The sequence below is a fragment of the Streptomyces sp. Y1 genome (assembly GCF_041053115.1).
GTDB lineage: Bacteria > Actinomycetota > Actinomycetes > Streptomycetales > Streptomycetaceae > Kitasatospora > Kitasatospora rubellomurina.
Genome location: NZ_CP163445.1, coordinates 7152488 through 7208538 on the forward strand (window position 1 = coordinate 7152488; position 56051 = coordinate 7208538).

A 56051-nucleotide genomic window follows, 5' to 3' on the forward strand; every position below is an offset into this window, starting at 1 on the left:
GACCTGGCCGCCCGGCATGGTCACGTTCTCGATCGCCGTGGCCATGTCCGGGTGCAGCTCCGGGTGCATCATGACCTGCTGGATCTGGGCCGACTGGTACGCCTGCTGCGCGGTGGCGATCGTGGCGTACGCGTCGGGGTTGCGGCCGACCGTGGAGAGCAGGATGGCGGTGTTGTCGTGGTTGAGGAAGCCGGGGGCGCCGTTCGAGGGCAGCCGCGAGTTCGGGCCGCCGCTGTTCGGGCCGGGCCCGTCCAGGGCGTTCTCGATGTCCGCGATGTGGTTGGCGGCCATGTTGCCGATGCTGCCGTTGAGGTTGGCGAGCGGGCCGCCGCGCAGCATGTTCGGCCCGTCGCCGGTGCCGAAGCGGTCGACGACCTTGCTCATCACGTCGTTCATCGCCGCCGTGTGCGGCGGGTACGGGCTGGTCGTGTCGTCCCAGGCCCGGCCGGTGGCGGCGGCCTCCAGGGCGTGCCCGAGCGACAGGACGTGGGCCGGGTCGGGCTTGGTCTCCATCGGGCGCAGCGGGTAACTGATGTCGTTGATCAGGGAGTTGTCCCCGCCGGCGGTGAACAGCTTGACGTAGTTGTTCTCGCCGCCGGTGCTCTTGACGGTGCCGTCCGGGTTGTAGGTGGTCGTCGGGTCGTGGAAGAACTTGGTGGCCGCCTCGGGGCTGTGGCCGAAGGCGTCCAGGATGCCGGACAGCGGGTTGAGGCCCTGGAGGTGGCCGTCCTTGTCGACCTGCCCGATGAACTTCAGCGGGTCGAACGGGTAGCTGTTCTGGTAGGCGACGGCCTGCCAGCGGCCCGGGTTCTCCTCGGTGAGCTGGGTGACGTGCTCGGCGATCGGGTTGAGGAAGTGGGAGTCGTACGTCCCCTCGCGCAGCAGGTTCGACACGATCTGGTACCCGTACGGGCTGTGCGCCGGGTCGGCGCCCGGCGGGACGGGGATCTGCTTGGCGCCGGCGGCCCGGAACCTGCTCTCCCAGTCGTCCGAGACGTGCAGCGGCTGCTTGGTGTCGGTCGCGGTGGCGAGGGTGAGGCCGAGGTCCTTCTGGATGCCCTTGATGGCGGCGCTGCGGGCCGAGCTGTTGGCGTAGTCCCCGCTCTGGGCCATGGCGCCGTACTTGGCCATGAAGTCGGCCGGGTCCTGGTTGCCGTAGAAGGCGGAGGCGAACCGCGGGTCCTGGTGGTAGTGGTCCAGGATGGTCTGGAGGTTCTTGAGCTGCTGGTCGGAGGCCCCGGCGCCGAGACTCATGATGTACGTGGCGGTCTTGGCCTCCTCCTCCGCGATGCCGCCGACCGGCTTGGCGTTGAAGGCGGTGCCGTCGCTGCCGGTGTCGTCGCCGAGGGCCCGGGAGGCGTCCTGGTCGGCCTCGGTGGCGCGGTCGACCACGTCGAAGATGGCCTTGGCGGCCGTCTCGGCCTTGGCCTGCCAGCTCTTGGTGTAGTCCGGGTCGTGCTTGTCCTCGGGGGTGGTGGGCGCGGGCCACTTCACCGTGCCGTCGTCGGTGACGGTGAGGCCGGCGGTGACGGCGTTCTGGACGGCCGTGGCCAGGTCCTTCTTGGCGGCGGAGATCGCGGTGTGGGCGTCGCGCAGGGTCTTGGCGAGCGCGGTGGCCTCCTCGAAGGCCGCGTGGATCTGGTCGCGGGCCCAGGTGAACCGGGCGTTGGCGAGGCCGGCGGCGTCGCCGTGCCAGCCGGACTGCTGGACGGTGCCGATGACCTCGTTCTGCATCCGCCGGGTGAGGTCCCAGTTGCGGACGAGTTTCTCGAAGTCGCCGGCCGCCGAGTCGAGGCTGCCGAGGTCGACCTGCTTGAGCTGGCTGAACGTCACCATGGCGGTGCTGCTCCCCCCGTTGTGCTGTGGCTAGCTGTTGGCGCCCTGCGGCTTGTTGAAGCTGGCGTGGACGTCGCCCTCGGTCTTGACGTACGACTGCGCCGTGGTCTGCAGGTTGGTGCCGATGTCGCCCACGGCGGTCTTCAGGGCGTCGGCCTGGTTGGACCAGGTGCTCCAGGCGGCGGGGAGGACGGTGCCCAGGGACCAGCCGGCGAGCGCGGTGCCCGCCGCGCCGACGTGCTCGGCGGGCTGGCCGCACTCGGTCTTGACGGCGTCGCGCAGGGCGAAGGCGTTCTGCGCGGCCTGCTGCAGCACTCCGGTGTTCACGGTGACGGCCTTGCCGCCGCCGCCCGCCGGGGTCAGCGAGACCGGGGCGTCGTTGGCGCCGGCCAGGTCCGGGAACTGCTTCTTGGCCTCTTCGGTCAGGTTGCCCTTGTCGTCGAAGAGCCACGGATTCATTCGACGCTCGAAGTCGAGGTCTGTCACTTGCCACCCCCTGGGAAGAACGGAACGGAGCGTACCGAATGCGGCGTGGGCTAGCCGTGTGGCGTATGCGGAAGAATCATAAAGATTTGCGAAACCCGGGTTTACGTGTATTGAGCGCGGAATTCGAATGAACACACGGTGAATGGCGATGAACGTCGAGGTGCGGACCTGTGCCCAGTCGCACATTGCCCCCGCCTCGCCCCTCGTGCCAGAGTGCCGAGCATGGTCCACCCCCTCACCTCCACGCCCCTCCCCGCCCAGGCGCACGTCTTCGACTGGCTCGACGAGACCGCCGCGCTGCGCGCCGACGCCGGGCTCACCCGCACCCTGCGCAGCCGGGCCGCCGACGACCCGGTGCTGGACCTCGCCGGGAACGACTACCTGGGCCTCACCCGCCACCCCGCCGTCACCCGCGCCGCCGCCGACGCCGCGCTGCGCTGGGGCGGTGGCTCCACCGGCTCCCGGCTGGTCACCGGAACGACCGCGCTGCACACCGAACTCGAAGGCGAGCTGGCCGAGTTCTGCGGAGTGGAGGCCGCGCTGGTGTTCTCCTCCGGCTACACCGCCAACCTCGCCGCGCTCACCGCGCTCACCGACCCGGACACCCTCATCGTGTCCGACGCCTACAACCACGCCTCGCTCATCGACGGCTGCCGCCTCGCCCGCGCCGACGTCCACCGCGCCCCGCACAGCGACCCGGCGGCCGTCGCCGAGGCGCTGGCCGCACGGGCGCAGCGCCGGGCCCTGGTCGTCACCGACTCCGTCTTCTCCGTCGACGGCGACGCCGCCCCGCTGCCCGGCCTCGCCGATGCCGCCCGCGCGCACGGCGCCGCGCTGCTCGTCGACGACGCGCACGGGCTGGGCGTGCTCGGCCCCGGCGGGCGGGGCGCCCTCGCCGCCGCCGGGCTCGCCGGGCAGCCGGACACCGTCGCCACCGTCACCCTCTCCAAGTCGCTCGGCTCGCAGGGCGGCGCCGTCCTCGGCCCGCGCCGGGTGATCCGCCACCTCACCGAGACCGCGCGGACCTTCATCTTCGACACCGGCCTCGCCCCGGCCGCCGCCGGCGCCGCCCTCGCCGCCCTGCGCCTGCTGCGCGCCGAACCGCAGCGCGCCGACCGCGCCCGCGAGGTCGCCCGCACCCTCGCGGCCCGCCTCACCGCCGCCGGCCTGCACGCCTGCGAGCCGGACGCCGCCGTCGTCTCCGTCCGCGCCCCCGGCCCCGAGGCCGCCGTCGCCTGGGCCGCCGACTGCCGCACCGCCGGCCTCGCGGTCGGCTGCTTCCGCCCCCCGTCCGTCCCGGACGGCATCTCCCGCCTGCGCCTCACGGCCCGCGGCGACCTGACGGACGCCCAGATCGCCGACGCCGTCCGCACCATCGCCGACCTCGCCCCGGCGGGCGCGCGGCGCGGATAACCGCTGGTCGGGGTGGGGGCGCTCCGGGCAGGATGGCGGGATGACCGATCTGCTCTGGGACGACGTCGCCTGGCTGTTCGACCCGACCGATGGGGGCTGCCTTCCCGACGTCTACGTCGCCGACACCACGGTGGCGGACTGGCAGGCGGTGCTCGACCTCGTCGTGGAGCGGGGCTGGGCGTACGAGTACACCGAGGGCGACACCGTCCGGCCGCTCCCGAGGGCCGAGACCGTGCTGGCGCGACCGGCCGACGCGGAGTGCCCGAACCTGTGCGTCCGGCCGAGCGCCGACGTCTGCGCGATCTTCCGGTTCCTCGGTGACGAGCAGATCGACTTCGACGTCTCCCTGTGGGAACTCCAGGGCCAGGAGCGGCTGGACGTGCTCTGCGGGTTCCTGGCCGCGATCGGGCGGCGGCTCGGCAAACCGGTGCCGATGTACGTCGAGGGCGACACCCGGGCGCCGTTCCTCGGGTACGACGCCGAGGCCGACCGGGTTCGGGTGCTGTGGCGGCCGCCGCCCGGCGGGGGTGGCTCAGCGGTGGGGTGAGACCAGCAGTGCCTCCGCGCCGATCGGGCGGTAGCCGGAGGCCTGGAAGGCGCGGACGCTGGGGGCGTTGCCGGGGGCCTGCTGGGCCCAGACGACCTCGCCCTCGGGGAGGAGGTGGCGGGCGGCGGTGGCGAGGGCGCGGCCCAGGCCGCGGCCGCGGGTGTGCGGGTCGACCTCGATGGCAGCCTCCCAGCGGCCGGCGACGCCGCGGCCGAGGACCAGCACGCCGCCGTCCGTGGTGAACACCCGGACGTCCTCGCGGAAGTCGAGGGCGCGGACCACCCGGGGGTGCTCGCGGTCCTCGACCTCGGCCAGCGGCAGCGGCGGCTCGCCCGGCAGGCGCCCGGCGGCCGTCACCAGGTCGGTGTTGCCGACGACCCGGCCGGTGCGGGCGGCGAAGGCGGACAGGAACGACGGGCTGAGCGGCGCCGAGAGCGGTTCGCCCGGCGCGGCGGCGACGGTGTCGCGCACCCAGGCCGGGTCCTCGGCGGTGAACACCACGGCGTGCGCGGCGAAGGACAGCACCCCGGCCTCGCGCGGCGAGGGCTGCGGCACCACCGTCACCGACCCGTCCGGCGGCGGGAACACCCCGCCCGCCGCGTCCGCCAGGATCTCCGCCAGCCCCCGCACCCGCACGTCCATGCTCATGTGCCCAGGCTAGCGGGCTACTTCACTTCTTCCTCGCCCGGCTCGGCTGCACCCGGGTGGGCTCGCCCGCGGCCTTGGGATGGTCGGGCGGGTACGGGAGTTCGCCCAGGCCCTCGTCGCGCAGCTGCTTCTCGTACAGCTCCAGCAGGCCGTCCAGGCGGAAGGCATGCTGCTCCATCTCCGCGTTCAGGTCGCCGAGTTCGGCGAACCGGGCGGGGACGGTCCGCAGGTCGAAGTCCTCGGGGGAGGCGTCGTCGAGCTCGTCCCAGCGCAGCGGGGTGGAGGCGGTGGCGCGCGGGCGGGCGCGCAGCGAGTAGGCGGAGGCGATGGTGCGGTCGCGGGCCATCTGGTTGTAGTCGACGAAGATCCGCTCGCCGCGTTCCTCCTTCCACCACGCGGTGGTGACCTTGCCGGGCATCCGCTGCTCCAGCACCCGGCCGAGTGCGATGACGGCGTGCCGCCCGTCGGTGAACGTCCACTCTGGTTCGAGCGGCACGTACACGTGCAGGCCGCGCCCGCCCGAGGACTTGGGCCAGCCGCGCAGCCCGTGCTCCTCCAGCAGGGCGCGCAACTCGTGGGCGGCGCGGACGGCGTCGTGGAAGTCGGTGCCGGGCTGCGGGTCGAGGTCGATGCGCAGCTCGTCGACGTGGCCGGTGTCGGCGCGGCGGACGGGCCAGGGGTGGAAGGTGAGGCAGCCCAGGTTGGCGGCCCACAGCACGGCGGCCGGTTCGGTGGGGCAGATCTCGTCGGCGGAGCGGCCGCTGGGGAACTCGATGCGGGCCGTGGGCAGCCAGTCCGGCAGGCCCTTGGGGGCGCGCTTCTGGTAGAAGAACTCGCCGTCCACGCCGTCCGGGAAGCGCTGCAGCGTGGTGGGCCGCTCGCGCAGCCCGCGCAGCACCCCGTCCGCGACGGCCAGGTAGTACTGCGCGACGTCCAGCTTGGTGAAGCCGCGCTCGGGGTAGTACACCTTGTCCGGGTTCGACAGCCGGACGGTGCGCCCGGCGACTTCCAGTTCCACGGCTGCGCCCATGCCTGACACGCTAGACGTGCCGCGCCCGCCGCGCGCCCCGGGGCGAACCGCGCCAGGCTGGGAGCCATGGACCTGCCCGTGATGCCGCCGGTGGCGCCGATGCTCGCCAAGTCGGTGGCCAGGATCCCGCCCGGGATGCAGTACGAGGCCAAGTGGGACGGCTTCCGCACCATCGTGTTCCGCGACGGCGACGAGGTGGAGCTCGGCAGCCGCACCGGCAAGCCGCTGACCAGGTACTTCCCCGAGCTGGTCGAGGCGTTCCGGCGGGCGCTGCCGGCGCGCTGCGTGCTGGACGGCGAGGTGGTGATCGCCCGGGACGGGCGGCTGCGCTTCGAGGAGCTGCTGGAGCGCATCCACCCGGCGGCCAGCCGGGTGCGGCTGCTGGCCGAGCAGACCCCGGCCTCCTTCGTCGCCTTCGACCTGCTCGCCCTCGGCGACGTCGCGCTGCTGGAGCGGCCGCTCGCCGAGCGCCGTACGGCCCTGGAGGAAGCCCTCGCCGGCGCCGCCGACCCGGTGTTCACCGCCCCGGCCTCCACCGACCCGGACACCGCGCGGGCCTGGTTCTCCGAGTACGAGGGCGCCGGGCTGGACGGCGTCGTCGCCAAGCCGCTGGACCAGCCGTACCGGCCGGGCGAGCGCACCATGTACAAGATCAAGCACGAGCGCACCGCCGACTGCGTGGTGGCCGGCTACCGCGAGCACAAGAGCGGCCCGGTGGTCGGCTCGCTGCTGCTCGGCATCCACGACGCCCGGGGCAGACTCCAGCACGTCGGCGTCTGCGCGGCCTTCTCGATGGCCCGCCGCCGCGAACTGGCCGAGGAACTGGCCCCGTTGCGCATGGACGACCTCGCCGCGCACCCGTGGGGCGGCTGGGCGGACGAGGCCGCGCACGCCGAGGGACGGCTGCCGGGCGCGGTCAGCCGCTGGACCGGCGGCAAGGACCTGTCCTGGATCGCGCTGCGCCCCGAGCGGGTGGTCGAGGTCGCCTACGACCACATGGAGGGCACCCGGTTCCGGCACACCGCGCAGTTCCGCCGCTGGCGGCCGGACCGCACGCCGGAGAGCTGCACCTACGCGCAGCTGGAGGAGCCGGTCTCGTACGACCTCGGCAAGGTGCTGGGGATCTGACGCAGCGTCAGGGGCCCGAACCGGTACACCGGTTCGGGCCCCTGACGGCGGTGGATCAGGAATCCGTCTCCTCGGAGATGTGCAGCGTGGCGGAGCCGGAGGGCGCGGGCGTCGTGGTGCCGAGCGGCGTCCGGCTGGCACCCGCGGACGGGGACGGGGAGGGGGACCCGGACGGCGAGCCGGGCGCGGTCGGCGATCCGGTCTCGGCGGGCGTCGGCAGCGTGTAGACGTTGTTCGGCGAGACGATCTGCGTGATCGCCCGGGCCAGCAGCGTCGACGGCTCGGTGCCCTGGTACGAGACGTCGGTGTTGGTCATGATCACCAGCGAGGCCTGCGCCGCCGGCAGGTAGATCACGACGGTCTGGTAGCCGGGCAGCGAGCCGTTGTGCCCGATCCACCCGTGGGTGTTGAACACGCCGAAGCCGTAGCCGAGCGCCGGCAGCCCGGCCTCCCGGGTCTTGAGCCGCTCCGCCTGGGTGTCCGGCTTGATCAGCGGCGTGCCGGTGGCCAGCACCTTCGACCAGGTCTGCAGGTCGGCGAGGGTGGAGATGGCCGCGCCGGCGGCCCAGCCCCAGGACGGGTTCCAGTCGGTGGAGTCGGCGACCGCGCCGTCCAGCGTCTGGTTGGTGGTGCCGTGGGCGTGCGGGTCGGGGAAGGTGGCGTCGGTCGGGAAGACCGAGTTCTTCATCCCGGCCGGGTCGAACACCTGGGCCTTCAGGAAGTCCTGGAGCGGCTGGCCGCTGACCTTCTCGACCAGGAGGCCGAGCAGGATCGCGTTGGTGTTGGAGTACTCGAACTTGGCGTCCGGCGCGAAGTCCGCCGGGTGCTTGTACGAGTACGCGAGCAGCTGGTCCGGGGTGAACGGGCGCGTCGGGTCGCTGAGCAGCGCGTGGTCGAAGTCCGGGTCCAGGCTGTAGTTGTAGAGCCCGCTGCGCATGTCGCCGAGCTCGCGGACGGTGATCTTGTCGCCGTTCGGCACGTTGGGGACGTACTTGGAGATCGGGTCGTCCAGGCCCACCTTGCCCTGGTCCACCAGCCGCAGCACGGCGGTGGCCGTGAGGGTCTTGGTGACGCTGCCGATCCGGGTGTACAGGTCGGTCGACATCGGCACCTTGCGACCGGGGTCGGCCAGCCCGAAGGCCTTCTGGTAGCTGCCGTCCGGCGTGGTGTAGCCGACGATCACGCCGGGGACGGACGCCTGGCTCATCACCTGCTGGATCGCGGCGTCCAGCTTGCCCATCACGTCCGGCGTGAGGGCCACCACCCCGCCGGACGGGCTCGCGCTCGGCGAGGCGGACGGGCTGAGCGCGGCGGGCTCGGCGGTGACGGCCGCGCCACCGGCCGGCTCGGCGGTCTTCGGCGAGCCGGAGCAGGCCGCGGTGGTCAGCAGGCCGGCCACGGCGAGGGCCGCGGCGGCCGCGCGTACGGAGCGGGGAGCGGCCGGGCGCGGCCGTCTGGTCTTGGTCATGGATCGGGAGCGCCTCTCTGCGGCGGAGGGCCCCGGAGCTCGAAGGACGGCTCCACGGGGCCGCGGGGGAGCGTCGCCACCGTAAGCACCGGCGCGGCCCGCCCGCGCGCGGGTCGATCGTCGGCTGATCCGAACGGGCCCGCCGTCAGCCGAGTGCCCCAACCCGGGTGGCGGCCGGCTGGTGATGAGCGCGCCCCCGGGCGCCGATCGGTGTCGCGGCCCGGGCCCCCGCGCTCGGCCGGACGGGTGAGCACCGGCACGCCGTACCCGCCCGCGACCGCCGCTCGGGCACGATCGTTTAGCCCAGCTGTGACCGGCCTTAAGAATTCCTCGATGGACCGCACCCCCTCCCACCAGGCAGATTTCTGCCTGCCCGGAGTGCGTCCGCCAGGAGCGGCCGTACCGGGCCCCTCGGTCTGCCCCCCTCCGCAGGCCGTCCCCGCACCGCACGTCAGGAGCCGTCGCCCGTGAAGGCACTCGTCAAGCAGAAGGCCGAGCCCGGCCTCTGGATGATCGACGTCCCGAAGCCCGAGATCGGCCCCGGCGAGGTGCTGATCAAGGTGCTGCGGACCGGCATCTGCGGCACCGACCTGCACATCCGCAAGTGGGACGGCTGGGCGCAGCAGACGATCAGGACGCCGATGACGATCGGCCACGAGTTCGTCGGCGAGGTCGCCGAGATCGGCGCCGGCGTCGCGGACATCACGGTCGGCGACCTGGTCAGCGGCGAGGGCCACCTGGTCTGCGGCAAGTGCCGCAACTGCCTGGCCGGCCGCCGCCACCTGTGCCGCAACACCATCGGCCTGGGCGTCAACCGGGACGGCGCGTTCGCCGAGTACGTGGCGCTGCCCGCCTCCAACGTCTGGGTGCACCGGGTGCCGGTCGACCTCGACGTCGCCGCGATCTTCGACCCGTTCGGCAACGCCGTGCACACCGCGCTGTCCTTCCCGCTGGTCGGCGAGGACGTGCTGGTCACCGGCGCCGGCCCGATCGGCATCATGGCCGCCGCCGTCGCCAAGCACGCCGGCGCCCGCAACGTGATGATCACCGACGTCTCCCCGTACCGCCTCGACCTGGCCCGCGAGGTCGGCGTGACGCTGGCGCTCAACGTCGCCGAGCACACCATCGAGGAGGGCCAGCAGAAGCTGGGCCTGCGCGAGGGCTTCGACGTCGGCCTGGAGATGTCCGGCCGCCCCGAGGCGATGCAGTCGATGATCGCCAACATGACGCACGGCGGGAAGATCGCCATGCTCGGCCTGCCCGCCGACGACTTCCCGGTCGACTGGGCGCGCATCGTCACCTCGATGATCACCATCAAGGGCATCTACGGCCGCGAGATGTTCGAGACCTGGTACGCGATGTCCGTGCTGCTGGAAGGCGGCCTGGACCTCAGCCCGGTGATCACCGGCCGCTACGCCGCCGACGACTTCGAGGCCGCCTTCGACGACGCCGCGAGCGGCAACTGCGGCAAGATCATCCTCGACTGGACCGCCTGAGCACCCCGCTGACCCCGAAGGAGCCTGTTGTGTTCGACAACGTGCGCGCCGACATCGCCACCACCCTCGACGAGATCCGCGAGGCCGGCCTGTTCAAGCCCGAGCGGGTCATCGGCACCCCGCAGAGCGCCGCGGTCACCGTCACCGGCGGCGGCCGGCCGGGCGAGGTGCTGAACTTCTGCGCCAACAACTACCTCGGCCTGGCCGACCACCCCGAGGTGCTGGCCGCGGCCAAGGACGCGCTGGACCGCTGGGGCTACGGCATGGCCTCCGTCCGCTTCATCTGCGGCACCCAGGACGTGCACAAGGAGCTGGAGGACCGCCTCTCGGCCTTCCTCGGCCAGGAGGACACCATCCTCTACTCCTCGTGCTTCGACGCCAACGGCGGCGTCTTCGAGACCCTGCTCGACGCCGACGACGCCGTCATCTCCGACGCGCTCAACCACGCGAGCATCATCGACGGCATCCGGCTCAGCAAGGCCCGCCGCCACCGCTACGCCAACCGCGACATGGCCGACCTGGAGAAGCAGCTCCAGGACACCCAGGACGCCCGCCGCCGCCTGATCGTCACTGACGGCGTCTTCTCGATGGACGGCTACGTCGCCCCGCTGCGCGAGATCTGCGACCTGGCCGACCGCTACGACGCGATGGTCATGGTCGACGACTCGCACGCGGTCGGCTTCGTCGGCGCGGGCGGCCGCGGCACCCCCGAGCTGCACGGCGTGATGGACCGCGTGGACATCATCACCGGCACCCTCGGCAAGGCGCTCGGCGGCGCCTCCGGCGGCTACGTCGCCGCCCGCCGGGAGATCGTCGCCCTGCTGCGCCAGCGCTCCCGCCCGTACCTGTTCTCCAACTCGCTCGCCCCGGTGATCGCGGCCGCCTCGCTGAAGGTGCTCGACCTGGTCGAGAACTCGAACGAGCTGCGCGAGCGGCTGGCGGCCAACACCGCGCTGTTCCGCGCGAAGATGACCGAGGCCGGGTTCGAGATCCTGCCCGGCGACCACCCGATCGCCCCGGTGATGATCGGCGACGCGGCGAAGGCCGGGAAGCTCGCCGAGCTCCTGCTGGAGCGCGGCGTGTACGTGATCGGCTTCTCCTACCCGGTGGTGCCGCACGGCCAGGCCCGGATCCGGGTGCAGCTGTCCGCGGCGCACTCCACCGAGGACGTCGAGCGCGCCGTCGCGGCCTTCGTGGACGCGCGGGCCGCCCTGGGCGACGAGTAGCCCTCCCGAACTGCCCGTGGGGGCGGTCCGCTCGGAACCGGACCGCCCCCACGGGCCCCAACTTCCGTACGGCGCGGGCGACATCGACTCCGCCCGCGCCGTACGGACCCCAAGGACCACCTGTCCCACCCTCCCGCAGGCGGGGGCGGGCCCCGGCCGCACGGCCGCCGGCCCGCCCCCGTTCGCGGCTCCGCGGGGCCGTCGGCCTCCGCCGCCCGGCCGGGAGTGCTCGGCCGCGCTGGCAGAATTGGCCTTGTGATCGACGCACGACGGCTGCGGACCCTCCGGGCCGTGGCGGACCACCGGACCGTGACCGCCGCGGCGGCCGCGCTCTACCTGACCCCCTCCGCGGTCTCCCAGCAGCTGGCCGCCCTGGAGCAGGAGACCGGGCACCACCTGCTCGCCCGCGAGGGCCGCGGCGTGCGGCTCACCGCCGCCGGGGAGATCCTGCTCGGCCACGCCGACGCGGTGCTCGCCCAGCTCGAACGCGCCGAGGCCGACCTCGCCGCGTACAGCGCGGGCGCCGCCGGGGAGGTCACCGTCGCGTCCTTCGCCACCGGCATCGCCCTCGTCCTCGCCCCGACGATCGGGCTGCTCGCCGAGCGGGCCCCGGGCGTGCGGCTCAAGGTGCTGGACGCCGAGGGCGACGCCAGCCTGCCGATGGTCCTGGACGGGCGGGCCGACCTCGCCGTGGCCGTCGAGTACCGGGGCGCCCCGCGCGCCGACGACGCCCGGCTCACCCGCGTCCCGCTGTACGCCGAGCCCTTCGAGGCCGTCCTGCCGCTCGACCACCCGCTGGCCGCCGACACCGGCCCGCTCGCCGTCGCCGACCTGGCCGACCAGCCCTGGATCGGGCCCTACCCGGGCAACCCGTGCCACGACGTCGTCCTGCTCGCCTGCGAGCACGCGGGCTTCCAGCCCCGGCTGCTGCACTCCTCGGACGACTTCCGCGCCGTCGTCGCGCTCGCCTCGGCGGGCGCCGGGGTCGCGCTGGTGCCGCGCTCGGCGCTGCGCGGCGTCGACCTCGCGCGGGTCGCCGTCCGGCGGGTGGACAGCGAACTCGCCACCCGCCGCGTCTTCGCCGCCGTTCGGGCCGGCGCGGACGGCCACCCGCTGATCCGGCCCGTCCTGGACGCCCTCGCCGAGGCGGCCGCCGCCGAGGCCTAGACACCCGCCCCTCGCACGGGAGCGCCGACCGATCCGGTCGGCGCTTTTTTCGTGCCCGGGTTTCGTGCCCGGGTCCGTGCGCTATGGTTTCCGTACGCGTTAAGTATACGTGTACAAAAACTAGGGGGGAGTCCCGTGAAGGACGTGGAGGACATCGGAAGGACTCGGGGGAGGGCGCTCGGCGCGGTCGCGATCGTCCAGTTCATGGTCACGCTCGACATGACCGTGGTGAACGTCGCGCTGCCCGGCATCGCCGCCGGGCTGCTGTTGCTAACGCCTTTAGTTGACACATAGCGCCGATGACTATCACCACGGCCGCTGCACCTGCCCGGCACCTGGCTTGACGGGCCGTCATAAAGGCACCCGAGAGAGTGCCCGACGAGTCCGTGTCGGTGCGCTGTGTGCATGGCATTGGCGCGGGAAGGTGGCAGGATGAAGCACCAGCAAGTGCGCCGCAGCCGACGCCGCTCCCGCGCGAGGGCCTTGGGCATCGCGCTGTCCGAATTGGCTACCCTGCCCCGTCCTGTAGCACTCGCGGCGGAGCTGCCGAAGCAGCGGCACTGCGACAAGCCACCGCAGTGGCCAGCACTGCCGGCGCCCTCGTGCTGCGCGGTGGTCACCGAGCGCCGGGTGGCTAACGGCGGCACCGTGATGTTCCTGTACTCACACGCGGCCACCTGTCCGATCTGGGGACCGGCCGGGCGGATCCGCTAGACCGGTAGGGGAAGGCGTGTAAGCGCCTGGCTTAGCGGCCACGCGGACCGAGATCGCGGTTCGGACGCCGCGCGCGGCAGGATGCGCACCGCCTCTGCTGACCTTGTTAGCCTCGTGCGTGTCGCTGGCCGCGACACGTGGCCACCACCCCAATGATCGTGCGTATGACAACTGCACTGGACCGCGCTGACCGTGACCAGCTGGCCGCCATCGTCGCCGCACTGCCTGCCGTGCCCGGGAAGGACACGCGCAGCGTCCGGGTGGACGGGCCGCTGCTGGAGGCGGCGGTCGCCCTGTTGGGGCAGTTTTCGTTGGCGTTCTGCGACGAGCCGATCGGCAGGGCGGCGGGTACGATCGCCGACAGGCTTCAGTTGAGCGTGCCGATGACAGCGATCCTCGCGCTGAAGCACCAGCTGGAGGCAGCCGACCTGGACCTGCGGTAGCCGTCGGCCTTGACCCGTCCACGACGCGCGCCCCATAAACACCGCCGGCGCGGGGCCACGCGGCTCACGGCTCAGGTAGGACAGCTCATGGTCAGGTCGCCGTACTCGGCGGACATGACCCCCGCGGTACGGCCCGCGCGCGGCCTCGGGGCGCGATCGCGGTCCTGGTGTGCACGCCGATGCGCGGCGCCATCGGGAGTCGGTGTGAGCTTCATTGGCTGTGAGCTGCTGATCCGCGGCGCCGTCGCGTGGGGTGCGTTCCTGGTGCGGGCGGCGGCCGGCATCCTCGGCCGCCTCCTGCCAGGCACTGCAGACGTCGGATGGCCGCCGTCCGCACCCGCCGCTTCGACTTTTCCCCGGACGCCGCGGCTGGCGGGCGCGGCGCAGTGGCACCGCCCGGGCGGCCGGCCGGGCGGGCCCAGTAGCCTGCAGCCATGACTGACACGAAGCCTCCCACGCCCCGAGAAGCACTCCAGATACTGCTGGCCGGCAACCGGCGGTTCGTCGCCGGTGCGCCGGAGCATCCCAACCAGGACGCCGCCCGGCGCAGTGAGACTGCACCCGCCCAGGCGCCGTTCGCGGTGCTGTTCGGCTGCTCGGACTCCCGCCTGGCCGCCGAGATCATCTTCGACCGCGGGCTGGGCGACCTCTTCGTGGTCCGCACCGCGGGCCACGTCGCCGGACCGGAGGTCTTGGGCAGTCTCGAGTACGGCGTGTCGGTTCTGGGCTGCCCGCTGGTGGTCGTGCTCGGGCACGACTCGTGCGGGGCGGTCGCGGCAGCACGGGCCGCGGTGGCGGACGGCGCCACCGCGTCCGGGTACGTGCGCGACGTGGTGGAGAAGGTGACTCCGAGCGTGCTGGCCTCCCGCGCCGCCGGGCACATCGAGGATGCGGACTTCATCGACGAGCAGGTCCGGCACACCGTCGACCTGCTGTTGGAGCGCTCTCGCGCTCTTGGTGAGGCCGTCGAGTCGGGCGGCACCGCGTTGGTGGGCTTGTCCTATCGGTTGTCGGACGGCACGGCCCGTCTGGTCACCGCGCACGGCGTCGACGTGACCGCCGGCGCCACCGCGTGACGCTCAGCTCTCCCGCAGACCAGGGGCGATCTCGCGCAGCCGTTGGGCGCTGATGGCGCCCGCCCGCACCAGGACCGGGACCTGGCCGGTGACGTCCACGATCGAGGACGGCACCGCCGCCGGCGTCGGCCCGCCGTCCAGGTAGACGGCGACGGTGTCGGCGAGCATGCTCTGGGCGGCGTCGCAGTCCTGCGGGGACGCGTGGCCGGTCAGGTTCGCGCTGGAGACGGCCAGCGGCCCGGTCGCCTTGAGGAGGTCGAGGGCGAGCGGGTGGTCGGGCATCCGCAGGGCCACGGTTCCCGAGGTGTCGCCGAGGTCCCAGGTGAGCGAGGCCTTGTGACGGGCGACCACGGTCAGTGCGCCCGGCCAGAACGCGGTTACCAGCTCCCGGGCGACCTTCGGCAGGTTCTCCACCAGGTCATCCAGGTCGGCCGGGGAGTTGACCAGCACCGGGGAGGGCATGCTGCGCCCGCGCCCCTTGGCCGCCAGCAGCCTGGCGACCGCCTGCGGTGCGAAGGCGTCGGCGGCAAGTCCGTACACGGTGTCGGTGGGTACGACCACGAGGTCACCGCGTCGCAGCGCGGCCGCCGCCACGCGCAGACCAGCAGCGCGCTCCGCAGGGTTCGAGCAGTCGACACGCACAGACATCCGTCCTCCATCCAGACGGGCCCGTACTCCGCGCTTCTCGCAGGCCGGGCCTGGGTGGAAGGCTACCGGTGCGGGTACCGCGCCCGGGCTCTCGCGACGGCCAGGCACGCGGTGCCGCGCACGCACTGGCCGCTCGGCGAAGGGCGGGTCGGACGGGGCATGAGCGCGTGAGGAGCCCGCGTCCCGGACGCGGCCGTCGTGTTCGACCGCGTTCAGGCGTTGCGGCAATCCGCCGGACAAGCGGTGACGAATGACGGGCGACCGGTTGTGTCCGCTGTTCGATCCAGGAGGTTCTCATGCGCATCTGCCGGCCCTGCGGCAGGCCGCGGACACCGCGCCCGGCCGGGCGTGCCACCGGCCTGGAAGGGGCGGTGCGGTGAACGCCGTCGTGCACCTGTCCGGGCCGAGGTTCCGGGGGCCGGACCTGAAGGAGCTGGTCGCCCGGACCGCCCTGGGCGACCAGGACGCGTTCTCCCGGCTCTACGACGCGGTGGCCGGCCCGGTGCTGGGGCTGGTGCGGCGGGTGCTGCGCGATCCGGCGCAGTCGGAGGAGGTCGCCCAGGAGGTGATGTTCGAGTTGTGGCGCACCGCCGCCCGGTACGAGCCGCAGCGTGGGGAGGTGTTGGCGTGGGTGCTGACGATGGCGCACCGGCGCGCGGTGGACCGGGTCCGGTCGGCGCAGGCCAGTGCGGACCGGGATCAGAAGGTGGCCGCCCGCTCGCACACGCCCGCCTTTGACGAGGTCGCCGAGCAGGTCGAGAACCGCCTGGAACGCGAGCAGGTCCGGCGCTGCCTTGAGGCGCTGACGCAGCTTCAGCGCGAGTCGGTCACCCTGGCGTACTACCGGGGGTACACCTACCCTGAGGTCGCCGAGCTGCTGGGCGCCCCGCTCGGCACCGTCAAGACCCGGATGCGGGACGGGCTGATCCGCCTGCGCGACTGCCTCGGAGTGGGATCATGAACGCCGCCCCCGATCTGCACACCCTCACCGGCGTCTACGCCGCCCACGCGCTGCCCGACGAGGAGCGGCTCGCCTTCGAGCGCCATCTCGCCCAGTGCCCGGCGTGCGCGCAGGAGGTCGCGGAGTTCAAGGCGACCTTGGCCCGGCTCGGGTCCGCGGAGTCGGGTGCTGTACCGCCGGGGCTCAAGGCACGGGTGATGGCGGGAATCGGTGACGTGCGCCAGCTCCCGCCCGTGACCGGCCCGGCCGAACGCCGCAGGCCGACCTCTCGGTTGGCCCGGCAGTGGCCCAAGCTGGCACTCGCGGCCTGCCTGGCCCTGGCCACCGTCCTTGGAGCCCTCGCCGTCCAGCAGCACGACCAGGCCCAACGCGCCCAGGCCCAGGCGAGCGCCATGCGCGATGAGCAGGCCGCAGTCACCAGCCTGCTGACGGCCCCGGACGCGCGCACCACCACCACGGTCTTGGGGTCGGCCGTCGCGACCGTGGTCTGGTCGCCCGGCCGCGGACAGGCCGCCTTCCTGGCCGCCGGCATGCCCGCTCTCCCGCCGGGGCGCACCTACGAACTGTGGTTCAACGACTCGGGCACGATGCGCCCGGCGGGCCTGCTGCCCGCCGACCACGGGCAACTCCTGCTCACCGGCCGCATCAACGCCGCCGTGGGGGTCGGAGTGACGCAGGAACCTGCCGCAGGGTCCGCCCATCCGACCGGGCAGCCCCTCATGCTGCTCCCCCTGACCTGACGCCTTCGACTGAGACGGACTACCGGTGATCGCCGGCGGGCCGGGCTGTGCCCGGCCGGTTCGTCCCCGGCCGGGCACGGCCCGCGTGAGATGCCGGCCCCAGAAAGCGGCCACGCTGCGGCCGGCGTCGGGGTGGCCGGACGCCTGCGTGATGCCGAGCAGCTCAAGGCCACCGCAGCCGGCGACCGCAGGCTTGCGGTCTGCCTGCTGCTGGAGGGCACCGGCCTCCAGCACGTCGCGAACACGCCCGGCCGACACGTCCAGAGCAATCCGCCGCCCCGGGCGCACCGAACCTGCAGTGGAGGCAGGGGACGTGAGGGCGCCCTTGCTGTGCGAAGGGAGGGCACCTGGTGGCAGTCACCGGGCAGACGGCGGCACAGTCGTGGCGCTACGGTCGTGCGGGGCGCGGCACGGTGGCGGTGGTCGGGGCCGGGGTCGCCGGTCTGACGGCCGCTCATCGGCTGCAGGGCGCGGGACTGGCCGTGGAGTTGTTCGAGGCCGCCGATCGGCTGGGCGGGCACGCGCACACCCAGCGGGCAGTGGGGGCGGACGGCCGGGAGGTGGCGCTGGACACCGGGTTCCTGGTGCACAACGAGCGGACCTACCCGCACCTGGTGGCCTTGTTCCGCGAGCTCGGAGTGGCCACCCGCGACAGCGACATGAGCATGTCGGTGCGCTGCGACGGCTGCGGGCTGGAGTACGCCGGCGCGCGCGGTCCGGCCGGTCTGATCGCGCAGCCGCGCGCGCTGCTGCGCGGGCCGTACCTGCGGATGTTGGCCGAGGTGCCGTGCTTCCACCGGCGTGCCCGCGCGCTGCTGGCCGACCCGCAGGCCGGCGATCCGACGCTGTGTGAGTTCCTGGCGGCAGGCGGGTTCTCCCGCTACTTCGTCGAGCACTTCATGACGCCGGTGGTGGCGGCGGTCTGGTCGTGCGCACCGGACCTGACGGGCGAGTATCCCGCGCGCTACCTGTTCGCGTTCCTGGCCAACCACGGCATGCTGTCCGTCACGGGATCACCGACCTGGCGCACCGTGGTGGGCGGCTCGCAGACCTACGTGGCGAGGATCGCCGAGCACCTGAGCGCCGTGCACAGGGCGGCGCCGGTGCGGGCCGTGCGCCGCCGCGACGACGGCGTCACGGTGACCACGCAGGACGGCCGGAGCACCGAGGTCGACGCCGTGGTGATCGCCACCCACGCCGACCAGGCGCTCGCGCTGCTCGCCGACCCGACCCGGGCCGAGCAGGAGGTGCTCGGTGCCTTCCGCTACTCCGTCAACCCCACCGTGCTGCACCGCGACGCCTCACACCTGCCCCGAGCCCCGCGGGCAAGGGCGTCGTGGAACTACCGGACGGTGCGGTGCGGTGACAGTGCCGCGGGTGTGCGGGTCAGCTACCACCTCAACCGGCTGCTCGGCCTCGAGGCGGCCGAGGACTACCTGGTGACGCTCAACGAGGACCCCGACCGGCCCGTCCCGGCCGAGCACGTGGTGTCCCGCACCGTGTACGAGCACCCGATCTACACCCGCGAGAGCGTCGCCGCCCAGGCACGCCTGCCCGAACTGAGCACCGGGCGCACCGCGTTCGCCGGCGCCTACCACGGCTGGGGGTTCCACGAGGACGGCTGCCGCTCCGGCCTGGAGGCCGCCCAGGCACTGCTCAGGGTGGGCGCACCGTGACCGCGCAGCCGATGGCCCCCGCCGGGCCGGCCTCGGCACCGGTGCTGCCGGGGCCGTGGGGCGCGGCGCTGTACGAGTGCCGGATCACCCACGTGCGCTCGTCCCCGGTGCGCCACGCCTTCACCCACCGCACCTACCTGTGGCTGGTCGATCTCGACCAGCCGCCGACTCTCCCGCGGCCACTTCGCTGGCTGGCCTCGTTCCGCGGCACGGCTGCCTCGGGCGGTTCGGCCCGGCGGGACCTGGAGCGCTACCTGAGCGAGGAGGGCGTCGACCTCGCGGGCGGCCGGATCCTGATGCTCGCCCACGCCCGCTCGCTGGGGTACGTGTTCAATCCGCTGACGGTCTTGTGGTGCTTCGACCGCGGGGGCCGGGCTGTGTGCACGGTGGCCGAGGTCCACAACACCTACGGCCAGCGGCACCGCTACCTCCTGGACACCGACGAGCGTGGCCGCGCGCGGGCGGCCAAGGAGTTCTACGTCTCGCCGTTCTTCCCTGTCGACGGCCACTACCGCATGACCCTGCCCGCCCCGGACGAGCGGCTGGCCCTCACCGTCCAGCTGGAGCGCGAAGGCGGCCGCCCGTTCACGGCGACCGTGCGCGGCACCCGCCGCCCGGCTCGCACCATGACACTGCTGCGGGCCGTCGCGGCGCACCCGCTGTCCACGCTCGCGGTCAGCGCCCACATCCGTTACCAGGGGGTGCGGCTGTGGCTGCGCGGACTGCCCGTCCACCCCCGCCCCGACCGCACCCCCCGAAAGAGGACCCGCCGCCATGACCACGCACGCTGAAGCCCTGGCACCCGGCGCGTTCGCGACGGCCGATCCGCGCCACTGGCCTGACGTGGCCCGGGTACCCCGCACGCCGCTCAAGGCAGCGGTGGCCCGCAGGCTGCTGCGACGCGTCGCCCGCAGGCGGGGCCTGCGCGTCGAACTGCCGCTCAGCCGGCTGCTCGCACCCGCACCCATCGACGCGCCAGTACTGCGCCTGCACCGGCCCGACGCGTTCTTCCACCGGATCGGCGAGAGCGGACTGATCGGCTTCGGCGAGTCCTACCAGGCCGGCGAGTGGGACTCACCCGACCTGGTCGCGCTGCTGACCGAACTCGCGACCGCCCCCGAAACTCTGGTGCCCACCGGCGCGCAGTGGCTGCGCCGCCTGTACGTCAAGCGGCCGCCCGCCGGGGAGCTGAGCACCGTCGACAACGCGCGCACGAACATCCACCGGCACTACGACCTGTCCAACGAGTTGTTCGCGCTCTTCCTCGACCCCACCCTGTCCTACTCCTCGGCGCTCTTCCCGACCGACTCCGTCGGCACGCCCGTCGCCTCCTGGGAGAGGCTCGCGGATGCCCAGCACCGCAAGATCGACCGGCTGCTGGACCTGGCCAGGGTGGGTGTGGGCACCCGGGTGCTGGAGATCGGCACCGGGTGGGGCGAGCTGGCGGTCCGCGCGGCCGCCCGCGGTGCGCGGGTGGTCAGTCTCACGCTGTCCGAGGAGCAGCTGGTACTGGCCCGGCGCCGGATCGCGGACGCCGGGTTCGCCGATCTCGTCGAGGTGCGGCTGTGCGACTACCGGGCCGCCGAGGGCGAGTTCGACGCGGTGCTGAGCGTGGAGATGATCGAGGCGGTCGGCCGGCCGTTCTGGCCCGCCTACTTCGCGACCATCGACCGCGTGCTCGCGCCCGGCGGGCGGGCGGCGCTGCAGGCGATCACCATGCCGCACGAGCGGATGCTGGCCAGCAGCGGCACCTACACCTGGATCCTGAAGTACATCTTCCCCGGCGGCCAGATCCCCTCCGTCGAGGCGATCCGGCAGGCCACCGCACGGCACACCGGCCTGCGTGTGGCGGCCTGCGACTCCTTCGGCCCGCACTACGCGCAGACCCTGCGGCTGTGGCGCGAGCGCTTCACCGAGCGCGCCGAGCAGGTCGAGCTCCTCGGTTTCGACCAGGTGTTCCAGCGGATGTGGGAGCTCTACCTCGCCTATTCCGAGGCCGGGTTCGCCGCCGGCTACCTCGACGTCCAGCAGATCCTCCTCACCCGCCCGGAAGGCGCCCGATGACCCCCGCCACCCGCCTCGCCGGCCTGCTCACCGACCTCCTGCAGCGCCCGCTGCCGTTCCGGCTGAAGGCGTGGGACGGCTCGACCGCGGGCCCCACGGGCGCACCGACCGTGGTGCTGCGCAACCGGCGCGCGCTGCGCCGCCTGCTCTGGCAGCCCGGCGAACTCGGCCTGGCCGACGCCTACATCAGCGGCGACCTCGACATCGAAGGCGACCTCGCCCCTGCCCTCTCGCAGGTGCGACGCGCGCTGGCCGGACACGGCCCGGTACGCCCAGGCCTGCGGGACTGGCCCGGGCTGCTGGCCGGAGCCGCACGACTGGGTGCGCTCGGTCCGCGCCCCCAGCCGCCCGGCGGCCGGGCCCAGGTCGGGGGCACGCCGCACAGCCGGGCCCGCGACCGCGCGGTGATCAGCCACCACTACGACCTGTCGAACGAGTTCTACGCGCTGCTGCTCGGCCCAGCGATGGCCTACTCCTGCGCCTACTGGACGCCCAAGAGCGACACCCTGCAGACCGCGCAGGAAGCGAAGTTCGACCTGATCTGCCGCAAGCTCGCCCTGACCCCGGGCAGTCGCCTGCTGGACGTGGGCTGCGGCTGGGGTGCCCTGGCCGTGCACGCCGCCCGCCACTTCGGTGCCCAGGTCACCGCCGTCACGCTCTCGACACGCCAACACGCCTTCGCCACCGCGGCGGTGGAGGCTGCGGGCGTCGGCGACCGGGTGACCGTGCTGCTGCGCGACTACCGGGAGATCCCTGACGGGCAGTACGACGCGGTCAGCTGCGTCGAGATGGGCGAGCACGTCGGCGACCAGCAGTACCCGGCCTTCGCCCGCCGCCTGCACGACCTGCTCGCCCCGCAGGGCCGCCTGCTGGTCCAGCAGATGTCCCGCGGCACGGTGGCGCCCGGCGGTGGCGCGTTCATCGAGACCTACATCGCCCCCAACATGCACATGCGCCCGGTCGGCGAGACCGTCGCCCTGCTGGAGCGCGCGGGCCTGGAGGTGCGCAACGTCGAGGCGCTGCGCGAGCACTACGCCCGCACCATCGACGCCTGGCACGACAACCTGCGCGAGCACCGGAGCGAGTTCACCTCCCTGGTCGGCGAACCGACGGTGCGACTGTGGGAGCTCTACATGGCTGGCAGCTCGCTCGCCTTCGCCGAGCGCCGGATGGGTGTGGACCAGATCCTCGCCGTCCGACCCGGCCCAGGCGGGGCGAGCTGCGCCCCCGCCACGCCGGCCGACTGGTACCAGGGGCAGCCGTGAACGCCGCCGCGTTCGCCGTCAACCTCGCCGCCACGGCCGGCGCGGCGCTGGCCGTCCTGCTGGCCGCGTTCGCGGTGGGCGTGCGCACCGGCCGCCACCGCGGTGTGGACGTCGCCTGGGGCCTGGCATTCACCGCCGTCGCCTGGACCGGCTACGCGCTGTCCGCCGGCCACGGCGACCCCGCACGACGCCTGCTCGTCACCGTCCTGGTCACCCTGTGGGGGCTGCGGCTGTCCGGTCACATCTGGTCGCGCTCGCGCGGCCACGGCGAGGACCCGCGCTACGACCGGATGCTCGCCAAGGCTCCCGGCGGGCGCGACGCCTACGCACTGCGCATGGTCTACCTGCTGCAGGCCGCGATCGTCTGGTGCGTCTCGCTGCCGGTCCAGGCCGCCCAATACCTCACCACCGGGCTGGGCCCGTTGACCTTCGCCTCGGTGGGCCTGTGGGCGCTCGGGATGTTCTTCGAGACCGTGGGCGACTGGCAGCTGGCCCGATTCAAGGCCGATCCAGCCAACCGCGGCAAGGTCATGGACCGCGGGCTGTGGGCCTGGACCCGCCACCCCAACTACTTCGGCGACGCCTGCGTCTGGTGGGCCCTGTTCCTGCTCGCTGCGGCCGAGCCGGTCGGCTGGGCGTTCGTCCTCAGCCCGGTCCTGATGACCTACCTGCTGGCGTTCGGCAGCGGCAGACCCCTGCTGGAGCGTCAGCTCGGTGCCAGCAAGCCCGGCTGGGACGCCTACGTCGCCCGCACCAGCAGCTTCCTGCCCCGCCCGCCCCGCCGATCACCGGACGCCCCATGACCAGCGAACCCGCGACCGACACGGCGGCACCCGCCCATCCCGGTGGAGCCGACTCCCTGTCCAGAGCAGTCCCGCCACTCGGCAGCCGACTGCGGGTGCACCGCGCGCCCGAGAACCCCTCAGCTGCCGTGCTGCTCCTGCACGGCGGCAGGGCCGATAGCCTGCAACCGGTCCCCCGGTCCCCCGGTCCAGCCTGGCCAGGCTCCGCATGCGCCCCTTCGCCACGCAGATCGACCGGCGGCCGTGGGGGCGGCAGGCACTGATCGCGCTCGTCCGGTACCGCCACCGGGGCTGGAACGGTGATCACGCCCACCCCGTGCAGGACGCGCTGCGCGCCCTTGACGACCTGTCAGCACTGGCGCCAGGAGTTCCCGTGGTCCTGATCGGGCACTCGATGGGCGGCCGGGCGGCGCTGGCCGTCGCCGGGAGGGACGCGGTGCGCGGGGTGGTCGCCCTGGCTCCGTGGTGCCCGCGCGGCGAACCGGTGGCCCACCTGCGGGGCAGGGCCGCCGTCTTCCTGCACGACGAGGCCGACCCCGTCACTTCGGCCGCGCAGACCTGGGACTTCGCACGGCGGGCAGCCGCCGGCGGAGCCGACGTCCAGTGCGTTCCGATGCCGGCCGGCGGGCACGCCATGCTCCGCGGCGCCGGCCGCTGGCACGAGCTGGCAGCCGACTACACCGGCGCACTCCTCGCCTGGGCCCCCGCCACGCACCGCGACGCCCAACCGGCGAACAGGCGGGACTGAGCATCCACACGGTCCGCGACGTGCCCGGGGTCAACCGTCGGCACGGCCGCGGTCGGCTGGTGTGCCACCCCCGGGAGGGCCAGGGCTGGCCCACCCGGGTGGAAGTTGTCCCCGGTGGCGATCCGGCACGCGCGCGGGCTCGAAGTGTGGGTGTGCGCTCAGCCGGTCCGGCTCCCACCGGCGAGGTGTCATCGGGCGGGGCTTCGGAACTCAGGCCGAAGCCCCGCCGCCCACCCCACAGGCACACCGGGATTGGGCCATTCGCCGGTGTGCTGACGGGAAATCAACCCGTTCGGGTGAACGCGAAATCCCGGGCAAGCCGGTGCGCCGGTGGCGTCGAAGGCCTGGTGTACGAGCCCGCAAGCGGCGGGCTCCGGCCTGAGACGGGAGCATGATGCCTTCAGAGCGCATCGACACCCGGCTGCTCGAAGAACTCACCGAGCAGTCCGAGGACCTGAACAGCGACGCGGTGCGGATCACCCGCGGCGCGCTGATCGACTTCGGGCAGGCGGTCGAGCCCGTCCAGCGCCGGTGGTGGCAGCGCGGCGGCCTGATCGCCGGAGCGGGCGGGCTGGCCGCCCTGTGGGGTGCCTCGCGGGCCTTCGCCGACAGCGCCTCGCCCACCGCCTCCGTGGCCAACGACATCATGGCGCTGCAGACCGCCGCGTCGATTGAGAACCTGGCGGTCAGCGTCTACCAGACCGCTGCCGGGCTGCCGTTCATCAAGGACGGCAACCAGACGGTGGTCGCGTTCATCACCAAGACTACCGCCCAGCACCAGGCGCACGCCCAGGCGTTCAACGCCGCCGCCACCCAGGCCGGAGGCAAGGCGCAGAACAACCCCGACCCGAAGTACAAGGCGGTGGTCGACCAGGCGCTGCCGACCATCAAGACGCCGGCCGACGTGGTGAAGCTCGCCATCACGCTGGAGGACGTGGCGGCCCAGACCTACACCAAGAACGTCTCCCAGGTCTCCAGCGCCGATCTGCGCAAGCTGTTCGCCTCGGTGGCCCCGGTGGAGGCCCAGCACCGGGCGACCCTGCTGGCGGTGCAGGCGCTGCTGGCCGGCAACGCCGCCGACCTGATCACCATCCCGGTGGACCCGGCCAAGCTGCCCGCCGCGGCCGGCAGCGTCGGCTTCCCCGACGCCTTCTACAAGACCGACAACGCTTCCCCGATCAACGAAGGGGCCGTACAGTGACCGCGACCAAGGGCGGCTGGGAACTTCCGATCAGTGAGGCCGAACTCGGCCGCCTGACCCGGGACATGCACGAGGCCCACCAGGAGACGCTGCCCGCGATGCGGGCCAGCGCCCTCGACCTCACCGAGGAGATCCGAGCCCGGAAGGCCGCCGGCGAGCCGCGCGACGCGGGCCGGCGCCGCTTCCTCCTCGGCGCGGGCGGCGCGGCCGTCGCGCTCACCCTGGCGGCCTGCTCCAGCAGCAAGTCCGGCAGTTCTGCCAGCTCCTCCGGCGCGTCGATGCCGGCCTCCGGGTCGGCGTCCGGCCAGTACACCGGCGACCTCAAGGTCGTCGCGCTGGCCACCGCGCTGGAGAACCAGGCCGTCGGCGCCTACCAGGCCGCACTGACGGCGGCGCAGGCCGGCAAGCTCGGCACCGTCCCCCCGGCGGTGGCGACCTTCATCACCACCGCGCAGGCCCAGCACGCCGACCATGCCAAGGCCTGGAACGCGGTGCTCACCGGCGCCGGCAAGCCCGCCATCACGGACGTCCCGCTGTCCAACCAGGCCGCCACCGTCCAGGCGCTGAACGCGGCCACCGACGTCGGCACGGTCGCCAAGCTCGCCCTGTCGCTGGAGGACCAGGCCGCGCAGACCTACCTGTTCGCCACCTACAACGTCACAAGCCCCGGCGGCATCGCCACCGCCGCCACCATCGCCCCCGTCGAGGCGATGCACGCCGCCATCCTCAACTACGTCCTCGGGCAGTACCCCGTCCCCGACGACTTCCTGCCCACCGACAAGGCTGCCAGCCCCACCCTGCTCACCGTCTGAGCAGACCCTCCCCGAATGCCGGTGCGGGCCCGGGCGCGAGACGTCGACTCCCTCTCGCCCGGGCCCGCACCCTTCCCCATCCCGGAACGGACCTCCCCGTGACTGCCGTACGCCTTCGCCGCGCACTCGCCGGCGCCCTGCTGGTCCTCACCCTCGGCGCCTGCTCCTCCAGCCCATCCGCATCACCCTCCAGCCCGTCCGGCGGCGGATCCGCCGGGACCCGGATCACCATCAAGAACTTCCAGTTCCAGCCGGCCGACCTCACCGTCCACGCCGGGCAGAGCATCACCGTGGTCAACGAGGACTCCACCCCGCACACGGTCACCGCCGACGACAAGTCCTTCGACACCAAAGACATCAGTGGGGGCGCGACCGTGACCTTCACCGCGCCGACCACCACCGGCCCGCACCCCTACATCTGCAGCATCCACCAGTACATGCACGCCACCCTCACCGTCAGCTGACCGGCACCCACCGGTCCCTTTCGCCACGGAGATCCACGTGCCCGCCCCACATCCCAGCCGCCCCTCCTCCCGCACCCTGTTGCGAGGGCTCCTCCGCCTGGTGGCGGCCGTCGGCCTCGCGGTCGACGCTGCCGTCCACGCCCGCTTGGCCGGCCGGTACGACGCGATCTCCGCCACGGTCAGCGAAGGAGACCTCTTTCGCGCCGAAGCCGCGGCAGCCGCCCTGGCGGCCGTGCTCGTACTCGCCTGGCGCAGGCGCGCCGGCGACCTCTTCGCGCTGCTGGTGGCAGCTGCCGGCCTGGGGGCGATCCTGCTCTACCGCTACGCCGACATCGGCCCGCTCGGGCTGCTGCCGAACATGTACGAGCCCATCTGGTCCAGCGACAAGACCACCGCTGCGTGGGCGCAGGGCCTCGCCGTCCTCTCCCTGTCCGTTCTTGTCGCCTGGCGGCGGGGCCGACGTACTCCTGCGAGTTGACCGGCGCCTCGCGGTGCACAGTTCGGCCCGAACGCCTATCAGACTCCGGTACCGGTCCCCGCAACGGTGCCGGGCCGGCCCTCGCCCGTGTCGGCGCTCTCCTGCCGTCGAACCTCACCCACTCGTGGAAGACCGGCCAAGCATCGCGGCGGGCACGCATCTCCGATCCCGTGAGCACTCATTGACCTCCCAGACACCACCGGGTCCCGCGGGCGCCACGATCGAGGCGTTGATCGTGCGGGTCGCCCACGGCGACACGGCGGCCTTCACCCTGCTGCATGACGCCGTGGGCGCGACACTCTTCCTGATCGTGCTACGCGTCGTGCGCGACCGAGGCCACACTCAGGAAGTCGTCCAGGAGGTGCTGCTGGAGATCTGGGGCAAGGCCCACCGCTTCCAGCCGGCCCGCGGCAGCGCGATGGCCTGGATCGCGACCATGGCCCACCGCCGCGCCGTCGACCGCGTCCGCACCGTGCGCGCCGCCGCCGACCGCGACCTGCGCGCCGCCCTGCTGGACCACCACACCCCGTTCGACCACGTCAGTGAGCAGGTCGCCCGCCGCCTCGAACACCAGTGGGTCCGTGACTGCCTGCAGGAGATCACCGACCTCCAGCGACAGGCCGTCGTCATGGTTTACTACCACGGCCTCTCGCACCAGGAGATGGCCGACCTGCTGCAGGTACCGCTGGGCACCGCCAAGTCCCGCGTGCGCGACGCACTGCTTCACCTGCGCGCGCGCATGGGCGACGAGGACTGAACACCTGTGACCGGCAACGGTACGCACCGGTGGCGTGCGGCCAGATGGAGGTTACGGGCCGGAAGCCTGCTGCCGGGAACTCGACCTCGCTTGTCCGACCAGTCCAAGACACGCCGGCACGCAGCTGCGTTGCCACACCGGGCACAGGGGGAAAGATACGGGAGCCGTGCGGGTGAAGCCGAGTCGTGGGCAGAAGGTAGTTCTCTGCCCGCCTGCTGGTACGACACGCAACGCTTCCAGGCCGGTCACGCCAGGTCCGCAGGCGTCTGCTGCTCCGGCACGGGCGACTGTGCGGGCTGTGAGAGAGCGCCCAGGTCCTGGTGCAGCAGCTGTCCGACGGGCTGGGCGGTGTCGCGGATCTCCTCGCGCAGACCGGCCAGTTCGGGGACGGCGCTCGTCAGGGCCCGGGTGGCCAGCGCCCTGGGGTGCAGGTCCTGCGGACGCAGGTCGGCGAACTCCGGTCCCAGACTCTGCTTCAGCTCCTCGGTACCGGTGCGGGCGAAGGCCTGGAGGGTGCGCAGCAGCCGCATGGCGTCGCTGATGAGGGCGGGCACCTTCTCCGGTCCGAAAATCACCACCGCCAGGGCCATCAGTACGGCGATCTTGACGAGGCTCAGGTCCAGCACGGCGAGTTCCCTTGGGCGGCGTTGGCAGGAAGGGCAGGCGGGGCGGCCGGGCTGTTCACCGGCCGGCGTCGACGAGGTCGTCGGAGTCGATCGGCAGCGCGCTTGGCGCCGGCGATGCCTGGTCGTCGGCGAGCAGGCCGTCGCTTTCGCGCCCGGCCTTGCGCCGGTCGTGCAGGGAGCAGATCCCGAGCGCGGCGAGGAAGAGCAGGCAGATCGGCACGGCGAGGACCAGCATGGTCAGCGGGTCGCCGGTGGGCACGACGACAGCCGCGAAGACGAAGATCAGGAAGATGATGATCCGCCACCACCGGCGCAGCCGCGCGGCGCTGACCACGCCGACCAGGTTGAGCACCACCAGCAGCAGCGGGAACTGGAACGACAGGCCGAACACGACGACCATCCGCAGGAAGAAGTCCAGGAACTCTTCCCCCGGCAGCACCAGACCGAACGATGACGGCGTGAAGGAGGCCAGCAGCTCGATCGTCTTCGGGAAGACCGTGTAGGCCAGCGCCGCGCCGGCGGCGAACAGGGGAACGGCGGCCGCGGTGAACGCGAGGCCGTAGCGGCGCTCCCTGCGGTACAGGCCCGGTGCGACGAACGCCCACACCTGGTAGGACCAGACGGGGCTGGACAGCAGGACTCCGACCACGAGTGCGACCTTGAAGGAGAAGCTGAGCGGGCTCAGCGCCCCCTGCAGGACCAGCAGGCCGTTGGGGCAGGCCGCGGTGGCGGCGCCCACCCCGCGCACGTGACCGATGCGGCAGGCCGGTCCGGTCAGCGCCGCGATCACGCGGTCGTGCACCGCCCATCCCAGCCCGGATCCGGCCAGCAGCGACAGCCCCACCTTGGTCAACCTGCTGCGCAGCTCCCGCAGATGGGCACGCAGCGGCATCGTGGCGCCGTGCGGGTTGTCCTCCCGCGGCTGTGGTGTTCCTCGGACATTCACGGTGTTCCTTCGCGGCCGGTGAGCGGGTGTCAGTGCACGGACCGGGAGGGCTCGCCCGCGTTGGCGGCCACCGGCTCGACGATGGCGCCTTCCAGCGCGGACGCCTCCACGCGCTCACCCGGGGCGGGGGCGTCGCCGGGCTGGGTACCGTCGGACTTCAGCGCGCTGGTCTCGGCCTTGAGGATGCGCAGCGACTTGCCCAGCGCCCGCGCGGAATCCGGAAGCCGTTTGGCTCCGAACAACACCAGGACGACCAGGCCGATAATGACGATTTCCAACCCACGCGTCTGGAACATTCCCAACCACCTCAGATCTTTCGTGCGGCCCGAAAAGCCGGTCGACGATCCCCGCGAAAGCCGCACGGCAGCGCGGGGCCTCCTGTCACATGCTCTTCGTGCCCGGGCCGACGCCGGATGGGTACCGGTGGGGCGCGGGTTTGCTTTTCACCCGCCCGGGTGAGAGCAAGGGGGCTGAGCTGGGGCGCAGTTGCTCCGGCCGGGCCAAAACCGATCACATGCGTTTGCGCGCCGCCTTGACCGGGCCGTCACGCGGCCACTTCACTTCCCGGTGACCGCCCATCAGCTGTCCGAGGCCGCGGCTGTCACCTTCAATCGCCCATTCCGCCTTGCGTTTCACCCCGGCGGGAATGGCCACCGCCGCGCGGGCGACCAGGCCGAGCCGGCGGCCACCCTGCTTCATCCACCCCGATCCGGAGGAGACTCCATGTCCTTGGAAACCCCCGCGGCCGACCCGCCTGACGGTCTGTCACGTCGGCACCTGATGCGCCAAGCCGCCGCCGTGGGCGCCGCGGGCCTGGCCGCGACCCTGGTCACCGGCGCCGCCCCTGCCAGCGCCGCGACGGGCACCGCCCACGACGAGAGCACGGGCCACGGCACGGCGCCTGGCCACGACGAGCCGATGATCGTGCACGTGCGCGACGTCCGTTCCGGACACCTGGACCTGTTCAGCGGTGAGCGCCACCACCGCGTCCAGGACCCCGCCCTGGCCGCGGCACTGGCCCGCGCGCTGGCCTGACAGGCCCCCCGCAGTACCGGCCGGCCCCTGGCGACGGCAACCAACAGGGGCCGGCCGGCGATCCACCCTGCCCGCACACCGACATTCAGCGAGGTTCCCGATGTCCTCCCACCGCGAAGCCCCCGAGATCTCCAAGGACCCGGTCGCCGACAGCACCGACGTCTACGCCTTCGTCAGCCCCGACGACTGCGACACCGTCACCCTGATCGCCAACTACATCCCGCTCCAGGGGCCGGCCGGCGGGCCGAACTTCTACGAGTTCGGCGACGACGTCCTGTACGCCGTCCACATCGACAATGACAACGACGGCCGCCCCGACGTCACCTACGAGTTCCGCTTCAAGGTCGAGGTCCGCAACCCCGACTCGTTCCTGTACAACACCGGTGCGATCACCTCGCTCGACGACCCGAACTGGAACCGGCGCCAGACCTACACCGTCACCCGCGTCGAGGCCGGAGGCCGGCGCCGCGTGCTGGGCGAGAACCTGGCCTGCCCGCCCTGCAACATCGGCCCGCTCTCCACCCCCGACTACGCCTCCCTGGCAGGCGCCGCGGTGCACCAGCTGGACGGCGGGCGCAAGGTGTTCGCCGGGCAGCGCGCGGAGGGCTTCTACGTCGACCTCGGCTCGATCTTCGACCTCGGCACCCTGCGCCCGTTCCAGCAGCTGCACGTCATGCCCGCGTTCAGCCAGCCGGCACCCGGGGTGAACACCACCAAGGCTCTGAACGTGCACAGCATCGCCCTCCAGGTCCCGATCACCGACCTGACCTGGGGCGGGCGCAAGCCGGGCGACGTGACGGACCCGCACGCCACCATCGGTGTGTGGACCACCGCCTCGCGCCGGCAGGCCCGCATCATCAACACCACCGGCAAGGACACCGAGTCCGGCCCCTTCGTCCAGGTCTCCCGACTGGGCAACCCGCTGTTCAACGAGGTCATCGTCCCCATGGGGAAGAAGGACCTGTGGAACACCCAGCCCCCGGCCGACGACAAGAACTTCGCCCAGTACGTCGCCACGCCCGAACTGGCCAAGCTGCTGCCCGCGCTCTACCCGGGGGTCTTCCCCAACCTGGCCGCCTACACCAAGCCGCGCGCCGACCTGCTCGCCATCCTCCTCACCGGCATCCCGGGCGGCGTCGTCCCCGGCTTCCAGAACTACACCGGCGACACCCAGGCCGACATGCTGCGCCTGAACGTCGCCGTGCCCCCGGCCGCCAGCCCGAACATCCTGGGCCTGGTGGCCGGCGACGCAGCCGGCTTCCCCAACGGCCGCCGCGTCTTCGACGACGTCGTCACCGTCGAACTGCGCGCCGTCGCCGGGCTGACCCTGCCGCTGGTCGACCCCTCCTTCACCCCCGACGCCGCCACCAGCGCCATCACCGACGGCCTGACCCCCGCCGACGTCAAGAACCCCTACCTCGACACCTTCCCCTACCTCGGCGTGCCCTACGACGGCTACCACAACCCGTCCAACTGAGCCGACGCCCGCCGCGGTGCGAGTGTCACTGCGCACTGCGGCGGGCTCGCCCCCACCCGCACCCGCGCCGACGAGGGAGAAGAACCCATGAGCCAGCAGCACACCCACCCGCACGCCCACGCACCGCTTCCCGCGCCCTCCCGTGAGGGCAGCGTCGTCCTGGAGATCGGCGGCACCCTCGGCGCCCTGATCATCCACACCGACCCCGCGGACGACGGCCTGGAGATCGAGGTCAGCCCCACTGGCGACGACACCACCCGCACCCACGCAGCCGTCCGCCCCCGCCACCTCGCGGACCGCACCACCCACTGCGCCGTCATCTCGCCGCTACCCGAAGGCGATTACACGCTCTGGCGCACCGCCGAAACCCCGGACACCGTCCTCAGCATCCGCGGCGGCCACGTCACCGAGCACCACTGGTCACAGGAGTAGAACCGCAAAGCCGCAGACACCGCGCCACACCCCTGTTCGGTGATCGTCGGCTTCCACCGGGCCACAGAGCCCCAGCATGGACGACTTTCGAGCCGGCACGTGGGTACCACCTGCCGTCCCGCGGGGCCGTTCAGGCGAGGGGCCGTCAGAAATCGGCCCTCCGTGCTGTGGAAAGAAGCTGGTCGCAGCGGGCAGTGGGTGGCTTTTCATACCCCGGACTGGCCCACTGGCTGTCCTTCGTCGATGTGGGTGGAGAGGCGGGCGGCGTAGGTGTCGAGGCGACCGCGTAGGACGAGGCGCACGGTGGCTGTCTGGTTGACCGGGGTGTAGGTCTGGGCGATGTTGTCGACGAGCCTGCTGGTGTCCGTGCCGCAGCGTCGCATCGCGGTCAGGACGGGGCTGTGGGCGTACTCGGCCTGGGTGAGCTCGGTCCACAGCAGTACGGTGGCCGTGAGCCGCCCGGTCTCGCCGGCCATCCGGACGAACCGTGGGCTCAGGATTGCGGTCAGTTCGGCCCAGTGATCGGCGGGCATCTGCCAGTCGGCGAGCGCCGTGCGGCGCCTGGCGTAGTCGATGCGGTCCTTGTCGTCGTCCAGGCGTTGGGCGATGTTCTCGATCCGGGTCTCGAAGTCGCCCCACAGGGTGCCTCGCGCCATCTGGGGGCGGAGTTTGTTCATAGTGCTCGTCGCCTTCTCGGCTGGGACGCCGAGTTGGCGCGCGCACTGAGGGTAGGAGCCGCCGGCCGCCATCTCGGCGAGCTTGAGGCTGGCGGCTCTGCGCAAGTGCCGCACGGTGTAGCTGGTCGGGTTGTCGAGGCGCTCGGCGAAGTCGGCGAAGTGCTCGTCGTACCAGTGCCCGGGCAGGTAGGGCGGGACGTGCTCGATGCCGAAGCGGCAGTCGCGGGAGGGCACGCGCACGCTCGCCTTCTCGGTGCGGCCGGCGGCGTGGAAGCCGTGGGCCTGGCGGACGAGCGCGCGGGCGAGGGCCGGTGAGAGGTTCTGTCGCCGCAGCGTGGTGTACGAACCCGGGTGCCGGGCGAAAGCGGCCTGCGCCAGCGGCTGGATTCCCTCGCGCAGGTGAACGCGGTCGTCCGCCGTCAGCAGCGTCGTGGCGGCTAGCAGGAGAGCGCCGCACTGGCCCGCGTCGGATGGAGCGGACCACAGGGCCGGCGTGCCGCCGGCGGGGTGGGCGTTGACTCCGGGGCGGACCGCCTCCACATGGTCGTCGATCAGGTCGAGCAGCGGCCCGGGCAGGATGAGGATGCCTGGCGGTGGGGGCCAGCTGAGTTTGATCAGCTGGCTGGCGGCGCGCAGGTCCGGGAAGAACCAGGGGTCGTGGGCTTCGGCGTCGTGCAGCCGGTCGAGGAGCCGCTGTTGAACCCTCATCAGGTGAGCCATGGTGTCTGCGGCCAGCGCCGTGTTCTTGCTGTGGGCGGGGTCTTCGTCCAGGCGGGCGCCGCATGGTGGCCGCTGCGCTGGCGGGCTGCCGGCCGTGTTCGGGCCGTCGGCTCGGCAGGCGAGCGGGTGGATTCCAGTGGCGCTCGGGCGGTGGAGCAGGGTGGCGCGGCCGCGGCGGATCGGGTTGGAGGACGCTTGGCACTTCCAGCACCGGTGCTTCAGGAGCGTGCCGTGGCTCGGGCAGGCGAAGACGACGGGCAGGTGCCAGGTGCTCTTCCACGCTCCGCCGAGGGCGCGTTGGACCGGGCTGCCGTCCCCGGTGAGGCAGGCGGGGCAGTAGCGGGTGGAGAGGGTGAATGCCCAGCTGCCGGTGACGGAGCCCGCCGTGCGATTGCGGTGCACGGTCCCGAGGAGCGGGTACGCGCCTTGGTGGCGCTGCAGTCCCAGGACGGCGACCTCGGCGGGGCTGAGGCGGGCGGCGGCACCGAACGCGGTGGCTGCCTCCGGGAGGAGGCCGAGGAGGAGGTCGGTGCTCAGCCGGTTGGCCTTCACCGGGCCGAGCCCGGCCAGCTCCGCGACGCGGACCGGGGACCGGTTCAGCCGGTAGGAGAGCCGCAGCAGGTAGCCGGGAAGGGACTCCTCTGGGAGCGGGGCCAGGCTGCGGGCCAGCGGCCGGGCGGTCATGGGGCCGTCCCGTGGCCGTGGGCCGGCGCCCCGTTGTCGCACCAGGCTGCTGTCTGCTGCGTGAAGGCGGCCAGCCGGGCCAGGAGGCGGGCCTTGTCGCCCCGGCGGGCGCCGGTGAGGGAGGGCAGCTCACAGACGAGGCCCGGGCCGCCGGGCAGTCGCCCGCCCCAGCCGCGGTGGCGGACCAGCGGGCTGAACAGGTAGTCGCCCTCGGTGACCTGGGTCCACACCAGGACCGACGCGCAGGTCCGCAGACCGGGGGTTGCGTCGAGGGTGGACAGGCCGTCGGTGAGGTGGGCCCAGTGGGCCGGCGGGATGGTCCAGCCCTCGAGCGCCGTTCGGCGGCGCTGGTAGTCGATGCGGTCCTCCTGGGCGTCGAGTTCGGCGGCGATCGCGTCGAGCGCGAGGAGGAACTGCTGCCAGGCGTCCTCGCCGTCCGTGCGCAGCCGGAGTTGCTGAAGGCCGGAGAGGGCGTGACCGCGCGGGATGCCGAGCAGGCGGGCGCCGTCGGCCAGGGTGCCGCCGCCGGTCATCTCGGCGAGCTTGAGGGTGGCGGCCCGCCGCACGAGCCGTGCGTTGTTGCGGCTGGCGACGGTGAGGCGGGCGGTGAAGCGGGCCAGGTGCCACTCGTAGGCGGCGGCCGGCAGAAGCTGGGGGACCTCCTGGGCGGTGAAGCGGCAGGTGCGCGTCGGCACGCGCAGGGCCGCGGACGTGCCGGCGCCGACGGTGGCGTGGAAGCCGCCACGTTGGACGGCGAGGGCGCGGGCGAGCGGCAGAGAGAACTGTCCGCGCCGGATGATGCCGGCGAAACGGGTGCGGTCGCGCCCGATGGCCTGGCGAGCCAGGGTCTGGACGGCTTCGCGAGCGCCGGCCGGATCCGGGTGGGTGAGAAGGCGCTCGCTCATGGCGAGCAGGCCCGCGCAGGCGGCGGCTGCCGGTGGCGGTCCGATGACGACGCGGCCGTTGTCCCCGTGCGGCCGGTCGGCGGTGCGGCGGCGCATGGCGTGGATGTGCTCGTCCAGGGCGTTGATCGCGGTCTCGGGCAGGCCGAGGTCGTCGACGGCGGCCGGCCAAGAGATGGTGATCAGCTGGCTGACGGCGATCAGGTCCGGGAAGAAGCGCGGCTCTTCCGGATCCGGCGAGGCCAGTCGCGCCAGTAGCCTGCTCTGGAGATCGAGCAGGGTAACGAGGTCGACGTCCCCTGGCGTGCGGGTGCCCGATGCCGTCGCGGTGAGGTCGGCGCCGCAGGCGGGCTTGGGTTTGCGGGTACCGGCGTCGGGCGCGTGGTTGCGGCACTGGCCGGGGTGCAGCCCGTGGCCGGTCGGGTGCAGGATCAGGGCCGCCCGGCCCTGGACGGACACGTTGAGGGGCCGTTGGCAGCTCGGGCACAGGTGGTCGAGCAGGCGCCGGTGGCTCGGGCAGGCGAAGACGACCGGCAGGTGCCAGGGCAGGCGCCAGGGGCCGCCGTGCGCGTCCTGGACCGCGCTGCCGTCTCCTGCCAGGCACGGCGGGCAGTAGCGGCTGGCGGCGGTGAACGCCCACACGTGGGAGCCGAACCGGCCGTCCTGGCGTTCCCCGCTGTCCGCGATCGGCGGGTACGCCGCCTGGTGCGGTCGCAGCCCGAGTGTGTGGACTTCGGTCGGCGTCAGGCGGGTCGCGGCGGCGAAGCGGGCCGCGGACTCGGGTCGCAGGGCCAGCAGCAGGTGTCCGGGCAGTTTGACCGTGTGGCCGAGCCGGTAGGGGGCGAGGCCGGTGAGCACGGCGATTCGGGCCGGCGTGCGGTTCAGCCGGTGGGCGAGCCGGAGCAGGAAGCCGGGCAGGGACTCCTCGGGCAGCGGGGCCAGGCTGCGGGCCAGCGGGCCGGGTGTGCCGGTCAACCCACCGCCCCCGTCGGGCCGTCGTCGTCGAAGACGGTGTTGCGGCCCGGCCGCTTCTTCCGCGCGGCGGACATCGCCGGGATCTCGGGCTGTTCGCCGGAGTCGGCGTCCAGGTCGGGCAGGTCGGTGGGGCTGACCGTGCACCGCTGTAGCAGGTCAATGGTTAGGTGCTCGGCCTCGGTTTCGATGGCGTGGCGGCAGCCGGTCTGGATCAGCTTCTCCAGCAGGCCGACCACGCCGTTGGTGCGACGGAACAGGTACTCGGGCATGCCGCCGGCGGTGAGCATGCCGTCGGTGTCGTTCAGCAGCCGCAGACAGCCCTCCAGGCCGCGCAGGTGGGCGGTCCAGGCCTCGATCTGGGCGGGGGTGTCGTAGCTGAACGCATCGAGGTCGATCAGCTCGAAGCGGCGTTCGTGCTGGGTCGCGGCATCCGCGTTGGGGCTGCGGCCGCGGTCCTTGACCGGCGGGAAAAGCCACTGCCTGGTGACGGGGTCGCGCCGGCCGTCCCGCAGCAGGCCGGAAGTCGGGATGCCGACGCCGACGAGGATCAGGGTGACCGGCATGCTCATCATCTCGCGGATCAGGTCCAGCACGTCCTGGTCCGCCTCGCGGTGGAGCTTGAGCCTCGTAATGTCATCGATTACAAGCGCCTTGGTGGCATGGTCGGCGATCGCGGTTTTCACCGTGCGGACGAGGTCCTCCAGGCGCATCCCCTTGTGGTCCTCGCCGTAGAAGTCGAGGATCCGCTGGCAGGTGGAGATCGGGGTGGCCTTGACCGGGCAGCGCACGTACGCAACCGGTGCGAACAGGTCGCGGGTGCCGGGCATCGCGTCCGGGTTGACCTGCTGGTTCAGGGTCAGCCACTCGTCCTCGAAGGCGGCCACCGCCTCGCACACGGTCTCGGTCTTGCCCTGGGCGCCGCCGCCGTTGACCATCACCCCGGTGCGGGTGCCCGACTTGTGGCTGAACGCGCCGTCCTCGATCCGCGTGCGCACCAGCCAGGCGACGGCCTCGCTCATCGGGGTGGCCTGAACGGGCAGGCTGCTGTGGGTGGCCAGGCGGTGCAGGTCGTAGATGCGGCGCTGGCGCGGGCTCAGCCGCTTGTACTCCTCGCCCGACATCACCGGTGCCGGGACGAAGCTCGCGCGGGTGGTGCGCCAGCGCTGCCAGCCGTCGTGGCGGGTGCGGTCCAGCGGCGGCCCGGGCAGGAACGTGGCCGCGCCGGCCCACGGTGGTGTGCTTCCGGCGCCGCTCACGCTTCCCCCTCAGTGTCCTCGTACTCGTCTTCGTCCGGCAGGGCGAGCAGGCTGCGTTCGCGCAGCCGCTGCCCGAGCGCCGGGGGCGGGGCCGGTCGCTCGGGCACCGCGTCCTCGCGCCGGCGGCGGCGCTCGTCGTCCACCGCCGCCTGCCCCTGCCGGGCCCGCTCCCGCCACTTGAGCGGCACCACGTTGTCCATCTCACCGGTCGCTGCCCGCTCGTTGACGGCGCCGGTTGCGCCCGGTGGGCGGTCGGCGGCCGCCGCTGCGGCCTGGGCCACCTCGCGGGCGTGCTCGGTGCGCTGGCCTTTGGTCAGCCGGGTCGGCCACTGCTCGACGGGAATGTGGCCGCCGATCAACTCCAGCAGGAGCGGCAGCAGTTCCGCATCCGTCTTCGGGGCAAGGCCGCGGCTGCGGACCTCGCGCATGACCTCGCGCACCCGCGCGTCGCTGAAGGCGGGTACCTCGCCCTCCTCTGGCAGGCCGGTCCAGCGCAGGGTGTGCCAGTCGTGGGTGCGCGGGTCCTGGAAGAACACCAGGCACGGGTCGCGCGGGTCGCGGTGGAAGACGTACTTGTTCTTGGCGACCCCGCCCCGCCCGGAGAGCGTGAACCGGTAGGGGTCCAGCGCGGCGCCGTTGTACCAGAGGTTCTTGATCTTCACGCCGCGCTTGCCGTGGATCACCACCCGGTGGGTCGGCAGCAGCTGGTAGTACAGCTCCGGACGGGGGATCTGCAGCGCGAAGCCGCCCTGGGCCATCGAGGCCGCGAACAGGCTGTTCGGGCTGTGGTCGCCGGCCGGGTCCCAGCTCGGCGCATAGGTACCGAACCGGCTCTGCTGCCACACCGAGACGACCCAGGTGGCCACCAGGTGCTCCATTTCGGCTACGGTCAGGACGGCGTCGCCCTCCGGGTCCACGCCGCGGTCGGCCGCGTCCACCCCTGGTAGCCCGGCAGGATCCTGAACAGCAGGGACTGGACGGCCCCGAACGCCCGCTCCACGGCCTGCTTGTCGGTCGGACGAAGCAAGCGGCTGGGGCGTATGTTCGCCCCGATCACCCGCTGGACCTCGATCAGATGATGGTTCTTGTACACCGAGCCGTGATCGGTGGTGACGGTCTCGGGCGCGAAGAACGGCAGGCCCGCGACCCTGTGGCCGGCGAACTCGGCCACCAGCGTGGCCGGGACGCCGGGGTAGGCCCACTCCATCTCCTCGCCCCAGTCCGGCCTCATCGGCAGCGGCATCATCACGTCCCGCAGGACCATGGCCACGTCGACCGAGGTGTCGGAGACCAGCGTCAGCCGGAACGCCACAATCGAATGCGTGTACACGTCCAGGGCCAGCGTCAAGTGGACGGACACCGGGTCGCCGAAGACGTTCTCACGGACCTTGACCGGCAGGATCGTGGTGTCGAGCGCCACCACCTGGCCCGGCCGGTGAACCACGACGTGCCTGCCGGTCGCCACCTCCTGGGCACGGGCGGCCGAGCGCAGGTACCGCTGCCGGGCACCACTGGAACCGAACCACTCCCTCCACACCGTCCGCAGCGTCGTGTAGCTCGGCACCGGCTCGTCGGGGCCGAAGGTCTCCCGGACGTACTGGTGGATCAGACGCTCGCGGTCCTTCGCACTGAGTTTGGAACGGTGCAGCGTCTCCGCCCGGACCGCGAACAACGCCTCCCGGACCGCCGGCGAGATCCGGCGCCCGGTCGCCTCGCGAAGCCACCGGTCGTCCGCCAGACCGACCGGGCCGAACCGGCGCCGGTCCATGTCCCAGCGGATCAGCGTCCGGTAGCCGGCCCGCCTCAGGCCCAGCGCGGCGGCCTGGTCGGGATTCTCGACCGCGGCCAGGCGCAGTTCCTCCGCCTTCGCCTGCCGGCGCTGCGTCAGCGTGGTGGCGTCCGGGTCGTACTGCGGACGCGGTTCGCCCGGTCCCGCCAGCAGCGCGTCACCGCTGAGAAAGCCGGTCTCCACCTCGTTCAGGTGGGCCAGCCGCAACATGGTCAGCTGCTGCTTGTCCGGCTTCAGGTCGGTCATCGCCTTCGGCTGGCGGCCCCGGCTCGCAGCCGGCAGGTCCCTGCGCGTGCGGGTCGACTGGCGGCACCCAGGATGATGCATCAGCTCCCGCACCGACGCGTGCCAGGAAGGCCCATCGGCCGGGACCAGGACCACCTTGCCCACCTGGGGCTCGAACGACTCCACCATCCACTCGGCGCCGTCGATGATCAGCTCGTTGCCAGGTGACAGATCCCAGGCATCCGCGGCGGGTGCCGTCACCACTCTCCTCCGCGCAGGTGGTTGCCCGGCACCAGGCGGACCGGACTCGCGTCGGTCAGCGGTGCGGACATGTCCATGCCCAGAATTCGGTGCCACAGCAGGTGGAGAGCATGAGCCCGGGCGATCGCCGGGTAGCTGCACTGCTCGACCAGCTCGCCGAACGCGAAAGGCCCCGACCCGGCGGCCCGAAGCAGCTGCTCCTGGAGGCCGAGTTGATCGGATAACTCCCGTCGGCCCGCCGACAGAGCATCGACGATCCTCACCACGTGCTTGCGCCAGCCAGTCACCACGCTGTAGTTCCATCCCACCGTCAGGGCGGCCTCGGCCGACGCCGCGAACTTCACCTCGTCCTCCAGCCGGATGCGTCCGGCCGGCCGGACATCCAGCAACCACGGTCCCGAGCCGGTCAACAGCAGGAAGTCCGGGGTGTGCTCGACCCTCCCGCCGTCCGCAGTGTGGAATTGCAGGCGAAAGGGCTGGGCCAGCGCCTCTTGCAGATCGCCAGCGAAGTCGGCCATCAGGAGCAGCAGCTCCTCCTCGAAGCTCTCGAAGCCGTGGTGCCGGTCGGTGCTGACCAGGTACTCCAGGCCTGGCCTGTGCCACTGGCCCGTCCGCCACGTGAAGCGGCGCACCGGCCGACTGCGGGCCGCCTCGACCTCGGCGAGATTCCGTACCGAGCAGGTGACCGGGGTACGGCCGAAGCGCCATGTCGCAGTCCACCGGTCGCTCCAGCCAGCCGCAAGCTTGAGCGTCTTCCTGTAGGCGTCAAACCCCGTGTGGAGGCGGGCAAGGTCGCCCAGGAAGCAGGCATCGGACCACAAGCCAGTCCATGCAGCCGGCCCCGCTGGAGACCCGCCAGATAACGCCGAAGCCACGCCCCATCGCCTCCATGGTGACCTGAACACGTCGGGACGAACCTACGACGAAGATCCTTTCCCAGGGGCGCGTTTCGAGAAAACGGTGCACGCGAGGTCGATCGTGCTGGAGCGCCGCCCCGTACATATGTGACAACAAGACCCGTCAGTGCAGTCGCAGCTGTGCCGAGTGAAACTGACACCTTCCCAGGCCAGCGGGGTCTACCGGTGACATCTACAGCAGTCAGTCGCAGCTGCACATCGACCAGGCCCGACTCCCTTGGCTGGTCAACATCTACGCCCTCTGCTTCGGCGGCTTCCTGCTGCTCGGCGGACGGCTGGCCGACCACTACGGGCACCGGCGCGTCCTGCTCGCCGGCACCGCCGCCTTCGCCCTCGCCTCCCTCGGCGGCGGGCTCGCCCAGGACCAGGCGCAGCTGATTGCCGCCCGCGCCGTCCAGGGCGTCGGCGCCGCCGTGATGGCGCCCGCCGCGCTCGCCGTCCTCACCCTCACCCAGCGCGAAGGCCGCGAACGCACCCGCGCCCTCGGCGTCTACGCCGCCGTCTCGGCGGTCGGCGGCGGCGCGGGCGTGCTGGTCGGCGGGCTGCTCACCGAGTACGCGGGCTGGCGCTGGGTGATGTGGGTCAACCTGCCGATGGCCGTCGCCGCACTGCTGCTCGCCGCGGGCAGCGTCCCCGGCGGGACGGTCGGCGGTCGGCGCGGCCGGCTCGACCTGGTCGGCGCCGTGCTCGCCACCGCTGGCGTCGGCCTGCTCATCCTCGGCGTCGAGCGCACCGAACAGGTCGGCTGGGGTTCCGCCGCCACCGCCGGGACGCTGGCGGCCGCCGGGCTGCTGCTCACCGGCTTCGTGCTCTGGGTCCGGTACGGGCCGATGGCGGACCCGCTGATCCGGCTCGGCCTGCTGCGCCGGCGGGGTGTGCTCGGCGCCAACCTGTTCATGGCCCTGCTGGTCGGCGGGCAGTTCGGCGCCTTCTACTTCTCGACGATGCACCTGCAGACGGTCCTCGGCTTCAACGCCGCCCAGGCCGGCCTCGGCTTCCTGCCGCTCACCCTGTGCGTGGTGGTCGGCATCCAGGCCTCCAGCCGCCTGATGCGCCGCGGCGTCCCCGTCCGGCTGCTGCTGGTGCCCGCCGGCCTGATCGGCGCGGCCGGCTTCGCCTGGTGGGCCGCCCTCGGCCCGGCCGGCAGCTACCTCGGCGACGTCCTCGGCCCGTCCATGGTGGCCGGCCTCGGCATCGGCTTCTCCTTCGTCCCGCTCACCGCCGCCGCCACCGGCGGCCTCCCGCCCCAGGAGGCGGGCGCGGCCTCCGCGCTCCTCAACTCCGCCCGCCAGATAGGCGGCGCCATCGGCCTCGCCGTCCTGGTCGCCGCCGCGACCGCCCGCACCGACCACCGCCTCGCCGCCGGAGCCAGCCCGGCCGTGGCCGCCACCCAGGGCTACGGCCTCGGCTACCTCCTGGCCGCCGCCTTCCTCCTCGCGGCCTCCCTCGCCGCCGCCACCGTCCTCCCGGGCCGCCGCCCCGCGCCCGCTGCGGAGCCCGGCCTCGAACGTGAGCGGACGGCGGAGGGTGCCCGGGCCGCGCGCTGACCGGGGCGCCGGGCCGGGAACGGCCGCAGCCCTGCCCGCGCGTGGTGCGGGCAGGGCTGCGGAAATCCGGCAGCTGCTCGGCGTCCCGGGGCGGGCGGCCGCCGCCGTGGTGGGGTGGCGGGGCGTCCCGGCTCGGGCGGCCGTGCAGCCGCTGGTCGGTGGGGGCGGTCGGTCGGGACCGCCCGGGGTCACCCCTTGAGGGTGATGAGGTGGACGGCGGGGGCCGAGACCACCTGGACGGTGTCGGTGCCGGGGACGCGCAGCTTGGCGAAGCCGCCCTGGAGGGCGACCAGGGCGCTGGGGACGTAGGAGATCGCCTCGCCGTCCGCGTTCAGCACCGTGTAGCCGGTGTTGAGTTCGACGGCGGCTTCGGTCCAGTCCTCGCTCATGCGTCCCCCCGGGTGTGCGGCTGTCCTGCTGGCCTGCGAAACGGTACCGATCGGTTCCGACTGGGAGGACGGTACCGATCGGTGCCGTTTGGCGTCAAGGGCGGCTAGGATCGTCTGCATGGCAGTCAACGCACGGGCGCGCCTGCTGAGCACGGCCGAAGCCCTCTTCTACGCCTACGGGATCCACGCGGTCGGGGTGGAGCGCATCCTCTCCGAGTCCGGTGTGGGCCGGGCGTCCTTCTACCGGCACTTCGCCGGGAAGGAGGCGCTGGTGACCGCGGTCCTGGAGGGCCGCGACGCGCGGTGGCGCGCCTGGTTGTCCGAGCGGGTCGCCGCGCACGGCGGCCACCCGCTGAACATCTTCGACGCGCTCGCCGAACGGTTCTCCGCACCCGACTACCGCGGCTGCGTCGCGATCACCACCATGACCGAGATCGCGGACCGGTCCAGCCCGGCCCGCCAGATGGCGGCGCTGCACAAGACCCGCGTCGTCGAGCTGGTCGAGCAGCTGCTGCGGGACGCGGACGTCCCCGAACCCGCCGCCCGCGCCAAGCAGTTCGCCCTGCTGATGGACGGCGCCATCGTCACCGCCCTGCGCGAGGGCACTCCGGACGCCGCCTGGCGGGCCCGCGGCATCGCGGAGTCCCTGCTGGCCGCCTGAACCGGCGGAGAGCCTCAGCGGCACAGCCGTGCGACCAGCTCCAGCTCGTGCGCCAGGAGCCCCACGTCGCGCGGGCCGGCGTGCGGCGCGGTGAGCGACCGCACGCGGAAGCGGTTGTCGGGTGCGGCCTCGTCCGCCTCGCGGATCATGAGGTCCTGGAGCGCCGGCGGGATGGTGCGGTCCTGCGTGTAGCGCACGAACGTGCGCGGCACCCGGCCCCACGTCGCGGGCAGCCCGCGGGCGTCCTCGCTCGCGCCGACCGCCGCCGACTCGTCCGGCTCCAGGATGTTCATCAGCGCCCGGACCTCGGCGTCCGACCGGTCGGCGGCGATCGCCTCCTTGACGACCGCGAGGAACGCCGGGTCGCCCGAGCGCCAGTTGACCCGGCTGATGCCCAGCTCCGGGGGCGTGTGGACGGCGGGGAGCCTGGTCATGTAGCTGGTGGCCGCCTCGGGGGTCGTCATCAGCCGCAGCACCGAGGGGTGCTTCGTCGGGCAGAACGCGGAGGCGTACACCAGGTGCGCGAGCAGCTCGGGCACCCGGTTGGCGACCGCGTTGAGGGTCACCCCGCCGAGGCTTCCGCCGACCAGCACCACCGGGCCGTTGCGCCGCGCCTGCCGCACCACGCCGATCACGTGGTCGGCGAAGTCGCCCAGCGTCACCTCGGATATCGGGGACGGCTCGGTGCGCAGCCGCTCCAGGTCCTGCGGGCACTGGTAGGACTCGGGGACGTACGCGCCGAGCCCGTGCCCGGGCAGGTCGACCGCGATCGCGCGGTGGCCGCGCAGCCCCAGCTCGCGCAGCAGGGGCTGCCAGTAGAAGGAGTTGCTCCCCGAACCGTGGACGAGGACGAAGGTGGGCGCGCCGCTCCCGCGTCCGTCCGCGTGTGCGGCGGAGGCGGCCACGCCCAGCGAGGCGACCGCCCCCGCCCCGGCCACCACCGCCTTCAACGCACCGCGCCGCGACGTTCCGCCGGCCTTCGCGTCGTCCCTGCGGGCACCGCGCTGCTCCTCGGCCATGGACGGCCACCTCCGTGGGTGTCGAGTGAAGCTCTTCGCGTACGGGGTTCGCACGGGAAGGAACCTACGCCTCTTAACTGACCCACCGTCACGAGGGGGTGGCCGGGGCCGGATCCGGCAGCGGAGAGCGCGCCCCCTTGGAGGGTTTCCGCGATGCGGCCCCTCGCCCGGTAGCGTTGCGTGGAGATGGCATGTACGCTGCGTGTCGCTGGTTGAACAGCATGCGGGCCCGGTCGCCGCTCCGTGGGGGGAGTCGCGTCCAGGCCCGGCGCCAGCCAGGGGTCCGGTTGTGCTTCGTGGGGGAGCCACAGCCGGACCCTTCAGCAGCGCTGTCGACGGTATGCCCCGCCGGGCGGGGCTCCAGTCGTGACAACCGTCCAGCAGCGCGCCGGTTCCGGACGCGTTCGTCCAATGTCCTTCCCCCGCGGCCCCGCGGTGGGGCGGGGAGTGGTGAACGGGGACGGGAGCCCGGTGCATAGGGTGGGGGTGACGGTTCCGGCGCGTACCAGTGGAGAATCCGATGAGTTTGACCCCTGCTCCTGACGGCCTGCTCCCGGTCGGGGTGATCGGTCTCGGCGACATCGCGCAGAAGGCGTACCTGCCGGTGTTCGGCGCGCTGCCGGGCCTCGACCTGCGGCTGATGACGCGGGACGCGGCGAAGCTCGACCGGATCGGCGAGGCGTACCGGGTCGGCCCGGAGCGCCGGTTCACCGATCTGGGGGAGCTGATCGGCAGCGGGATCCGGGCGGCCTTCGTGCACGCCGCCACCGGCCAGCACGTGCCGATCGTCGAGCGGCTGCTCTCCGCCGGGGTGGACGTCTACGTCGACAAGCCGCTCGACTACACCGTGGACGGCGCCCGCCGGCTGGTGGACCTGGCCGACCGGACGGGCCGTTCGCTGATGGTGGGCTTCAACCGGCGGCACGCGCCCGGCTACGCGCAGGCCCTGGAGCGGCCGCGCGACCTGATCGTGCTGCAGAAGAACCGCGAGGGCCTGCCGGAGGCGGCCCGCTCGCTGGTCTTCGACGACTTCATCCACGTCGTCGACACCCTGCGCTTCCTCGTCCCCGGCGAGATCGAGCACGTCGACGTCCGCTCCCGGGTGCGGGACGGCCTGGTGGAGCACGTGGTGCTGACCCTGGCCGGCGAGGGCTTCACCGCGCTGGGCGTCATGAACCGGGTCTCCGGTTCGACGGAGGAGGTGCTGGAGGTCTCCGGCGGCGAGTCCAAGCGCGAGGTGCGCAACCTGGCCGAGGTGATCGACCACCGGGGCCAGCCGACCGTGCGCCGGCGCGGGGACTGGGTGTCGGTCGCCCGGCAGCGCGGGATCGAGCAGTGCGTGCTCGGGTTCCTGGGCGCCGTCCGCGACGGGAAGACCGTCGACGCGCACGACGCGCTGCGCACCCACGAGCTGTGCGAGCTGATCGTGGAGCGGATCGAGGGGAACTGAGCGCGGGGCGGGCCGGGAAGGCTGGGAGGTTCCTGGGCGGTTCGGGGAAATCCTGGGAGCAGCCTGGGAGTTGACGAAACGTCATGGCACCTGCCGGGAACCGGGAGTTCACCGACGGGGTCTTGTCGGGGCATTTTCTACGCGCGTATCTTGAGGGCTCGGCGGGGGTCGGCAGACGTCTCCCGTCCTTCTCTACGCGAGTAGCGCGCGCTCGGCGCGCGCCGCCTGTCGACGTAGCCCGTAGCCGAATCAGGAGCCATGCCCCGGTGACCACCGCTGCCGCACCCCGCCCCCGCAGAGCCGCCCTGCTGCGCGCCGCCGTCCTCCCGGCCGCCCTCGCCGCCTCCCTGGTGCTCGTCCCGCTGCCGGCCGCGTACGCCGCCGGCCCCGCGGCCGCCGTGCCGCCCGCGCCGACCGAGGCCGGCCCGCTGCGCATCCACGACATCCAGGGCACCACCCGGACGTCCCCGCAGGCCGGCAAGCCCGTCACCGGTGTGCCCGGCACCGTCACCGGCGTCCGCGCGTACGGCAGCGCCAAGGGCTTCTGGATGCAGGACCCGAACCCGGACGCCGACCCGGCGACCAGCGAGGGCATCTTCGTCTACACCGGCGCCGCCCCCACCGTGCGGGTCGGCGACTCGGTGCTGGTCAGCGGCAAGGTCACCGAGTACTACCCGAACTACGGCGGCGGCTCCCAGTCCGTCACCGAACTCACCGGCCCCGCCGTCACGGTGCTCTCCTCCGGCAACCCGCTGCCCGCCCCCGTGGTCGTGGACACCCGGAACATCCCCGGCACCTACACCCCGCCCGCCGGCCCGGACGGCACCATCGACCAGGTGCGGCTGAACCCGGAGAAGTACGCCCTGGACTTCTACGAGTCGCTGGAGGGCATGCTCGTCCAGGTCCGGGACGCCCGCGTCGTCCAGGCGACCGACAAGTACAACGAGCTGTGGGTCGCCGCCGACCGGCAGGACCAGCGCAGCAAGCGCGGCGGCGTGCTGTACGAGTCGTACCGCGAGCCCAACGTCGGCCGCCTGATGGTGCAGCAGCAGGCCCCGGCCTCGCAGCAGCCCTTCCCGGTGGCCAACGTCGGCGACGAGCTGACCGGCGCCACCACCGGCCCGCTGGACTACAACCAGTTCGGCGGCTACACCCTCGTCGCCGGCAGCGTCGGCGCGCTGCGCGACAACCACCTCCAGCGCGAGGTCACCGCCCAGGCGACCGACCGCGAACTCACCGTCGCCACCTACAACGTGGAGAACCTGGCCGCCACCAACCCGGACGCCAAGTTCGCCGCGCTGGCCCAGGGCGTCGTCACCAACCTGCGCTCGCCCGACATCGTCGCCCTGGAGGAGATCCAGGACGACAACGGCAGCAAGAACGACGGCACCGTCGGCGCGAGCCGGACCATCGCCCGGTTCGTCGACGCCGTCAAGGCCGCCGGCGGCCCCGCGTACGAGTGGCGCTCGATCGACCCGCAGGACGGCAAGGACGGCGGCGAGCCCGGCGGCAACATCCGGCAGGTCTTCCTGTTCAACCCGCAGCGCGTCTCCTTCACCGACATCCCCGGCGGCACCGCCACCACCGCGGTCGCCGTCACGGGCACCGGCGCCGCCACCGCGCTGACCGCCTCGCCCGGCCGGATCGAGCCGACCGACGAGGCCTGGACCGACAGCCGCAAGCCGCTGGTCGGCCAGTTCACCTTCCGCGGCCGGACGGTCTTCGTGATCGCCAACCACTTCAACAGCAAGGGCGGCGACCAGGGCATCGACAGCCGCTTCCAGGCCCCGACCCGCAGCTCCGAGGTGCAGCGGATCAAGCAGGCCACCGTCGAGCAGGCCTTCGTCGGCAAGCTGCTCGCCGCCGACCAGGAGGCCCGGATCGTCGCGGTCGGCGACTACAACGACTACCAGTTCTCGCCCGCCCTCGCCGCGCTCACCAAGGGCGGCGTGCTGCGCGACCTGGTGAACGAGCTGCCGGAGACCGAGCAGTACTCGTACGTCTACCAGGGCAACTCGCAGGTGCTGGACCACATCCTGGTGAGCCCCGAGCTCGGCTACGCCAAGTACGACGTGGTGCACATCAACGCCGAGTTCGCCCAGCAGGCCAGCGACCACGACCCTCAGGTGGTCCGCCTGAAGCCCTGACCCGACCTGCGGATATGCTGCTCCCGCCGCCGGTGGCCGCCGGCGGCGGGAGCGATACGGGGGCGGGAACATGCGGTACCGGATCGAGCGGATCGGCGCTGAGGACTGGCAGCGGCTGCGGGACGTCCGGCTGGCCCAGCTCCTTGACACGCCGATGGCGTTCGTCGAGACCCACGCGACCGCGCTCGGGCACCCCGAGGAGGAGTGGCGCACCCGGGCCGCCGAGGTGAACGGGCCCGGCCGGGTCGGTCTGGTGGCGGTGGACGGCGAGGGCGGCGACGAGTGGGTCGGCACGATGCTCACGCTCCCGCACCCCGAGGAGCCCACGAGCACGGTGCTGATCGGCGTCTGGGTGGCCCCGGAGCACCGCGGCCGCGAGCTCGGCGTGACGGACCTGCTGTTCGACGCCGTCGTCGAGTGGGCCCGGGCCGAGGGCAAGAAGACGATGGTGCTCCGGGTGCACGAGGCCAACGACCGCGCCGCCGCGTTCTACCGGCGGCGCGGCTTCACCTTCACCGGACATGCGGCGCCGTTCGTGCTGGACCCGACGACGAGCACGCTGCGGATGGTTCTTCCGCTGGACTGACGCACCCGGGGCGCCTCAGCCGACGTAGGCGGCCAGGTGCTCCCCGGTCAGCGTCGAGCGCGCCGCGACCAGCTCGGCCGGCGTGCCCTCGAAGACCACCCGGCCGCCGTCGTGCCCGGCGCCCGGCCCCAGGTCGATGATCCAGTCCGCGTGCGCCATCACCGCCAGGTGGTGCTCGATCACGATCACCGACTTGCCGGAGTCCACCAGCCGGTCCAGCAGGCCGAGCAGCTGCTCGACGTCGGCCAGGTGCAGGCCGGTGGTCGGCTCGTCCAGCACGTACACCCCGCCCTTGTCCGCCATGTGGGTGGCCAGCTTCAGCCGCTGCCGCTCCCCGCCGGACAGCGTGGTGAGCGGCTGCCCGAGGCTCAGGTAGCCGAGGCCGACGTCGGCGAGCCGCCGGAGGATCCGGTGCGCGGCCGGCAGGTGGGCCTCGCCGGCGCCGAAGAACTCCTCGGCCTCGGCCACCGGCATCGCCAGCACCTCGCTGATGTCCCGCCCGCCGAGCCGGTACTCCAGCACCGAGTCCTGGTAGCGGCGGCCCTCGCAGTCCTCGCAGGTGGTGGCCACGCCGGCCATCATCGCCAGGTCGGTGTAGACCACGCCCGCGCCGTTGCACGTCGGGCAGGCGCCCTCGGAGTTGGCGCTGAACAGGGCGGGCTTCACGCCGTTGGCCTTGGCGAAGGCCTTGCGGATCGGGTCGAGCAGGCCGGTGTAGGTGGCCGGGTTGCTGCGCCGGGAGCCCTTGATCGGGCTCTGGTCGACGGAGACCACGCCCTCGTCCGCAGGGATCGAGCCGTGGATCAGCGAGCTCTTCCCGGAGCCCGCCACGCCCGTGACCACGGTCAGCACCCCGAGCGGCACGTCCACGTCCACGTCCCGCAGGTTGTGCGCGTTCGCGCCGCGGATCGCCAGCGCGCCGGTCGGCTTGCGCACGCTCGCGCGCAGCGCCGTCCGGTCGGCCAGGTGGCGGCCGGTGACGGTGCCGCTGGCGCGCAGCCCGTCCACCGTGCCCTCGAAGCACACCGCGCCGCCCGCCGTGCCGGCGCCTGGGCCGAGGTCGACCACGTGGTCGGCGATCGCGATGGTCTGCGGCTTGTGCTCGACCACCAGCACGGTGTTGCCCTTGTCGCGCAGGCGCAGCAGCAGGTCGTTCATCCGGCTGATGTCGTGCGGGTGCAGGCCGGTGGTCGGCTCGTCGAAGACGTACGTGGTGTCGGTGAGCGAGGAGCCGAGGTGGCGGATCATCTTGACGCGCTGCGCCTCGCCGCCGGACAGGGTGCCGGAGGGGCGGTCGAGCGAGAGGTAGCCGAGGCCGATCTCGACGAAGGAGTCGAGGGTGTGCCGCAGGGTGGCGAGCAGCGGCGCCACCGAGGGCTCGTCCAACTCCCGTACCCAGGCGGCCAGATCGCTGATCTGCAGGGCGCAGGCGTCGGCGATGCTGATTCCGGCGATCTTCGACGAGCGGGCGGCCGCGCTGAGCCGGGTGCCCTCGCAGTCGGGGCAGGCGGTGAAGGTGACGGCGCGCTCGACGAAGGCCCGGATGTGAGGCTGGAGGGCGTCCTTGTCCTTGGCCAGCATGGACTTCTGGAGCTTGGGGATCAGGCCCTCGTAGGTGAGGTTGACGTTGTTGATCCGGACCTTCGTCGGCTCGCGGTACAGGAAGTCCTGCAGCTCCTTCTTCGTGTACCTGCGGATCGGCTTGTCCGGGTCGAGGAAGCCCGAGTTGGCGTACACGCCGACCGTCCACCAGCTGTCCGTCTTCCAGCCGGGGATGGTGATCGCGCCCTCGTTGAGGGACTTGCTGTCGTCGAACAGCTGGGCCAGGTCGATGTCGGAGACGGTGCCGCGGCCCTCGCAGCGCGGGCACATGCCGCCGGTGATGCTGAAGCTGCGCCGCTCCTTGACGGTCTTGCCGCCGCGCTCGACGGTGACGGCGCCGGCGCCGCTGATCGAGGGGACGTTGAAGGAGAAGGCCTTGGGGGAGCCGATGTGCGGGGTGCCGAGGCGGCTGAACAGGATGCGCAGCATCGCGTTGGCGTCGGTGGCGGTGCCGACGGTGGAGCGCGGGTCGGCGCCCATCCGCTGCTGGTCGACGATGATCGCGGTGGTCAGGCCCTCCAGGACGTCCACCTCGGGGCGGGCCAGGGCGGGCATGAAGCCCTGGACGAAGGCGCTGTAGGTCTCGTTGATCAGCCGCTGGGACTCGGCGGCGATGGTGTCGAAGACCAGCGAGCTCTTGCCCGAGCCGGAGACGCCGGTGAAGACCGTGAGCCGGCGCTTGGGGAGGTCGACGTCGACGTCCTTCAGGTTGTTCTCGCGGGCGCCGTGCACCCGGATCAGGTCGTGGCTGTCGGCGACGTGCGGGTCGGCCATCGGTGTCTTCGCTCCCTGGCTGTCGGGCGGGCTCGGCGGTGCTGGGCGGTGCTCGGCGGTGCTGGGCGGTGCTGGGCGGTGCTCGGCGGTGTTCTGCGGTGCTCTGCTGGCTGTGCGGGGGGCGGGCCCGCCCCGGGGGTGTCCCGGGGCGGGCCCGGCGGGTCAGCGCACCTCGTTGAAGCGGACCATGTTGCCCGCCGGGTCGCGGAAGGCGCAGTCGCGGACGCCGTACGGCTGCTGGGTCGGCTCCTGGACGAGCTCGGCGCCGCCGGACTTCAGCCGGTCGAACACGCCGTCCAGGTCGGCGGTGGCGAGCACCACGCGGGCGTACGTCCCCTTGGCCATCATCTCGGTGATCGTACGCCGTTCCTCCTCGGTGATGCCCGGGTCGGCGAACGGCGGCTCCAGTACCAGCGAGACGTCGGGCTGCCCGGCGGGGCCGAGGGTGATCCAGCGCATCGGGCCGCCGCCGACGTCCTGGCGGACCTCGAAGCCGAGCAGGTCGCGGTAGAAGGCGAGCGAGGCCTCGGGGTCGGTGTGCGGGAGGAAGGTCCAGTGGATGGTGATCTCGTTCATGACTGCCACGCTAGGCCCGCCCCCCGCGCGGGCGCTTCTCGAAAACTGATCGGTTCGGTCGGCGTCGGCGTCGGCCCCCGGCGCTCAGGCCCGGCAGCGCAGCATCTCCAGCGGCGGGTGCGCCAGCAGGTCCGCCCAGAAGCCCTCGCCGTAGGCGCGCAGGCCCTCCTCGGACACCCGCAGCGGGACCCACTCCAGGGCGCGGAACCCGGCCGCCCGCAAGGACGCCTCGTAGACCTCGCGGCGCGGCGCCGCGCCGACGATGGTGATCGGCCGCGGGTCGAGGAGGGCGGTGACCCGCACCCGCGGACCGGTCTCGCTCTCCTCGCCGGTCGGCTCGCAGCGGAAGCCGTACGCCTCCAGGGACGGACAGTCGAAGCCGTAGTCGGGCTTCTGGGCGAGCACGAAGAACTCCCCGCCCGGCACCAGGCTCCGGTGGATGTTGCGGCACATCCGCTCCATCGCGGCGACGTCCTCGGCGTAGTTCAGGCACTGCACCGCCAGCGCGAGGTCGAACTGCCGGCCGAGCGGCCGCAGTTCGGCCACGTCGCCGACCTCGTAGGAGATCCCCAGCGGTTCCTGCCGCTCGATGTTCCGTGCGGCGGCGACCATCTCGCCGGAGATGTCGACACCCAGCACCTCGGTGGCGCCGCGCCGCTTGAACTCCCGGCTGTAGAAGCCCGTTCCGCACGCCAGGTCCAGGACGGACCTGCCGCGCACGTCCCCGACCAGGCCGAGGAAGCTCGGCACCTCCCCGTACCGCGTCAGCGGCAGGGCCTTGAAGCCCTCGAACGCCTCGCCGATCCCGTCGTACTGCTGCACCGCCATGGCGACGACCTCCCCACGCCTGTGGCCACGCCGCCCGGATGCGCCGCGGCCTCCACCGGGGAGTCTTCCGCAGCCTGACGGACCGTCGTACTGGCGGAAGCCACAAGCGGGGTGAGGGCGTTCGGGCCGACGCCGGGGGGATCAGACGGCGGGCAGGGCCTGCCAGTCCTCCCAGGTGATGTCGCGCCCCAGGCAACGCGGCTTCTGGAACGGCCAGTCGGCGGCGATCCACTGCGGCACGAGCGCGTCCAGCGCCCGCTCCACCTCGCTGCCGACGAGCTCGGCCACCACCCACCAGGACACCTCGGCGTCCGCGCCGGCCCGCTCCGGCGGGTCGATGTAGACGCAGCCGCGGATCGCCGTCTCCGCGCGGTCGAGCAGGACGTAGTTGAAGGACTGGTGGGCGGCGATCTCCTGCTCGTGCCGCAGCAGGTCGGCCCGGTTCGCCTCGTACGTGATCGTCTCCGCGGGCCAGCCCCAGGCCGGGCCGAAGATGCTCCACAGGTGCTCGCGCGAGCCCATCACGGCCGGGTAGTCGAGCGGCGCGTCGGCCTCGCGGATCGGCCGCAGGTGGTGGGCGCCGTCCGGCAGCGGGACGCGGAGGGGGTGGACGAAGTCAGCGGGCAGCCAGGTCATGGCGCCGAGGCTAGCGGCGGCCGGGCCGTGGGCGCACGGAATTATCGGCCGGGGGCCCGGACGGCGCCCGCTACCAGACCCACGTCCCCGTGCCGCCGTCCGTCAGCCGTGCCGCCTCGGGGCCGGGCCGCGAGGCCTCGTCCAGCGGGACGGTGAAGCGGTGCTCGCCGAGGTCCAGGACCAGGAACCGGCCCGGCGCCAGCTCGCAGGCGTCGACGACCTCGCCGACGTAGCAGCGCAGCAGCTCCACCGACCCGGGCGAGGGGAACCGCCACCCCCGGCAGCCGTACCGCCCGAAGGGGGCGCTCGACGCCCGCAGCACGGGCCCGTCGAAGTGCAGCTCGACGTGGTCGCGCCTGCAGCGCACCGCGCTCACCGCCCGGCCTAGCAGCAGCCGGAGCGGGTCCTTCGTGTCGTCGACCGTCGTCACGCGCCCATGATCCCGGACGCCGCGCGGCGCCGGGCAGGCAGGGGTGTGGGTGGGATGGAGAAACAAGCAGGCATGATTGCTTTTTTCTTCGAGCGGTGCCAGGCTGCTGCGCGACGGCGCGCGTTCCGGCGGGCCGCCAACTCTCGGGCAGGGGAGGCGCATTGGAGCGCGAACGGGCGGGCTTGCGGATCGGCAACGCCTCGGGCTTCTACGGGGACCGGTTCGCGGCGGTGCGGGAGATGCTCACCGGCGGCCCGCTGGACGTGCTCACCGGGGACTACCTGGCCGAGCTGACCATGCTCATCCTGGCCCGGGACCGGCTGAAGGACCCGTCGCTCGGGTACGCCCGGACCTTCCTGCGCCAGATGGAGGAGTGCCTGGGCCTGGCGCACGAGCGCGGGGTGCGGATCGTGGTGAACGCCGGCGGCCTCAACCCGGCCCGACTCGCCGACGAACTGCGGCAGTTGGCCGACCGGCTGGGCATCGGGGCGGCCGTGGCGCACGTCGAGGGCGACGACCTGCTCCCGCGCCGCGCCGAACTCGGGCTGCCCGAGGGCCTGCTGGCCGCCAACGCCTACCTCGGCGCGTTCGGCATCGCCGCCTGCCTGGACGGCGGCGCCGACGTGGTCGTCACCGGGCGGGTCACCGACGCCGCGCTGGTCGCCGGCCCCGGGATCGCCCGCTTCGGCTGGACGCCCGCCGACCTCGACGCCCTGGCCGGGGCGGTCGTCGCCGGGCACGTCCTGGAGTGCGGGGCCCAGGCCACCGGCGGCAACTACGCCTTCTTCCGCGAGCACGACGTCACCCGCCCCGGCTTCCCGATCGCCGAGCTGCACCCGGACGGCTCCAGCGTGATCACCAAGCACCCGGGCACCGGCGGGGCCGTCACCACCGGCACCGTCACCGCCCAACTCCTGTACGAGACCGGCGGAGCGCACTACCTCGGCCCGGACGTCACCGCCCGGCTGGACACCGTGCGGCTCACCCCGGACGGCCCGGACCGGGTGCGGATCGACGGCGTGCGCGGCGAGGCCCCGCCCGCCACCCTCAAGGTCGGGCTCAACCGGCTCGGCGGCCACCGCAACGAGGTCGCCTTCGTCCTCACCGGCCTGGACATCGAGGCCAAGGCCGCCCTGGTGCGGCGGCAGTTCGAGGCCGCCCTGCCGCCCGGGGCCCGCCCGGCCGAGCTGCGCTGGACGCTCGCCCGCACCGACCACCCGGACGCCGACACCGAGGAAGCCGCCTCGGCGTACCTGCGGCTCACCGCCCGGGACCGGGACCCGGCCAAGGTCGGCCGCGAACTCGGCAAGGCCGCCGTCGAGTCGGGCCTGGCCGGTTACCCGGGCTTCCACCTCACCGCCCCGCCCGGCCCGGGGGCGCCGTACGGGGTGTTCACCGCCGCGTACGTCGACGCGAAGGCCGTCGAGCACACCGCCGTCCTGCCGGACGGGCGCCGGATCGTCGTCCCGCCGGCGCCGGTCACCTCCGAACCCGCCCACGGGGAACAGCGGTTGCCCGAGCTGTTGCCCGAGCCGCTGCCCGCCGGGCCGACCCGCCGCGCCCCGCTCGGCCTGGTCGTCGGCGCCCGCAGCGGCGACAAGGGCGGCGACGCCAATCTCGGCGTGTGGGCCCGCGGCGAGGACGGCTGGCGCTGGCTCGCGCACACCCTCACCGTCCAGCGGCTGCGCGAACTCCTCCCCGAGACCGCCGAGTTGCCCGTCGTCCGGCACCTGCTGCCGAACCTGCGCGCGGTCAACTTCACCGTCACCGGGCTGCTCGGCGAGGGCGTCGCGGCGCAGCACCGCTTCGACCCGCAGGCCAAGGCGCTCGGGGAGTGGCTGCGCTCCCGCCATCTCGACATCCCTACCCGTCTGCTCGACAGTCCGGAGGCCACGCAGTGACCGTCCTGCCCACCCGCCTCGACCCGGCCGGGCCCGAGTACGCCGAGCACCGCGCCGCGATGCTCGGCAAGCTCGCCGAGTTGGACGACGAGCACGCCAAGGCGCTGGCCGGCGGCGGGCCCTCGTACGTGGAGCGCCACCGGGGGCGCGGCAAGCTGCTGGCCCGGGAGCGGATCGAGCTGCTGCTCGACCAGGACGCGCCGTTCCTGGAGCTGTCCCCGCTGGCCGCCTGGGGCAGCGAGTACCCGGTCGGCGCGGCCCTGGTCACCGGCATCGGGGTGGTCGAGGGCGTCGAGTGCGTGATCACCGCCAACGACCCGACCGTGCGCGGCGGCGCCAGCAACCCGTGGACGCTGCGCAAGGCGCTGCGCGCCAACGAGGTCGCGCTGGCGAACCGGCTCCCGCTGATCAACCTGGTCGAGTCCGGCGGCGCCGACCTGCCGAGCCAGAAGGAGATCTTCATCCCCGGCGGCGCGCTGTTCCGCGACCTCACCCGGCTGTCCGCCGCCCGCATCCCGACCGTGGCCGTGGTGTTCGGCAACTCGACGGCCGGCGGCGCCTACGTGCCCGGCATGTCGGACCACACCGTGCTGGTCAAGGAGCGCGCCAAGGTGTTCCTCGGCGGCCCGCCGCTGGTCAGGATGGCCACCGGTGAGGAGGCCGACGACGAGTCGCTGGGCGGCGCCGAGATGCACGCCCGCACCTCGGGCCTGGCGGACCACTTCGCCGTCGACGAGGCGGACGCGCTGCGGATCGCCCGCCGGATCGTCGCCCGGCTCGACCACCGCAAGCCCGGCCCGCACCCGGACCGGCTCGCCGCGCCGCCGAAGTACGCCGAGGAGGAGCTGCTGGGCATCGTCCCCGGCGACCTCAAGGTGCCCTTCGACCCGCGCGAGGTGATCGCCCGGATCGTCGACGGCTCCGACTTCGACGAGTTCAAGCCGCGCTACGGCGCCAGCCTGGCCACCGGCTGGGCGCGCCTGCACGGCTACCCGGTCGGCATCCTGGCGAACGCGCAGGGGGTGCTGTTCAGCGCGGAGTCCCAGAAGGCCGCCCAGTTCATCCAGCTGGCCAACCAGCGGGACACCCCGCTGCTGTTCCTGCACAACACCACCGGCTACATGGTCGGCAAGGACTACGAGCAGGGCGGCATCATCAAGCACGGCGCGATGATGATCAACGCCGTCGCCAACTCCCGGGTGCCGCACCTGTCGGTGCTGATGGGCGCCTCGTACGGGGCCGGCCACTACGGCATGTGCGGGCGGGCGTACGAGCCGCGCTTCCTGTT

At 72.9% G+C, this 56051-nt stretch carries 55 protein-coding genes (2 of these 55 running past the window's edge); 32 read left to right on the forward strand and 23 right to left on the reverse strand.

Annotated elements, in window-relative coordinates; translation table 11 throughout:
• Positions 1–1836 carry the 5' portion of a hypothetical protein gene (locus AB2U05_RS30840; protein ID WP_369184915.1) on the reverse strand. The gene continues 444 nt to the left of window position 1, outside the view, so the window shows 1836 of its 2280 coding nt (coding positions 1–1836); its start codon is at positions 1834–1836; the stop codon falls past the left edge of the window.
• 30 nt (positions 1837–1866) lie between these two features.
• Positions 1867–2295 carry a hypothetical protein gene (locus AB2U05_RS30845; RefSeq protein WP_045691908.1) on the reverse strand — a complete coding sequence of 143 codons (429 nt, stop codon included), beginning with the start codon at positions 2293–2295 and terminating at the stop codon, positions 1867–1869.
• Positions 2296–2544: 249 nt separating this feature from the next.
• On the opposite strand from AB2U05_RS30845, the gene AB2U05_RS30850 reads away from it, so the two are divergent.
• Together AB2U05_RS30850 and AB2U05_RS30855 are read left to right on the forward strand one after the other, a co-directional pair.
• On the forward strand, positions 2545–3735 hold the full coding sequence (locus AB2U05_RS30850; protein ID WP_045691907.1) for an 8-amino-7-oxononanoate synthase: 1191 nt from the start codon (positions 2545–2547) through the stop codon (positions 3733–3735).
• A 40-nt stretch (positions 3736–3775) separates the two neighbouring features.
• Positions 3776–4282 (forward strand): hypothetical protein, encoded by a 507-nt coding sequence (locus AB2U05_RS30855; protein ID WP_045691906.1) that lies wholly within the window; start codon positions 3776–3778, stop codon positions 4280–4282.
• On the opposite strand, the gene AB2U05_RS30860 is transcribed toward AB2U05_RS30855, so the two are convergent.
• The gene (locus tag AB2U05_RS30860) at positions 4268–4930 is read right to left on the reverse strand and encodes a GNAT family N-acetyltransferase (RefSeq protein WP_369184916.1); all 663 of its coding nucleotides are present in this window, start codon (positions 4928–4930) and stop codon (positions 4268–4270) included. The genes AB2U05_RS30855 and AB2U05_RS30860 overlap by 15 nt on opposite strands.
• Before the next feature lie 22 nt (positions 4931–4952).
• Positions 4953–5960, reverse strand: a complete 1008-nt coding sequence (gene ligD / locus AB2U05_RS30865) for a non-homologous end-joining DNA ligase (protein WP_208615377.1) — start codon at positions 5958–5960, stop codon at positions 4953–4955.
• 66 nt (positions 5961–6026) lie between these two features.
• Between ligD and AB2U05_RS30870 the strand changes: the two genes are divergently transcribed.
• Positions 6027–7088 (forward strand): ATP-dependent DNA ligase, encoded by a 1062-nt coding sequence (locus AB2U05_RS30870; protein ID WP_045691905.1) that lies wholly within the window; start codon positions 6027–6029, stop codon positions 7086–7088.
• Between the two features lie 55 nt (positions 7089–7143).
• On the opposite strand, the gene AB2U05_RS30875 is transcribed toward AB2U05_RS30870, so the two are convergent.
• Positions 7144–8556, reverse strand: coding sequence for a serine hydrolase domain-containing protein (locus AB2U05_RS30875; protein WP_369184917.1), 1413 nt, complete (start codon positions 8554–8556; stop codon positions 7144–7146).
• Between the two features lie 467 nt (positions 8557–9023).
• On the opposite strand from AB2U05_RS30875, the gene tdh reads away from it, so the two are divergent.
• From tdh to AB2U05_RS30905, 6 genes are all read left to right on the forward strand, one after another.
• Positions 9024–10052, forward strand: coding sequence for an L-threonine 3-dehydrogenase (gene tdh, locus AB2U05_RS30880; RefSeq protein WP_045691903.1), 1029 nt, complete (start codon positions 9024–9026; stop codon positions 10050–10052).
• Positions 10053–10081: 29 nt separating this feature from the next.
• Complete coding sequence (locus tag AB2U05_RS30885; RefSeq protein WP_045691902.1) at positions 10082–11278, forward strand: glycine C-acetyltransferase; 1197 nt, start codon at positions 10082–10084, stop codon at positions 11276–11278.
• A gap of 255 nt (positions 11279–11533) precedes the next feature.
• Positions 11534–12445 carry a LysR family transcriptional regulator gene (locus tag AB2U05_RS30890; protein WP_045691901.1) on the forward strand — a complete coding sequence of 304 codons (912 nt, stop codon included), beginning with the start codon at positions 11534–11536 and terminating at the stop codon, positions 12443–12445.
• Between the two features lie 135 nt (positions 12446–12580).
• Complete coding sequence (locus AB2U05_RS30895) at positions 12581–12739, forward strand: hypothetical protein (protein WP_369184918.1); 159 nt, start codon at positions 12581–12583, stop codon at positions 12737–12739.
• 584 nt (positions 12740–13323) lie between these two features.
• Positions 13324–13602 carry a hypothetical protein gene (locus AB2U05_RS30900; protein ID WP_369184919.1) on the forward strand — a complete coding sequence of 93 codons (279 nt, stop codon included), beginning with the start codon at positions 13324–13326 and terminating at the stop codon, positions 13600–13602.
• Between the two features lie 434 nt (positions 13603–14036).
• Entirely contained in the window at positions 14037–14678 is a 642-nt protein-coding gene (locus AB2U05_RS30905; protein WP_369184920.1) for a carbonic anhydrase, read from the forward strand.
• Positions 14679–14681: 3 nt separating this feature from the next.
• Here AB2U05_RS30905 and AB2U05_RS30910 read toward each other — a convergent pair whose 3' ends face one another.
• Positions 14682–15326 (reverse strand): L-threonylcarbamoyladenylate synthase, encoded by a 645-nt coding sequence (locus tag AB2U05_RS30910; protein ID WP_369184921.1) that lies wholly within the window; start codon positions 15324–15326, stop codon positions 14682–14684.
• Between the two features lie 376 nt (positions 15327–15702).
• Here AB2U05_RS30910 and AB2U05_RS30915 point away from each other — a divergent pair, with 376 nt between their 5' ends.
• The 13 genes from AB2U05_RS30915 (at position 15703) to sigK (ending at position 27295) form a co-directional block, all read left to right on the forward strand.
• The gene (locus AB2U05_RS30915; protein ID WP_369184922.1) at positions 15703–16287 is read left to right on the forward strand and encodes a sigma-70 family RNA polymerase sigma factor; all 585 of its coding nucleotides are present in this window, start codon (positions 15703–15705) and stop codon (positions 16285–16287) included.
• Positions 16284–17027 carry an anti-sigma factor gene (locus tag AB2U05_RS30920; RefSeq protein ID WP_369184923.1) on the forward strand — a complete coding sequence of 248 codons (744 nt, stop codon included), beginning with the start codon at positions 16284–16286 and terminating at the stop codon, positions 17025–17027. The genes AB2U05_RS30915 and AB2U05_RS30920 overlap by 4 nt, the downstream gene beginning before the upstream one ends.
• Before the next feature lie 413 nt (positions 17028–17440).
• Positions 17441–18703, forward strand: a complete 1263-nt coding sequence (locus tag AB2U05_RS30925) for an NAD(P)/FAD-dependent oxidoreductase (RefSeq protein WP_369186017.1) — start codon at positions 17441–17443, stop codon at positions 18701–18703.
• 11 nt (positions 18704–18714) lie between these two features.
• Positions 18715–19494, forward strand: coding sequence for a DUF1365 domain-containing protein (locus AB2U05_RS30930; protein ID WP_369186018.1), 780 nt, complete (start codon positions 18715–18717; stop codon positions 19492–19494).
• Complete coding sequence (locus AB2U05_RS30935; RefSeq protein WP_369184924.1) at positions 19478–20767, forward strand: class I SAM-dependent methyltransferase; 1290 nt, start codon at positions 19478–19480, stop codon at positions 20765–20767. Before AB2U05_RS30930 ends, AB2U05_RS30935 begins: the two co-directional genes overlap by 17 nt.
• Complete coding sequence (locus AB2U05_RS30940) at positions 20764–22032, forward strand: class I SAM-dependent methyltransferase (protein ID WP_369184925.1); 1269 nt, start codon at positions 20764–20766, stop codon at positions 22030–22032. The genes AB2U05_RS30935 and AB2U05_RS30940 overlap by 4 nt, the downstream gene beginning before the upstream one ends.
• Positions 22029–22835, forward strand: coding sequence for a DUF1295 domain-containing protein (locus AB2U05_RS30945; RefSeq protein WP_369184926.1), 807 nt, complete (start codon positions 22029–22031; stop codon positions 22833–22835). Before AB2U05_RS30940 ends, AB2U05_RS30945 begins: the two co-directional genes overlap by 4 nt.
• Positions 22836–23043: 208 nt before the next feature.
• On the forward strand, positions 23044–23583 hold the full coding sequence (locus tag AB2U05_RS30950; RefSeq protein ID WP_369184927.1) for an alpha/beta hydrolase: 540 nt from the start codon (positions 23044–23046) through the stop codon (positions 23581–23583).
• Between the two features lie 394 nt (positions 23584–23977).
• Entirely contained in the window at positions 23978–24784 is an 807-nt protein-coding gene (locus tag AB2U05_RS30955) for a ferritin-like domain-containing protein (RefSeq protein WP_369184928.1), read from the forward strand.
• On the forward strand, positions 24781–25596 hold the full coding sequence (locus tag AB2U05_RS30960) for a ferritin-like domain-containing protein (protein WP_369184929.1): 816 nt from the start codon (positions 24781–24783) through the stop codon (positions 25594–25596). Before AB2U05_RS30955 ends, AB2U05_RS30960 begins: the two co-directional genes overlap by 4 nt.
• Positions 25597–25694: 98 nt before the next feature.
• A complete protein-coding gene (locus AB2U05_RS30965; protein WP_369184930.1) occupies positions 25695–26060 on the forward strand; it encodes a cupredoxin domain-containing protein in 366 nt (121 codons plus the stop codon).
• Positions 26061–26097: 37 nt separating this feature from the next.
• Entirely contained in the window at positions 26098–26538 is a 441-nt protein-coding gene (locus AB2U05_RS30970) for a hypothetical protein (RefSeq protein ID WP_369184931.1), read from the forward strand.
• A gap of 181 nt (positions 26539–26719) precedes the next feature.
• Positions 26720–27295: an ECF RNA polymerase sigma factor SigK gene (gene sigK, locus AB2U05_RS30975; RefSeq protein WP_369184932.1), complete on the forward strand. Its 576-nt coding sequence runs from the start codon at positions 26720–26722 to the stop codon at positions 27293–27295.
• 245 nt (positions 27296–27540) lie between these two features.
• Here sigK and AB2U05_RS30980 read toward each other — a convergent pair whose 3' ends face one another.
• From AB2U05_RS30980 to AB2U05_RS30995, 4 genes are all read right to left on the reverse strand, one after another.
• Positions 27541–27921: a hypothetical protein gene (locus AB2U05_RS30980; RefSeq protein ID WP_369184933.1), complete on the reverse strand. Its 381-nt coding sequence runs from the start codon at positions 27919–27921 to the stop codon at positions 27541–27543.
• A 55-nt stretch (positions 27922–27976) separates the two neighbouring features.
• Positions 27977–28867, reverse strand: a complete 891-nt coding sequence (gene tatC / locus AB2U05_RS30985) for a twin-arginine translocase subunit TatC (protein WP_369184934.1) — start codon at positions 28865–28867, stop codon at positions 27977–27979.
• 29 nt (positions 28868–28896) lie between these two features.
• Complete coding sequence (locus AB2U05_RS30990) at positions 28897–29163, reverse strand: twin-arginine translocase TatA/TatE family subunit (RefSeq protein WP_369184935.1); 267 nt, start codon at positions 29161–29163, stop codon at positions 28897–28899.
• Positions 29164–29377: 214 nt separating this feature from the next.
• Positions 29378–29566 (reverse strand): hypothetical protein, encoded by a 189-nt coding sequence (locus AB2U05_RS30995; RefSeq protein ID WP_369184936.1) that lies wholly within the window; start codon positions 29564–29566, stop codon positions 29378–29380.
• A gap of 24 nt (positions 29567–29590) precedes the next feature.
• On the opposite strand from AB2U05_RS30995, the gene AB2U05_RS31000 reads away from it, so the two are divergent.
• From AB2U05_RS31000 to AB2U05_RS31010, 3 genes are all read left to right on the forward strand, one after another.
• Complete coding sequence (locus AB2U05_RS31000; RefSeq protein WP_369184937.1) at positions 29591–29902, forward strand: hypothetical protein; 312 nt, start codon at positions 29591–29593, stop codon at positions 29900–29902.
• A gap of 100 nt (positions 29903–30002) precedes the next feature.
• Positions 30003–31379 (forward strand): DUF4331 domain-containing protein, encoded by a 1377-nt coding sequence (locus AB2U05_RS31005; protein ID WP_369184938.1) that lies wholly within the window; start codon positions 30003–30005, stop codon positions 31377–31379.
• Positions 31380–31466: 87 nt separating this feature from the next.
• On the forward strand, positions 31467–31811 hold the full coding sequence (locus tag AB2U05_RS31010) for a hypothetical protein (protein WP_369184939.1): 345 nt from the start codon (positions 31467–31469) through the stop codon (positions 31809–31811).
• 206 nt (positions 31812–32017) lie between these two features.
• Here the strand turns inward: AB2U05_RS31010 and AB2U05_RS31015 are convergent, their stop codons facing one another.
• Genes AB2U05_RS31015 through AB2U05_RS31040 form a run of 6 tightly spaced genes read right to left on the reverse strand, consistent with a single transcriptional unit; the run spans position 32018 to position 40121 of the window.
• On the reverse strand, positions 32018–33892 hold the full coding sequence (locus AB2U05_RS31015; protein WP_369184940.1) for a TniQ family protein: 1875 nt from the start codon (positions 33890–33892) through the stop codon (positions 32018–32020).
• A complete protein-coding gene (locus AB2U05_RS31020) occupies positions 33889–35769 on the reverse strand; it encodes a TniQ family protein (RefSeq protein ID WP_369184941.1) in 1881 nt (626 codons plus the stop codon). Before AB2U05_RS31020 ends, AB2U05_RS31015 begins: the two co-directional genes overlap by 4 nt.
• On the reverse strand, positions 35766–37025 hold the full coding sequence (locus AB2U05_RS31025; protein ID WP_369184942.1) for an AAA family ATPase: 1260 nt from the start codon (positions 37023–37025) through the stop codon (positions 35766–35768). Before AB2U05_RS31025 ends, AB2U05_RS31020 begins: the two co-directional genes overlap by 4 nt.
• Positions 37022–37903: a hypothetical protein gene (locus AB2U05_RS31030; protein ID WP_369184943.1), complete on the reverse strand. Its 882-nt coding sequence runs from the start codon at positions 37901–37903 to the stop codon at positions 37022–37024. The genes AB2U05_RS31025 and AB2U05_RS31030 overlap by 4 nt, the downstream gene beginning before the upstream one ends.
• A gap of 11 nt (positions 37904–37914) precedes the next feature.
• Positions 37915–39300, reverse strand: coding sequence for a hypothetical protein (locus AB2U05_RS31035; protein ID WP_369184944.1), 1386 nt, complete (start codon positions 39298–39300; stop codon positions 37915–37917).
• A complete protein-coding gene (locus tag AB2U05_RS31040; RefSeq protein ID WP_369184945.1) occupies positions 39297–40121 on the reverse strand; it encodes a TnsA-like heteromeric transposase endonuclease subunit in 825 nt (274 codons plus the stop codon). Before AB2U05_RS31040 ends, AB2U05_RS31035 begins: the two co-directional genes overlap by 4 nt.
• A 293-nt stretch (positions 40122–40414) precedes the next feature.
• Between AB2U05_RS31040 and AB2U05_RS31045 the strand changes: the two genes are divergently transcribed.
• A complete protein-coding gene (locus tag AB2U05_RS31045; protein ID WP_369186019.1) occupies positions 40415–41764 on the forward strand; it encodes an MFS transporter in 1350 nt (449 codons plus the stop codon).
• 188 nt (positions 41765–41952) lie between these two features.
• On the opposite strand, the gene AB2U05_RS31050 is transcribed toward AB2U05_RS31045, so the two are convergent.
• Complete coding sequence (locus AB2U05_RS31050) at positions 41953–42153, reverse strand: hypothetical protein (RefSeq protein ID WP_045691900.1); 201 nt, start codon at positions 42151–42153, stop codon at positions 41953–41955.
• Positions 42154–42271: 118 nt separating this feature from the next.
• On the opposite strand from AB2U05_RS31050, the gene AB2U05_RS31055 reads away from it, so the two are divergent.
• Positions 42272–42814, forward strand: a complete 543-nt coding sequence (locus tag AB2U05_RS31055; RefSeq protein WP_045691899.1) for a TetR/AcrR family transcriptional regulator — start codon at positions 42272–42274, stop codon at positions 42812–42814.
• Positions 42815–42828: 14 nt separating this feature from the next.
• Here AB2U05_RS31055 and AB2U05_RS31060 read toward each other — a convergent pair whose 3' ends face one another.
• Positions 42829–43833, reverse strand: a complete 1005-nt coding sequence (locus AB2U05_RS31060) for an alpha/beta fold hydrolase (protein WP_369184946.1) — start codon at positions 43831–43833, stop codon at positions 42829–42831.
• Positions 43834–44353: 520 nt separating this feature from the next.
• Here AB2U05_RS31060 and AB2U05_RS31065 point away from each other — a divergent pair.
• The 3 genes from AB2U05_RS31065 (at position 44354) to AB2U05_RS31075 (ending at position 48016) form a co-directional block, all read left to right on the forward strand.
• A complete protein-coding gene (locus AB2U05_RS31065; protein WP_369184947.1) occupies positions 44354–45283 on the forward strand; it encodes a Gfo/Idh/MocA family protein in 930 nt (309 codons plus the stop codon).
• 266 nt (positions 45284–45549) lie between these two features.
• Complete coding sequence (locus AB2U05_RS31070) at positions 45550–47430, forward strand: endonuclease/exonuclease/phosphatase family protein (protein WP_369184948.1); 1881 nt, start codon at positions 45550–45552, stop codon at positions 47428–47430.
• Positions 47431–47500: 70 nt separating this feature from the next.
• On the forward strand, positions 47501–48016 hold the full coding sequence (locus AB2U05_RS31075; RefSeq protein ID WP_045691897.1) for a GNAT family N-acetyltransferase: 516 nt from the start codon (positions 47501–47503) through the stop codon (positions 48014–48016).
• 15 nt (positions 48017–48031) lie between these two features.
• Here AB2U05_RS31075 and AB2U05_RS31080 read toward each other — a convergent pair whose 3' ends face one another.
• The 5 genes from AB2U05_RS31080 to AB2U05_RS31100 form a co-directional block, all read right to left on the reverse strand.
• Positions 48032–50392, reverse strand: a complete 2361-nt coding sequence (locus AB2U05_RS31080) for an ATP-binding cassette domain-containing protein (RefSeq protein WP_369184949.1) — start codon at positions 50390–50392, stop codon at positions 48032–48034.
• 162 nt (positions 50393–50554) lie between these two features.
• Complete coding sequence (locus AB2U05_RS31085; protein WP_045691895.1) at positions 50555–50968, reverse strand: VOC family protein; 414 nt, start codon at positions 50966–50968, stop codon at positions 50555–50557.
• Between the two features lie 84 nt (positions 50969–51052).
• Positions 51053–51796, reverse strand: coding sequence for a class I SAM-dependent methyltransferase (locus AB2U05_RS31090; RefSeq protein ID WP_369184950.1), 744 nt, complete (start codon positions 51794–51796; stop codon positions 51053–51055).
• 141 nt (positions 51797–51937) lie between these two features.
• Complete coding sequence (locus AB2U05_RS31095; RefSeq protein WP_045691893.1) at positions 51938–52432, reverse strand: hypothetical protein; 495 nt, start codon at positions 52430–52432, stop codon at positions 51938–51940.
• A 70-nt stretch (positions 52433–52502) separates the two neighbouring features.
• Entirely contained in the window at positions 52503–52862 is a 360-nt protein-coding gene (locus AB2U05_RS31100) for a hypothetical protein (RefSeq protein WP_369184951.1), read from the reverse strand.
• A gap of 239 nt (positions 52863–53101) precedes the next feature.
• Here AB2U05_RS31100 and AB2U05_RS31105 point away from each other — a divergent pair, with 239 nt between their 5' ends.
• Together AB2U05_RS31105 and AB2U05_RS31110 are read left to right on the forward strand one after the other, a co-directional pair.
• Complete coding sequence (locus tag AB2U05_RS31105) at positions 53102–54763, forward strand: acyclic terpene utilization AtuA family protein (RefSeq protein ID WP_369186020.1); 1662 nt, start codon at positions 53102–53104, stop codon at positions 54761–54763.
• Positions 54760–56051, forward strand: the 5' portion of a protein-coding gene (locus AB2U05_RS31110) for an acyl-CoA carboxylase subunit beta (RefSeq protein WP_045709929.1). It continues 307 nt past the right edge of the window; the window shows 1292 of its 1599 coding nt (coding positions 1–1292); its start codon is at positions 54760–54762; the stop codon falls past the right edge of the window. Before AB2U05_RS31105 ends, AB2U05_RS31110 begins: the two co-directional genes overlap by 4 nt.

Bases quoted from the DNA above. Each gene is read 5' to 3' on its own strand.
- AB2U05_RS31010 (WP_369184939.1), top strand. From the start codon at position 31,467: ATGAGCCAGCAGCACACCCACCCGCACGCCCACGCACCGCTTCCCGCG.
- AB2U05_RS30875 (WP_369184917.1), bottom strand. From the start codon at position 8,556: ATGACCAAGACCAGACGGCCGCGCCCGGCCGCTCCCCGCTCCGTACGC.
- AB2U05_RS30860 (WP_369184916.1), bottom strand. From the start codon at position 4,930: ATGAGCATGGACGTGCGGGTGCGGGGGCTGGCGGAGATCCTGGCGGAC.
- AB2U05_RS30930 (WP_369186018.1), top strand. From the start codon at position 18,715: ATGGCCCCCGCCGGGCCGGCCTCGGCACCGGTGCTGCCGGGGCCGTGG.
- AB2U05_RS30990 (WP_369184935.1), bottom strand. From the start codon at position 29,163: ATGTTCCAGACGCGTGGGTTGGAAATCGTCATTATCGGCCTGGTCGTC.
- AB2U05_RS31050 (WP_045691900.1), bottom strand. From the start codon at position 42,153: ATGAGCGAGGACTGGACCGAAGCCGCCGTCGAACTCAACACCGGCTAC.
- AB2U05_RS31085 (WP_045691895.1), bottom strand. From the start codon at position 50,968: ATGAACGAGATCACCATCCACTGGACCTTCCTCCCGCACACCGACCCC.
- AB2U05_RS31105 (WP_369186020.1), top strand. From the start codon at position 53,102: ATGCTCACCGGCGGCCCGCTGGACGTGCTCACCGGGGACTACCTGGCC.
- AB2U05_RS31095 (WP_045691893.1), bottom strand. From the start codon at position 52,432: ATGACCTGGCTGCCCGCTGACTTCGTCCACCCCCTCCGCGTCCCGCTG.
- AB2U05_RS30950 (WP_369184927.1), top strand. From the start codon at position 23,044: ATGCGCCCCTTCGCCACGCAGATCGACCGGCGGCCGTGGGGGCGGCAG.
- AB2U05_RS30920 (WP_369184923.1), top strand. From the start codon at position 16,284: ATGAACGCCGCCCCCGATCTGCACACCCTCACCGGCGTCTACGCCGCC.
- AB2U05_RS31060 (WP_369184946.1), bottom strand. From the start codon at position 43,833: ATGGCCGAGGAGCAGCGCGGTGCCCGCAGGGACGACGCGAAGGCCGGC.
- AB2U05_RS31075 (WP_045691897.1), top strand. From the start codon at position 47,501: ATGCGGTACCGGATCGAGCGGATCGGCGCTGAGGACTGGCAGCGGCTG.
- AB2U05_RS31055 (WP_045691899.1), top strand. From the start codon at position 42,272: ATGGCAGTCAACGCACGGGCGCGCCTGCTGAGCACGGCCGAAGCCCTC.
- AB2U05_RS30870 (WP_045691905.1), top strand. From the start codon at position 6,027: ATGGACCTGCCCGTGATGCCGCCGGTGGCGCCGATGCTCGCCAAGTCG.
- AB2U05_RS30855 (WP_045691906.1), top strand. From the start codon at position 3,776: ATGACCGATCTGCTCTGGGACGACGTCGCCTGGCTGTTCGACCCGACC.
- AB2U05_RS30905 (WP_369184920.1), top strand. From the start codon at position 14,037: ATGACTGACACGAAGCCTCCCACGCCCCGAGAAGCACTCCAGATACTG.
- AB2U05_RS31005 (WP_369184938.1), top strand. From the start codon at position 30,003: ATGTCCTCCCACCGCGAAGCCCCCGAGATCTCCAAGGACCCGGTCGCC.
- AB2U05_RS31015 (WP_369184940.1), bottom strand. From the start codon at position 33,892: ATGACCGCCCGGCCGCTGGCCCGCAGCCTGGCCCCGCTCCCAGAGGAG.
- AB2U05_RS30935 (WP_369184924.1), top strand. From the start codon at position 19,478: ATGACCACGCACGCTGAAGCCCTGGCACCCGGCGCGTTCGCGACGGCC.
- AB2U05_RS30850 (WP_045691907.1), top strand. From the start codon at position 2,545: ATGGTCCACCCCCTCACCTCCACGCCCCTCCCCGCCCAGGCGCACGTC.
- AB2U05_RS30940 (WP_369184925.1), top strand. From the start codon at position 20,764: ATGACCCCCGCCACCCGCCTCGCCGGCCTGCTCACCGACCTCCTGCAG.
- AB2U05_RS31090 (WP_369184950.1), bottom strand. From the start codon at position 51,796: ATGGCGGTGCAGCAGTACGACGGGATCGGCGAGGCGTTCGAGGGCTTC.
- AB2U05_RS31065 (WP_369184947.1), top strand. From the start codon at position 44,354: ATGAGTTTGACCCCTGCTCCTGACGGCCTGCTCCCGGTCGGGGTGATC.
- AB2U05_RS31000 (WP_369184937.1), top strand. From the start codon at position 29,591: ATGTCCTTGGAAACCCCCGCGGCCGACCCGCCTGACGGTCTGTCACGT.
- AB2U05_RS31080 (WP_369184949.1), bottom strand. From the start codon at position 50,392: ATGGCCGACCCGCACGTCGCCGACAGCCACGACCTGATCCGGGTGCAC.
- AB2U05_RS31030 (WP_369184943.1), bottom strand. From the start codon at position 37,903: ATGGAGCACCTGGTGGCCACCTGGGTCGTCTCGGTGTGGCAGCAGAGC.
- AB2U05_RS30955 (WP_369184928.1), top strand. From the start codon at position 23,978: ATGCCTTCAGAGCGCATCGACACCCGGCTGCTCGAAGAACTCACCGAG.
- AB2U05_RS30900 (WP_369184919.1), top strand. From the start codon at position 13,324: ATGACAACTGCACTGGACCGCGCTGACCGTGACCAGCTGGCCGCCATC.
- ligD (WP_208615377.1), bottom strand. From the start codon at position 5,960: ATGGGCGCAGCCGTGGAACTGGAAGTCGCCGGGCGCACCGTCCGGCTG.
- AB2U05_RS30910 (WP_369184921.1), bottom strand. From the start codon at position 15,326: ATGTCTGTGCGTGTCGACTGCTCGAACCCTGCGGAGCGCGCTGCTGGT.
- AB2U05_RS30845 (WP_045691908.1), bottom strand. From the start codon at position 2,295: ATGAATCCGTGGCTCTTCGACGACAAGGGCAACCTGACCGAAGAGGCC.
- AB2U05_RS30995 (WP_369184936.1), bottom strand. From the start codon at position 29,566: ATGAAGCAGGGTGGCCGCCGGCTCGGCCTGGTCGCCCGCGCGGCGGTG.